The sequence below is a fragment of the Vibrio sp. 1641 genome, assembly GCF_033339995.1.
Classification (GTDB): Bacteria; Pseudomonadota; Gammaproteobacteria; order Enterobacterales; family Vibrionaceae; genus Vibrio; species Vibrio alginolyticus.
This window is the reverse complement of record NZ_JAWOVP010000005.1, coordinates 115,344-173,014: the sequence shown is the minus strand read 5'-3', so window position 1 is coordinate 173,014 and position 57,671 is coordinate 115,344. Positions and strand designations below refer to the sequence as shown.

49 protein-coding genes (2 of these 49 cut by a window edge) are annotated in these 57,671 nt (G+C 45.7%); 25 read left to right on the top strand and 24 right to left on the bottom strand.

Annotation, left to right across the window (positions count from 1 at the left end; all coding sequences use genetic code 11):
- The 7 genes from pqiB to dsrO form a co-directional block, all read right to left on the bottom strand.
- Nucleotides 1–244, bottom strand: partial view of an intermembrane transport protein PqiB gene (gene pqiB, locus R7Z47_RS13120; RefSeq protein WP_017821656.1) — the start only. Its footprint begins 1,403 nt before the window's first position; 244 of the gene's 1,647 nt are visible here — the first part of the coding sequence; it begins with the start codon at nucleotides 242–244; its stop codon lies off the left edge, out of view.
- Entirely contained in the window at nucleotides 237–1,568 is a 1,332-nt protein-coding gene (locus R7Z47_RS13115) for a paraquat-inducible protein A (protein WP_262607069.1), read from the bottom strand. The genes pqiB and R7Z47_RS13115 overlap by 8 nt, the downstream gene beginning before the upstream one ends.
- Nucleotides 1,569–1,872: 304 nt before the next feature.
- Complete coding sequence (locus tag R7Z47_RS13110; RefSeq protein ID WP_262607068.1) at nucleotides 1,873–2,925, bottom strand: c-type cytochrome; 1,053 nt, start codon at nucleotides 2,923–2,925, stop codon at nucleotides 1,873–1,875.
- 8 nt (nucleotides 2,926–2,933) lie between these two features.
- Nucleotides 2,934–3,497: a c-type cytochrome gene (locus R7Z47_RS13105; RefSeq protein WP_395221151.1), complete on the bottom strand. Its 564-nt coding sequence runs from the start codon at nucleotides 3,495–3,497 to the stop codon at nucleotides 2,934–2,936.
- 278 nt (nucleotides 3,498–3,775) lie between these two features.
- Nucleotides 3,776–6,868 carry a tetrathionate reductase subunit A gene (locus R7Z47_RS13100; RefSeq protein WP_262607067.1) on the bottom strand — a complete coding sequence of 1,031 codons (3,093 nt, stop codon included), beginning with the start codon at nucleotides 6,866–6,868 and terminating at the stop codon, nucleotides 3,776–3,778.
- Between the two features lie 17 nt (nucleotides 6,869–6,885).
- Nucleotides 6,886–8,016, bottom strand: coding sequence for an NrfD/PsrC family molybdoenzyme membrane anchor subunit (nrfD, locus tag R7Z47_RS13095; protein ID WP_154205163.1), 1,131 nt, complete (start codon nucleotides 8,014–8,016; stop codon nucleotides 6,886–6,888).
- Nucleotides 8,013–8,780: a sulfate reduction electron transfer complex DsrMKJOP subunit DsrO gene (gene dsrO / locus R7Z47_RS13090; RefSeq protein WP_064354168.1), complete on the bottom strand. Its 768-nt coding sequence runs from the start codon at nucleotides 8,778–8,780 to the stop codon at nucleotides 8,013–8,015. Before dsrO ends, nrfD begins: the two co-directional genes overlap by 4 nt.
- Nucleotides 8,781–8,960: 180 nt before the next feature.
- Here dsrO and R7Z47_RS13085 point away from each other — a divergent pair, with 180 nt between their 5' ends.
- The 14 genes from R7Z47_RS13085 to R7Z47_RS13020 all read left to right on the top strand — a co-directional run bounded on the left by R7Z47_RS13085 (nucleotide 8,961) and on the right by R7Z47_RS13020 (nucleotide 23,057).
- A complete protein-coding gene (locus R7Z47_RS13085) occupies nucleotides 8,961–10,796 on the top strand; it encodes a sensor histidine kinase (RefSeq protein ID WP_262607065.1) in 1,836 nt (611 codons plus the stop codon).
- A 24-nt stretch (nucleotides 10,797–10,820) separates the two neighbouring features.
- The gene (locus tag R7Z47_RS13080; RefSeq protein WP_238843896.1) at nucleotides 10,821–11,423 is read left to right on the top strand and encodes a response regulator transcription factor; all 603 of its coding nucleotides are present in this window, start codon (nucleotides 10,821–10,823) and stop codon (nucleotides 11,421–11,423) included.
- 102 nt (nucleotides 11,424–11,525) lie between these two features.
- Nucleotides 11,526–11,924, top strand: coding sequence for a hypothetical protein (locus tag R7Z47_RS13075; protein WP_115386181.1), 399 nt, complete (start codon nucleotides 11,526–11,528; stop codon nucleotides 11,922–11,924).
- Between the two features lie 64 nt (nucleotides 11,925–11,988).
- Complete coding sequence (locus tag R7Z47_RS13070) at nucleotides 11,989–14,100, top strand: protein-disulfide reductase DsbD family protein (protein ID WP_213970708.1); 2,112 nt, start codon at nucleotides 11,989–11,991, stop codon at nucleotides 14,098–14,100.
- Nucleotides 14,097–14,624 (top strand): protein disulfide oxidoreductase, encoded by a 528-nt coding sequence (locus R7Z47_RS13065; protein WP_151514996.1) that lies wholly within the window; start codon nucleotides 14,097–14,099, stop codon nucleotides 14,622–14,624. Before R7Z47_RS13070 ends, R7Z47_RS13065 begins: the two co-directional genes overlap by 4 nt.
- Before the next feature lie 161 nt (nucleotides 14,625–14,785).
- A complete protein-coding gene (locus R7Z47_RS13060; RefSeq protein WP_170891293.1) occupies nucleotides 14,786–15,418 on the top strand; it encodes a class I SAM-dependent DNA methyltransferase in 633 nt (210 codons plus the stop codon).
- A gap of 25 nt (nucleotides 15,419–15,443) precedes the next feature.
- Complete coding sequence (locus R7Z47_RS13055; RefSeq protein ID WP_053349638.1) at nucleotides 15,444–16,199, top strand: class I SAM-dependent methyltransferase; 756 nt, start codon at nucleotides 15,444–15,446, stop codon at nucleotides 16,197–16,199.
- A 19-nt stretch (nucleotides 16,200–16,218) separates the two neighbouring features.
- Nucleotides 16,219–16,644 (top strand): GNAT family N-acetyltransferase, encoded by a 426-nt coding sequence (locus R7Z47_RS13050; RefSeq protein WP_053349639.1) that lies wholly within the window; start codon nucleotides 16,219–16,221, stop codon nucleotides 16,642–16,644.
- 3 nt (nucleotides 16,645–16,647) lie between these two features.
- Nucleotides 16,648–17,208: a GNAT family N-acetyltransferase gene (locus tag R7Z47_RS13045; protein WP_213965573.1), complete on the top strand. Its 561-nt coding sequence runs from the start codon at nucleotides 16,648–16,650 to the stop codon at nucleotides 17,206–17,208.
- A gap of 227 nt (nucleotides 17,209–17,435) precedes the next feature.
- Nucleotides 17,436–18,569: an efflux RND transporter periplasmic adaptor subunit gene (locus R7Z47_RS13040; protein WP_005385784.1), complete on the top strand. Its 1,134-nt coding sequence runs from the start codon at nucleotides 17,436–17,438 to the stop codon at nucleotides 18,567–18,569.
- A complete protein-coding gene (locus tag R7Z47_RS13035; protein WP_005385783.1) occupies nucleotides 18,562–19,833 on the top strand; it encodes a TolC family protein in 1,272 nt (423 codons plus the stop codon). Before R7Z47_RS13040 ends, R7Z47_RS13035 begins: the two co-directional genes overlap by 8 nt.
- Nucleotides 19,830–21,044, top strand: a complete 1,215-nt coding sequence (locus R7Z47_RS13030) for an ABC transporter permease (RefSeq protein ID WP_170897270.1) — start codon at nucleotides 19,830–19,832, stop codon at nucleotides 21,042–21,044. The genes R7Z47_RS13035 and R7Z47_RS13030 overlap by 4 nt, the downstream gene beginning before the upstream one ends.
- Nucleotides 21,045–21,046: 2 nt before the next feature.
- Nucleotides 21,047–22,330 (top strand): ABC transporter permease, encoded by a 1,284-nt coding sequence (locus R7Z47_RS13025; protein WP_170897271.1) that lies wholly within the window; start codon nucleotides 21,047–21,049, stop codon nucleotides 22,328–22,330.
- Nucleotides 22,331–22,352: 22 nt separating this feature from the next.
- Nucleotides 22,353–23,057 (top strand): ABC transporter ATP-binding protein, encoded by a 705-nt coding sequence (locus R7Z47_RS13020; protein ID WP_238843764.1) that lies wholly within the window; start codon nucleotides 22,353–22,355, stop codon nucleotides 23,055–23,057.
- Nucleotides 23,058–23,122: 65 nt separating this feature from the next.
- On the opposite strand, the gene R7Z47_RS13015 is transcribed toward R7Z47_RS13020, so the two are convergent.
- Together R7Z47_RS13015 and R7Z47_RS13010 are read right to left on the bottom strand one after the other, a co-directional pair.
- Nucleotides 23,123–23,806, bottom strand: coding sequence for a topoisomerase I (locus tag R7Z47_RS13015; protein ID WP_238843765.1), 684 nt, complete (start codon nucleotides 23,804–23,806; stop codon nucleotides 23,123–23,125).
- Between the two features lie 75 nt (nucleotides 23,807–23,881).
- Nucleotides 23,882–24,799 (bottom strand): leukocidin family pore-forming toxin, encoded by a 918-nt coding sequence (locus R7Z47_RS13010; RefSeq protein WP_005376731.1) that lies wholly within the window; start codon nucleotides 24,797–24,799, stop codon nucleotides 23,882–23,884.
- Nucleotides 24,800–25,900: 1,101 nt separating this feature from the next.
- On the opposite strand from R7Z47_RS13010, the gene R7Z47_RS13005 reads away from it, so the two are divergent.
- Nucleotides 25,901–26,875 (top strand): DUF1852 domain-containing protein, encoded by a 975-nt coding sequence (locus R7Z47_RS13005; RefSeq protein ID WP_017636059.1) that lies wholly within the window; start codon nucleotides 25,901–25,903, stop codon nucleotides 26,873–26,875.
- A 30-nt stretch (nucleotides 26,876–26,905) separates the two neighbouring features.
- Nucleotides 26,906–27,934, top strand: a complete 1,029-nt coding sequence (locus tag R7Z47_RS13000) for a methionine synthase (protein ID WP_318130125.1) — start codon at nucleotides 26,906–26,908, stop codon at nucleotides 27,932–27,934.
- A gap of 90 nt (nucleotides 27,935–28,024) precedes the next feature.
- Here R7Z47_RS13000 and R7Z47_RS12995 read toward each other — a convergent pair whose 3' ends face one another.
- On the bottom strand, nucleotides 28,025–29,044 hold the full coding sequence (locus R7Z47_RS12995) for a DUF2955 domain-containing protein (RefSeq protein ID WP_262607060.1): 1,020 nt from the start codon (nucleotides 29,042–29,044) through the stop codon (nucleotides 28,025–28,027).
- Nucleotides 29,045–29,053: 9 nt separating this feature from the next.
- Nucleotides 29,054–30,118: an HlyD family secretion protein gene (locus R7Z47_RS12990; RefSeq protein WP_140299280.1), complete on the bottom strand. Its 1,065-nt coding sequence runs from the start codon at nucleotides 30,116–30,118 to the stop codon at nucleotides 29,054–29,056.
- A 99-nt stretch (nucleotides 30,119–30,217) separates the two neighbouring features.
- Between R7Z47_RS12990 and R7Z47_RS12985 the strand changes: the two genes are divergently transcribed.
- Nucleotides 30,218–31,078 carry a LysR family transcriptional regulator gene (locus tag R7Z47_RS12985; RefSeq protein ID WP_005494676.1) on the top strand — a complete coding sequence of 287 codons (861 nt, stop codon included), beginning with the start codon at nucleotides 30,218–30,220 and terminating at the stop codon, nucleotides 31,076–31,078.
- A 150-nt stretch (nucleotides 31,079–31,228) separates the two neighbouring features.
- Entirely contained in the window at nucleotides 31,229–31,771 is a 543-nt protein-coding gene (locus R7Z47_RS12980) for a hydrolase (RefSeq protein WP_005457944.1), read from the top strand.
- A gap of 39 nt (nucleotides 31,772–31,810) precedes the next feature.
- Here R7Z47_RS12980 and R7Z47_RS12975 read toward each other — a convergent pair whose 3' ends face one another.
- From R7Z47_RS12975 to R7Z47_RS12965, 3 genes are all read right to left on the bottom strand, one after another.
- Nucleotides 31,811–32,707 (bottom strand): 1-aminocyclopropane-1-carboxylate deaminase/D-cysteine desulfhydrase, encoded by an 897-nt coding sequence (locus R7Z47_RS12975; protein ID WP_170897345.1) that lies wholly within the window; start codon nucleotides 32,705–32,707, stop codon nucleotides 31,811–31,813.
- Nucleotides 32,708–32,816: 109 nt separating this feature from the next.
- Nucleotides 32,817–34,103, bottom strand: coding sequence for a sensor histidine kinase (locus R7Z47_RS12970; RefSeq protein ID WP_047103340.1), 1,287 nt, complete (start codon nucleotides 34,101–34,103; stop codon nucleotides 32,817–32,819).
- Nucleotides 34,100–34,777: a response regulator transcription factor gene (locus tag R7Z47_RS12965; protein WP_170897274.1), complete on the bottom strand. Its 678-nt coding sequence runs from the start codon at nucleotides 34,775–34,777 to the stop codon at nucleotides 34,100–34,102. The genes R7Z47_RS12970 and R7Z47_RS12965 overlap by 4 nt, the downstream gene beginning before the upstream one ends.
- 152 nt (nucleotides 34,778–34,929) lie before the next feature.
- Here R7Z47_RS12965 and R7Z47_RS12960 point away from each other — a divergent pair, with 152 nt between their 5' ends.
- Genes R7Z47_RS12960 through R7Z47_RS12950 form a run of 3 tightly spaced genes read left to right on the top strand, consistent with a single transcriptional unit; the run spans nucleotide 34,930 to nucleotide 37,806 of the window.
- Complete coding sequence (locus tag R7Z47_RS12960) at nucleotides 34,930–35,970, top strand: glycosyltransferase family 2 protein (RefSeq protein ID WP_170897275.1); 1,041 nt, start codon at nucleotides 34,930–34,932, stop codon at nucleotides 35,968–35,970.
- Nucleotides 35,971–35,972: 2 nt separating this feature from the next.
- Nucleotides 35,973–37,379 carry an ArnT family glycosyltransferase gene (locus R7Z47_RS12955; protein WP_170897276.1) on the top strand — a complete coding sequence of 469 codons (1,407 nt, stop codon included), beginning with the start codon at nucleotides 35,973–35,975 and terminating at the stop codon, nucleotides 37,377–37,379.
- Between the two features lie 4 nt (nucleotides 37,380–37,383).
- Nucleotides 37,384–37,806, top strand: coding sequence for a GtrA family protein (locus R7Z47_RS12950; RefSeq protein WP_033905699.1), 423 nt, complete (start codon nucleotides 37,384–37,386; stop codon nucleotides 37,804–37,806).
- 127 nt (nucleotides 37,807–37,933) lie between these two features.
- On the opposite strand, the gene R7Z47_RS12945 is transcribed toward R7Z47_RS12950, so the two are convergent.
- The 3 genes from R7Z47_RS12945 to R7Z47_RS12935 form a co-directional block, all read right to left on the bottom strand.
- Complete coding sequence (locus R7Z47_RS12945) at nucleotides 37,934–38,878, bottom strand: hypothetical protein (RefSeq protein WP_170897277.1); 945 nt, start codon at nucleotides 38,876–38,878, stop codon at nucleotides 37,934–37,936.
- A gap of 3 nt (nucleotides 38,879–38,881) precedes the next feature.
- The gene (locus R7Z47_RS12940; protein ID WP_318130121.1) at nucleotides 38,882–42,391 is read right to left on the bottom strand and encodes a T6SS effector BTH_I2691 family protein; all 3,510 of its coding nucleotides are present in this window, start codon (nucleotides 42,389–42,391) and stop codon (nucleotides 38,882–38,884) included.
- 262 nt (nucleotides 42,392–42,653) lie between these two features.
- A complete protein-coding gene (locus R7Z47_RS12935) occupies nucleotides 42,654–44,987 on the bottom strand; it encodes a YgiQ family radical SAM protein (RefSeq protein ID WP_042522835.1) in 2,334 nt (777 codons plus the stop codon).
- 425 nt (nucleotides 44,988–45,412) lie between these two features.
- Between R7Z47_RS12935 and R7Z47_RS12930 the strand changes: the two genes are divergently transcribed.
- The 3 genes from R7Z47_RS12930 to R7Z47_RS12920 all read left to right on the top strand — a co-directional run bounded on the left by R7Z47_RS12930 (nucleotide 45,413) and on the right by R7Z47_RS12920 (nucleotide 49,020).
- Nucleotides 45,413–47,869, top strand: coding sequence for an EAL domain-containing protein (locus R7Z47_RS12930; RefSeq protein ID WP_042522833.1), 2,457 nt, complete (start codon nucleotides 45,413–45,415; stop codon nucleotides 47,867–47,869).
- 87 nt (nucleotides 47,870–47,956) lie between these two features.
- On the top strand, nucleotides 47,957–48,667 hold the full coding sequence (locus tag R7Z47_RS12925) for a hypothetical protein (protein WP_005389354.1): 711 nt from the start codon (nucleotides 47,957–47,959) through the stop codon (nucleotides 48,665–48,667).
- A gap of 152 nt (nucleotides 48,668–48,819) precedes the next feature.
- Nucleotides 48,820–49,020 carry a DUF4250 domain-containing protein gene (locus R7Z47_RS12920; protein WP_005376762.1) on the top strand — a complete coding sequence of 67 codons (201 nt, stop codon included), beginning with the start codon at nucleotides 48,820–48,822 and terminating at the stop codon, nucleotides 49,018–49,020.
- A 21-nt stretch (nucleotides 49,021–49,041) separates the two neighbouring features.
- Here the strand turns inward: R7Z47_RS12920 and metR are convergent, their stop codons facing one another.
- Entirely contained in the window at nucleotides 49,042–49,953 is a 912-nt protein-coding gene (gene metR, locus R7Z47_RS12915; protein ID WP_005386724.1) for an HTH-type transcriptional regulator MetR, read from the bottom strand.
- A 278-nt stretch (nucleotides 49,954–50,231) separates the two neighbouring features.
- On the opposite strand from metR, the gene metE reads away from it, so the two are divergent.
- Complete coding sequence (gene metE / locus R7Z47_RS12910) at nucleotides 50,232–52,514, top strand: 5-methyltetrahydropteroyltriglutamate--homocysteine S-methyltransferase (protein ID WP_256902921.1); 2,283 nt, start codon at nucleotides 50,232–50,234, stop codon at nucleotides 52,512–52,514.
- Nucleotides 52,515–52,647: 133 nt separating this feature from the next.
- Here the strand turns inward: metE and R7Z47_RS12905 are convergent, their stop codons facing one another.
- The 6 genes from R7Z47_RS12905 to R7Z47_RS12880 all read right to left on the bottom strand — a co-directional run.
- Nucleotides 52,648–53,040, bottom strand: coding sequence for a GspS/AspS pilotin family protein (locus R7Z47_RS12905; protein ID WP_005386726.1), 393 nt, complete (start codon nucleotides 53,038–53,040; stop codon nucleotides 52,648–52,650).
- Between the two features lie 3 nt (nucleotides 53,041–53,043).
- Complete coding sequence (locus R7Z47_RS12900; RefSeq protein ID WP_017634695.1) at nucleotides 53,044–53,340, bottom strand: YciI family protein; 297 nt, start codon at nucleotides 53,338–53,340, stop codon at nucleotides 53,044–53,046.
- Between the two features lie 115 nt (nucleotides 53,341–53,455).
- Complete coding sequence (gene yciA / locus R7Z47_RS12895) at nucleotides 53,456–53,851, bottom strand: acyl-CoA thioester hydrolase YciA (protein ID WP_005376768.1); 396 nt, start codon at nucleotides 53,849–53,851, stop codon at nucleotides 53,456–53,458.
- A 225-nt stretch (nucleotides 53,852–54,076) separates the two neighbouring features.
- Complete coding sequence (locus tag R7Z47_RS12890) at nucleotides 54,077–54,640, bottom strand: septation protein A (protein ID WP_005376769.1); 564 nt, start codon at nucleotides 54,638–54,640, stop codon at nucleotides 54,077–54,079.
- Between the two features lie 198 nt (nucleotides 54,641–54,838).
- Nucleotides 54,839–55,081, bottom strand: coding sequence for a hypothetical protein (locus tag R7Z47_RS12885; RefSeq protein ID WP_017634694.1), 243 nt, complete (start codon nucleotides 55,079–55,081; stop codon nucleotides 54,839–54,841).
- Nucleotides 55,082–55,192: 111 nt separating this feature from the next.
- Nucleotides 55,193–57,671, bottom strand: partial view of a hybrid sensor histidine kinase/response regulator gene (locus R7Z47_RS12880; RefSeq protein WP_167415321.1) — the 3' portion only. The gene runs 62 nt beyond the window's last position; 2,479 of the gene's 2,541 nt are visible here — the last part of the coding sequence; its start codon lies beyond the right edge, outside the window — the gene reads right to left on this strand; its stop codon occupies nucleotides 55,193–55,195.

The following is a 57,671-nucleotide window of genomic DNA, read 5'->3' as shown; positions in this document are numbered from 1 at the left end:
AATTTTCACTGAGAGTGACTTCAGTAATCAGTCCGACTTTTACATTCAATGCTCGGATTTCGGTTTTGCCAACCTCAATCCCATCTGCGGTTGGCAGTTGGAGAGTAATTTGTGGGCCTGTACTGTTGATATATTGGAACAGCATCCACGCTCCCATGGCTAGCGCAAGGATCGGGACAATCCATATCGCAGAAATCTGCTTTTGCGGTTTTATTTGAGCGGTTACGTTGTTCTCATCACTCATATTTGGCTTTCTCGTTTAAGTTGTCAGAAATCGGCTCCTGCACTTCGTTTTGTGGCAATTGCCACAACAAACGTGAGTCAAATATCATTGCAGAAAGCATAGTAAAAATGACCACTGCCGCGAAAGAGAGCGCAGCAGGACCTGGATAAATCGCCATTAAGTTTTGCAGCTGAACCAGTGCAACTAAGATCGCGACGACGAAGATATCGATCATGGACCAACGACCAATAAACTCAGTTATGCGGTAGATCTTTAAGCGTGAAATACTCTCTTCGTGCGGAAGATATCGCGCTTTTTTCGCATTGTAATACAGCCACGCGAGTGCCAGCATTTTCGCCATTGGAATAAATACGCTAGCAAAGAAAATTACCATCGCAATAGGGTAAGAACCTAAATGCCAAAGCAATATTACCCCCTCCATGATAGTTGAACCTTCTGCATGTCCAAGGCTTACGGTGTACATCATAGGGTAGAGGTTCGCAGGGATATAGAAAATGACTGAAGCAAACAAAAGCGCCCAAGCTTTTTGTAAATTGTCTGCGGGGTTGTATTTGTGAATAGGGCTTTTACAACGAATGCAGTGTTGGTGTTTTTTAGCTTCAATAGGGTTGAGCTGGTGACACGTATGACAACCAATATGGTTGTGGTTATGGTGCGTATCACCCTCTTTTACATCAGATAGCTCGATAGCTGGAATAAAGTGCCCCCAGAGCCAGCTTTTGTCGACCATTGATATGCATTTGACTACCAGAACGGTATATACACAAAACGCCCAGAATGAAGTGCCCATTCCTATGTCTGCGAGGGAAGCGATTTTAATTAAGCTGACCAACACGCCAATCAAAAAGACATCCACCATTAACCAGGGTTCGACTCGAAACAGAAGACGGCATAAAACTTTTGCCATTCGTTGCTGCTTTCTAGAGGGGGTATGTTTACGTGCTTTTAATGCTTCAAGGTGAAGAAAGAGAATGAGACCAACATAGATTGCAGGCAAAACGATAACTGTTGCGAGTAGCAGCACACCCAAAAGCACATTTTGAAACTCAGCCAGCATTTTGGCAGCGTGCAACAAGGTGATTTCTTGCGACAACCCTTGCACGCTGAACGACATAAAAGGGAAAGAAATGCTTAGCACTAACATGATCAAACATGCCGATGATATGGCGATCACGCTTTGGTAAGGCTTGGCATTCACTTTAGTCAGCGAATGCGAACATCGAGGACATTGTGCTTTTTGCCCCTGTTCGATATCGGGAATGCGAACAACAAGGCCGCACTCTTCGCATGAAATTAACTGACGGGAATTAGGTTGAATACTCATCGGGTAGGTTTTAGATTCATTTGCTTTAAGAATACTCTTTTTTCACTGGGCACGCTTGTTTTGATTCAGGAGTTTACGAGTTTCTTACTTTTGGCATTAGAGCATATGGGAGATCTAAGACATAAACGAAGTCGCGTTTGGTACAAGATTTTACGGCGAAGATGAGTATGTTGGAAGCCGAAAGTAATATGATGTTGCTTGGTTTATTGGAGGGGGTAACTACTTGTTTTTAAGGGTAAGTAACCCTGCCCAGATAATCTGAGCAGGGAAAAAGAGCATTTTATTTAAGGTGCTTAGTTGTACTTTACTTGACCGTTCCGCTCTTAAAGGCATTGGAGCCGACTTGCGTACCGTTGAGCCTTTTGCCGTAATAGCCTTGGTGCTGGTGATATTTCTCCGCGTTTGCGGTGACATTGCCTTTGAATCGAGGATCTTGTGGACGCTCATGGCTGTTGACGTATGCTGCGACATCCCATGCTTCTTGCTCTGTCAGCTGCACACTTTTCCCAAGCGGCATGTTTTCGTAAATAAAATAGGCTGCAGTGTTAATCCGGTGCATACCTGCGCCCCAGTTATACGCATATTCGCCCCAAAGTGGTGGAATGTATGAATGGTCGTTGGTGTCTTTGATGCCTGAACCGTCGGCGCGATGGCAAGTTTCACAGTTCTTTTCGTAGACCAATGCGCCTCGCTCTATTGATGGTTCTTGCTCAGGGGCGGCGATTTTTGGGTAGCCACGCCCAGAGAGATTACCTCGCTTTTCAACTGGTAATGCTTGTGCGATGGCTTCGGGCAACGGAAAGTCTTTTGCTTTTCCACCAATTTGCAACGCTTTTGCGTCTAGCTCTGGAATGGGTTCATCCGCCATACCATGTTTGTCAAGCACACCGCCCATCGCTAACCAGTAGGCGTAAGCACTAAGGGCAACAATTTCTGGCGAATCGTAAGCGGGCGCTTTACCGTTCATGGAATACTCGAAACAACCCTGGATACGGTCAGCATAGCTGTTTACGCGATCGTTTTTCTTACGATATGCCGGGTATGCCATGTAAGCTGCCCACAGTGGCGCAGCGTTTGCTTTTCGTCCTGCCTCCATATGGCAGTTCACACAGTTTTGTTCGTTGCCAACGTATTTTCCGCGCATTTGCTGTGAGTTAACAAAGAGCGAGTAACCGCGTTTTACTTGCTCACCAAATGCGGTGTTTGGGATTGTGCTGAGATCACGCGGTTTTAAGTATTCACCGTGCTTTTCTTTTTCTATCGCAGGTAGCTCTTTCTGGCGGTCCGGTAATGGAGCGTTAGCTAGTACGAGCGTAGAAATGAAAGGCAGTGCGAACAAAGAATAGAAACGTTTCATGACTGCTCCTAGTAACGTAATGAGGCAAAGTAGTAAGCAAGATTTTCGATCTCTTTGTCAGTGAGATTTTTTGCGATGGCCCCCATCATATTGAGCGGGTCACCACTGCGAGTGCCGTTTTTCCATGCCATCAATTGCGTTTTTAAGTAATCAGCATGTTGGCTTGCGAGGCGAGGGAACTTGTCGACGCCCATACCGCTGGCTCCATGACAAGTTGCGCAAGCTGGAATATTTCTATCCCAATCGCCTTGGAAAATTAATTTACGATACGGGTTACGAATATCAGCTTGGTCGCCGCGTTGTTCTGGATTCGTGAACTCATAGCTCGGGAGGTTAGCAAAGTACTCCATAACTTCCTTCCGATCTGCGGGATCGCTGAGTTCCTTCGCCATGCCTTGCATGACCACATTTTGGCGTTCGCCACTAAGGAATAGTTCGATTTGAGTGTTGAGATAATTCGCGTTTAAACCAGCGATCATCGGCGCGATATTTGGCTGTCCCATGCCATCTTGGCCGTGACAACCGCTACATACGCTGGCTTTTTCCGGAATAGACGAGGCGCTTGCGCCCATAGTGGTTGCTAACAAACAGGCCACCACCACTGGAAGAATTTTTGACATGCTGACTCACTTTAATTTTTATTAATATGTCTAAGTGCTACTTGGTAGTCACTTGGACAATATTGTCGGCCTTGTCAATAATGAAAGGTATTGTGGATTTCCACATATTTAATAAGTGTAAATGGCCGTATTTGTTTTTATTGGTTGTTCTATAAGCGATAAAAAACAAAGTGGTGAAGAGCTGCACAAATCGGCAGCTCTAAGTGGTAGAGACGTCTTAACGTGCGGCGTTACGCTTTGCGGATTTTGGCCGGCAGGGACTGACGTGCCGCCGCGCCCACTACCCAATCCAACAATACACCTTTACCTTCTCGGGTAGGATCAATTAAGCCAATGTCGTTAATGTTGACGCCATCTTGGCTGCGCGTTTTTACGGGTTGTTGTTTATCGCCGATCCAGTGCGAGCGTTGTCCTAGCTCGGTATGACCAAACCCATGTTCAAATCCGAGTGTGCTAGGGCGAATCCCGCTGACTATCATCGCAAGTGCTTTGGTGCTTGCAGATGGTGTCTCGATAACAAACTCATCACCCGTTTTAATGCCCGCACGCTCGGCATCGATTGGATGGATGTACACTGGGTTTACGCCTTTAATCGAGTTCAACCTTGGCGATAGGTTGGATACCGCACTGTGAATGTTGGATTTAAAGTTCGTCAGGCTGAAAGGCCATTCTGAGCTTGGGAACTGGTCTTCCATTGATGTGCCATCGGCCAGTTTTTGTGGATGCCATGTTGGGCAACCCGTGTAGAAATCACCGGTCATGGTGTTTCTTGCGCTGCCGACACGTTCATTCCATATCGCGACAGGTCGTGTCCATTTGTGCTTCATTTGCTCACCTTGATACGCTTCGGTTGCATTTTCAAAACGTCCACCGCGAGCAAAAATAAACGCCACACGTTTCATCTCATCCGCTGTCAGCGTCTTCTGCATGGCTGGCATTAAACGCTCTAGGCCGGACCACGCAATGTCTTCTGCCGAAACTTCAGGCACCCCGCCTTTCACATAAGCCAAGTTTGCCGCGGAACGTAAGTAGAAATCTTCAGCGCTGTGGAGAGCGTGCCAATTCCCTTGCGCATCTTGAATCGCGTTGTCACCAAAGCCGCCCAGTTGCATTTTCTTGGCGACATCAATCAAAAAGTTTTCTAAGCAAATTGAACGACCATCGGCGGTTTTCTCTGTTCGCGCTCCCACAATCGGCCAGCGAGCGGTGACGGTTTTCACCGGAACGTCGTGCCAAGGCGTTGCCATACCCCAGCTTTCGTAGGTGACCGTGTCAGGTACAATATAATCCGACAACGCGGTGGTTTCGTTAATGAACGCATCAATAGACACAATCAAACCGAGTTGTTTTGGATCTTTAAGCTTGTCTTCCAGCAGCGTTTTCAAACCGGGTACACCATACATTGGGTTCGCCATGTGATTGATCCACGCTTTTACGCGGTATGGATAACCATCAATAGCCGCAGATAGGTGCTCTGTCAGCAGTGGCGCGGCAAACGGATACCAAGGCGCGCGAGTTGGATAAGGGGATTCACCAGCCTCAACGCGACGTTTGTATTCGCTTGTTTTGTGGTAGGGGAATTTACTGCGCGACAAAAAGACGCCTTTCGGGCCGACTTTGCCAGCAAATTTGGTGAAGTCGTAACGAGGACCCGCAGCGGAAGTTGGGTAGCCACCCGCTTTGGCCATCGCGCCGCCTTTCATATTTATGTTACCAATCAACGCATTGAGCATCATGATGGTAAACGAGTTATAGAACCCATTGGTGTGCATGTTGCCACCGTGGGTATCGACCACCGCTTTTGTTCCGTGACTGGTGAAGCGCTTTGCTAGTTCAACAATTTGTTCGACAGGGATTTCACATTGTTGGCTGTAGAACGCAAGGCTGTATTTGAACGCCTCTTCTTTGAGTCTTTGTAGAGACGATTTTACGCGCACTTCGCCCGATGCAAGCGAAACCGTTTTATCGACAAACAGTGCCGCTTCCTCAGCTTGGGTATGAACACCAAATTCGCCGCTTTGCTCATCCACGATGACGTACGGGTCGGAGTCAGACAACGCTTCGCCCTCGAATGGCAGATTCAAGTCCGACGCGCGTAAAAACGTGCCGTTTCTCGGGTGCTGATTATCGCTTATCACGAGATGCGTAGCATTACACCAGTGCGCGGTGCCGGCTCGTTTCATCGCGTTTGCCCCCGGCTGCGCCAAGAAGGTTTTGTTGTAGCGTTGGTTTTCGATGATCCACTGGATCATGCCAAGCACGAGGGCAGAGTCGGTGCCCGGTTTGATTGGTATCCAGCGGTTGTTGTCACCGGCGGCCAAGCTCGATGAACCCGCAGGCAAACTTGGCGTGATGATGGTGTATTCCAAGCTACCTTCTGTTCGCGCATTGGCGAGTTGGCGCGCCTGACGCTTAAAAGGGTTGCCAGCTTGCGCAGGCGACATACCGATGAAGATGATGTATTCCGCATTATCAAAATCTGGCTTTAAGTGTGCGTTCTTATCTAAGTCGTTCATAAATGCGCCGCTGCCAGCACGAAATGCGTAGCCGCAGTAAGAGCCGTGATGCCCAAAGTTACGTGTACCATAGCTGTTGAACGCGAAGCGTTTGAATATGTCGTCTCGGCCTTCGTTACCGGCGTTGGTCATTAACAATTGGTTGGCTTTCGGCCCATATTCTGGGTTTTCAGGATCAACGGGCGTTGTTAAATCGCGAATGTCGCGTAAGCCATCAACATGGCCTTCACCAAATAAATCACCACCTTCTACGACTTCTTCTATCAATTGCTCGTAGCTGATCGGAATCCATTTTCCTTCGCCGCGTTTTCCAACTCGTTTCAGTGGCTGAGTAATGCGGTACGGGCTGTTGCGAATTTCTAACATCCCATTGCCACGTGCGCATGCTGTTGAACGACCGTCAAGGCCCGCTTCTCCTGCCAAACTTAAATAAGCATCTTTGACTGGCGTTTCGAACGGCATGTGTTGCTGATGAGAGAGTGGGTGATATGGGTTGCCAGTAATGCGCAAAATCTCGTCGCTGCGGTTATCAATGCGTACACGCAATCCGCACAGTGACCAACAACCAAAACACATCGATGGTGCAACGCGCTGATTTGGATTAGGGATTAGGTTGCCTTTGCTGTTGACCGTGTACTCTGGTTCAAGCGAGTTACCGTGGTGAATATCACGCGTTTTTTCTCCCGCAGTGCCTTCGAGCGCACCCTCGACCATGTGTTTGGTGGTGGTGGCGTAACCCGCAGCGAATGCGCCAAGCCCACCCACTGCAATGCCTGATTTCAAAAACTGACGGCGTTTGTTATCCATGATGAAATCCTCTTTGATTAGCGTTCAGTTAAGGTGAGTGATGAGGCTTTTACTTCGATCTTTTGTTTTGGCTGAACCAGCTCCGAACCGAGCAGTGCCAGTGCAAGCCATAATCCGAGCATGCCGATAATGCCTATCCAGCCATTTCCATCCATAGTGAGTTGGTATGGATACAGCCCTGCATCGAACTTGGCGATGGTTTGCACTTCCATGATGGTAAACCAGCGAATCAGCCATGCACTTGCCAGTGCGGCAGCAGACACAAAACTGAGCCCTATGACGTGACGAAATCTGGCTGATGCGGACTTTTTGGTATCGCGCAAGAAGATGAAAGCGAGCAAAACACAACCTAAAACGACAAAAGTGAGCAGGGCAATGTTGTGCATCCATTGTTCGCTAGAATAGAGCGAAAATGCGGAATTGTTGGATGCCCAAATCGGTAGCAGTATCAGCGTTAATACACCGCTGGTAACCACTGATTTTTTAAGTAAATTAGTATCGCCAGATGTCAGCGTCTTTGACTGACTAGGCAGCAAGAGCCAAATCAACAGAGAAAATCCGACCGCGCTCATAAACGCAGTGACAAACCAAAGAACCGGCGACGCGGGTTGGTGCCATAAAGAGCGCGATTTAACGACTGCAATTTCAGCGCCTGTGTAGACTGCAATGGTGATGCCTGATAGCACCGTGATAACAGATACCATAAGCATGACTCTACGAGAGAGCGCCCAGTCACCCAGTGACAGCTTTGAAATTAGAGGCAGTACTTTCCCTGGCTGATTACGTAAGTTGATCAGATCCTCGCGGAGATACAGCCATGCAGTCACTACCGCTAAACCTGAGAAAACAGGCAAGAAAAGCGACCCTAAAGACATCCATGACCACGGAGTGATGTGTGCGTAAAAATGCCATGCGCGTCCCGGCTGGTGAAGGTCGCCAGTTAACGCTAATGGCCCCACGATGGCGCCGATGGCCAGCGTCAGAACAAGCGCAGCGCGCAGTCTGTGACTGGTGTGTTTTTCAAATAATAGGGCGATTAGGAATAAAACAGCAGCCGCATAAGCCGAACCGATGTAGAAGAAATACTGCACCGCCCACGGGAGCCAAGCCATCGCTTGAGGTTGGACTAACACTTCGGTGATGTTCATGCGCGATCTCCTTGTGGGTCGTAAATAGCAGGTTGTCCGTCGATGTGGCTGGTGAAGCGTTCATCCATGCCGATGTAAAACACGTGAGGCTTGGTGCCTTCATTGGGTTTTAGCACTTTGATATCGTCTTGGTGCTTCGCAATTAAGCGGCGGACTTCACTTGATGGATCATTCAAATCACCAATTACACGTGCTCCGCCAACACAGGTTTCCACGCAGGCAGGCAATAGACCTTTTTCTAGACGGTGAGCACAGAAGGTACATTTATCTGCGGTGAGCGTGTCCTCATTGATAAAACGAGCATCATAAGGGCAAGCTTGTACACAGTACGCGCAGGCGACGCAGCGACTGTTATCCACCATGACAATACCATCTTCGCGCTGAAAGGTTGCTTGAACCGGACACACTGCCACGCAAGGTGGGTTGTCGCAGTGGTTACAAAGGCGCGGTAGCATAAAGGCTTTTGCTTCTCGCGTGGCTGTAGAGCCATCATCTAACGTAACTTCGTATTGCTTTACGGTGGTTCGGAACTGACCGATTGGCGCTTGGTTCTCGATGCTGCAACCCACAGTGCAAGCCTGGCATCCGACACATTTACGCAAATCTATCACCATGGCATAACGCTTCCCGACTTGTCCTTTTCGGTCAGCGGACTGGTTATTTCGAATAATGTTTCCCGCAGTTGCCGTGCCAATGCCAGCGACTGGAATTAACGCGGCTCCGGCTGTGACCGCGCTGAGAAAGCGACGTTTGGTGGAATCCATAACTCACCTGCTTTTTTTGTTGTATTTGAATTGACTGATTCCATTGTGAGAAATGCACTGCGAGGCTTATATTGTGGATTTCCACATACCCAGATCAAACTTGATCTAAAACAAATGTGGTTTACCAAGGGTAGCTGTTATTCTTGCTCCATTACTTTCGAAGGAACGATTCTACTCATCATGAACAAAACGCCACGGTTGCTTCAGCTTTGGATTCTTTGCTTAGTTGCCTTTGCATCTTTGACTCAGGGCGCAGTTTCTGAACAAGCAGATCTGCAAGGAATGCAAGAGCAAAAAGCAGAGCAGCCACAGGCCAAGCAAAAAGTCGAAGTGGGCGTGTTAGCGATACGCGGCCATCTTTATGCTGAGCAGAGATGGCAACCGACCATTGATTGGCTCAATCAGCAAATTTCCGATGTGCATTTTGTCCTTCATCCCCTTAACTTGGATGAAATGGGCGAAGCGGTGAAGTTTCAGACCATGGATTTCATCTTAACCAACCCAGGTCAGGCAGTGCGATTGGGCAGGCAATACGCGCTGTCGTGGATGGCAACGCTAACCAGCAGAGCCCCACAAAACTCGAATTACGGCATTGGTTCGGCGCTTGTGGTTCGAGCCAATTCAAGTTATCAAACGGTGCAAGATGTCTCAGGACGTCCCGTTGCGGCGGTATCAGAAAAAGCGTTTGGTGGTTATCTAACGATGCGCTATCAAATAGTCGAAATGGGGCTTAATCCAAACGATTTCTTTTCTGATGTCCGCTATCTTGGTTTTCCTATTGATGCCAACCTGTATCAATTACGTGATGGTAATGTGGAAGCGGCCGTCGTCCCTGCTTGTTTATTGGAACAGATGCTAAGTGAAGGGCTTTTACAACCGGGTAATTACCGAGTTTTAAATCAACAGCCGAACGAGCGCTCGTTATGCGCTGTTTCCACACCGCTTTATCCTAACTGGTCATTTGCCAAAACAGAGCGCGGCTCAGCTCAGATCGCCAAACAGATTGCGCAAGTATTGTTAGCGATGCCACCTGAACACCCTGCGGTTATTGTGGCAGGCGCGTCAGGTTGGACGTCCCCCGTCAGCTTGCTGAGCATCGACAAACTTTATCAGGCGTTGGATCTCCATCCGTTGCAACAACCCTGGTGGAGTGAGGCTCTACGCTGGCTGCGTAGTCATCAAGAATGGGCATGGGCTCTGTTCATGTTTGTGATTGTGTTGAACGCGTACCACTTTTGGCTTGAGTATCGATTTAGCAAGAGTAAGCAAGCGTTGGAGCAGACATCGTTACGATTAAAAGAGAAAAGTGAACAGTTAGAACATTCACAAAGGGTCGCGATTGTCGGAGAAATCGGCACTAGTCTTGCCCATGAACTCAATCAGCCATTGGCGGCCATTCGCAATTACAGTGAAGGCGGTTTACTTCGCTTGGCCAAAAAGCGCCCTCATGAAGATATTGTCCCAGTGCTTGAGAAAATACAGGGGCAAGTTGAACGAGCCGATGCAATTATTCAGCGCTTAAGAACGTTGATCCGCAAGCGTAGTGTCGACAAAGCGCCGTGCGATCCTCAAGTACTCATTGATGACACGATTGAGTTGCTCCATTTTCGAATGCAGAAGCAAAATATTTCGATTGTGACCAGTACAGAAGGGAACATTCGTCCGTTACTTGTCGATGCAGTTGGCGTACAACAGGTTTTAGTTAATGTGATCAGTAACGCGATTGATGCGTGTACTTTGTTCCAAGAGAAATATCACTCATCAGGTTATCAAGGTAAAATTGCCCTGCATAGTGACTACCAAGTCAATCAACTTTCCATTCGAGTATTGGACAACGGCACAGGGTTGCAGCAAGAGAATCCAACTCAAGCATTTGTGAGTAGCAAAGAAGAGGGGCTCGGGCTGGGGTTAGCCATTTGTCGTGATGTAATGGAAATGCATGGTGGCGAGTTTCTCATCAGCTCGACAGCACCACATGGTTGTTTGGTTGAGCTTGTATTTCCATATCAAAACTAATCTGAACTAGGCATAGGAGCATTCATGAGCAGCGGTGAAAAGCAGCTATCTGTTTTTGTAGTCGATGATGATGAATCGGTGCGTGACTCTCTCGCTTTTATGCTGGAAGAGCATGACTTCAACGTGACGACTTTTGCTGATGGGCAATCTTTTCTCGATAAAGTGAACATTCATCAGGCCGGATGCGTGATCCTTGATAGTCGAATGCCCAACCTTCGTGGTCAGCAAGTGCACCAAATTTTAAATCAAGCCAACAGCCCGTTGGCCGTTATTTATCTGACAGGGCATGGTGATGTCCCGATGGCGGTCGATGCATTGCAAGCTGGGGCGGTCAATTTCTTCCAAAAACCAGTCAAAGGCGATGAACTGGCACGAGCCATTTTGCAGGGACAGGCACGGTCTGCCACAAACCTCGATATGGCAGCAGCAAAATCGGCTTATGAGTCGCTCACACCTAGAGAAAAAGACATTTTACGTTTGATCATTGAAGGAAAACGCAACATTCGTATTGCTGACGAACTTTGCATAGCAATGCGAACGGTTGAAGTACACCGAGCTAATCTATTGAAGAAGTTCTCGGCAAAAACCGTCGCAGAGTTGGCATATATTTATGGCAAGCTAGATTAAAGCTTAGCGAGTGAAGCCTCTTAAGGCTATTTAGAGGATACAACTTGAGCTTTATGACGACTCGCGTATTATCTTCTTCGTTCTTACTTTATCTGAATTCTTATGAGTTTGTTGACTAAACGGCATCACACGCCACATAAGCGGGCAAAATGGCTACTGGCGATTATTGGCTGGGTGGTGGTTGTGTGTCTGATGCAAAATTCAGGCTTTGCATCGTCATGCTCTATGAAATATGAGACGGAATCGCCCGCGGTTTCACTTGCTGATGAGCGTTCGAGCGTCAAGTCGATTGATACTAAAGAAACCAGCAAGTGCAAATTGTCTGAAAAGTTAATTCAGTTTTCTCAACATCAACTCGATGTATTTATTGTTGTTCTGTTTGTCGGTCTTTTTGCTTCGGCAATTTGGTTGTGCAGTGCCTATATTGGTGCGCAACATTGGACGGAACCGATAGGCCGTAAGTATCGAGTCCATCTGACTTTCTGTGTGTTCCGAGAATAAAAGCGTGCTTTCTGACCACTAGCGTCAGTTATTTAGCACCTTTGTCTTTTAACTAGGAATCACTATGAATCAAATTACTAAACTGACTCAGTTTGCGTTCATGTTTTTTATGACGCTTGCTTTGAGTTTGCTCTCTCTGAGTATTTCAGCTCAAACTACTGATACAGGTTGGCTGACCAACCCACAACATCCTCCAGTGCAAACGCGCTTTGTGCTCACTGGTCAACAAGATCCGCAAGCCAAAACAATCACTGGTTATCTGGACGTCAAGTTAACCGGAGACTGGAAAACTTACTGGCGTTCACCTGGTGAGGGCGGCGTAGCACCATCTATTGATTGGCAAAATTCACAAAATTTATCCAAAGTGGATTGGCAATGGCCGCATCCACAAAAATTCGAATTATTAGGTATCGAGACTCTTGGGTATAAAGGCGACACTTTGTTCCCCATGACGCTGCACGTCGAAGACATGTCCAAACCTGTCACGATTGATGCGGTACTGACACTTTCTTCTTGTACGACGATTTGTGTGTTGACGGACTATCAAATTCAATTGACGTTCTTGCCTTCTGATCTAAAAGTCGATGAAGACGTGATGTTCAGTTACGCTCAAGCAGTGAGTAACGTGCCGCAGCCATCGCCGTTTATTGATGTTACTCAGGCGAGTTGGGATGCGAACCAATCGAAACTGCAAATCAAGCTAAAGAACAGTCAGGGTTGGCAACAACCACAAGTGCTGGTGGATGGCGTCGATGAAGCAACGCGAGACTATAGCTTCAAGCTTGAAGGAATGCATCAAGAAGGAAACATCGTCACCGCGAGCTATATCGTTGATACTTGGCTGGGCGATGTGGAGTTAGATGGTCAGTCGCTGTTTGTGACCATCAAAGACACCAATTTACTAGCAGAAGAAACCACTCAAGCAACTGCTGAGGCAATAGTTGAACCGTTGCCGAGCACGTCTCTAACGAGTGTTTTTCTATTCGCGTTGCTCGGCGGTTTAATTCTTAACATTATGCCTTGCGTTCTTCCGGTTTTGGGGATGAAGCTAAGTAGCATTGTTGCCGCTCAAGGTATCGAGCGTCGTCAAATTCGCGCTCAGTTTGTTGCCTCGTCACTTGGTATATTAACGTCGTTCTGGATTCTCGCTGGTTTTATTTTGGTGCTTAAGCTAACAGGTAATGCCATTGGCTGGGGCGTGCAATTTCAAAGCCCTTGGTTCTTAGGTTTGATGGTGTTGGTCACCACTTTGTTTGGGGCCAATATGCTGGGGCTGTTTGAAATCCGTCTATCATCGGGTACCAATACATGGCTGGCCTCGAAAGGTGATAACTCCCTAGTTGGTCACTATGTTCAAGGTATGTTTGCCACATTGCTTGCGACGCCTTGCTCCGCGCCTTTTCTAGGAACGGCCGTGGCGTTTGCCTTGGGTGCCGACGTATTAACGTTATTTGCAACTTTTACAGCATTAGCATTGGGTATGGCACTGCCTTGGCTCTTAGTCGCTGTGTTTCCAAATATCGCGCTGAAACTACCAAAGCCTGGCTCGTGGATGAATGTCGTTAAGATCGTGTTTGGCATAATGATGTTGGCAACCAGCGTTTGGCTACTTTCATTAATGGCAAATCATGTACCGATGTTATGGATTGCACTCATCGCTGTGGTTGCTTTTGTCGTCATGATGGCAAGAATTAAGCGTGTGTATGGTGAGAAAGCACTTGCTGTATCAGGGACCGCATCGTTAGTGTTAATAGCTGGCGGCTTACTACTTGGCAGTGTCACTGCTGACCAATGGGCAACGCCACTTCCGGATGATCTAGCTTGGCAAAAGCTTTCTAATTCAGCGATTGAAGAGCACGTCAATAATGGGCGAGTGGTGTTTGTGGATGTGACTGCGGATTGGTGTGTCACGTGTAAAGCGAACAAGATCGGCGTGATCTGGCAAGATCCTGTCTACTCATTGCTGCAAAGCCCTAATGTGGCGACGTTAAAAGGGGATTGGACGCATCCGGACGGCTCGGTAACGGACTTTTTACGAGCTAATGGGCGTTACGGTGTGCCGTTTAACATCGTCTATGGCCCGGCGGCGCCACAAGGTATCCCGTTACCTGTGATTCTGACTGATGATGTTGTTTTAAGCGCGGTGAAACAAGCGAGTGGGGGATCCATTCAATGAGTTCGACAAAGCAGCGTAGAACAGTCCGGTATTGGCTCGTTCAAATCGTACAGATGGTGCTCATTGTCACCGTTATTTCTATCGCGATGGATTGGTATCGCACCAAAGATATTCCCAAACAGGAGGCACCACCATTGAGCTCCGTATTGAGCTCCGTATTGAGCGATGGTGAATACTTCGATGCAATCGCACAAAGTCATGAACAACCTGTCGTTGTTTACTTTTGGGCGACTTGGTGTCCCGCTTGTAAATTTGTAAGTCCAAGCGTGAGCTGGCTGAGTGATGACTATGCCGTAGTTGGCGTTTCTGGCTCATCAGGGCCAAATGAGCGTGTGGCGCAGTTTATGCAGGCAAAAGAATATCGTTTTGAAAACATAAACGATCCTTCAAGCGATATTATGCGTGAATGGAAAATTAGCGTGACCCCAACCATTTATGTTTTAAGAAATGGTGAAATTTCCTCTGTCACAACTGGCGTTACCACTCCGATAGGAATACTAGCGAGAATTTGGTTAGCTCGATAACGCTATAAAAATCCGATATTCAAAATATTGAGTATCGGATTTTTTTGTTGTCCTAAACAACCAGTCGGTCACATACCATAAAGAACTAGTTAACCAATAAGTGTCTAGATGCTTATTGCGTGCTACATTCGAGCATCGTTCTGGTTATCAAGGAGGAAACGATGAACGTAGCAAAAATGTATGATGATGTGTCGGATCGCTATCAAAAGTTGGTGGATGACAGTCACTACGTCGGTCCACGTTGGATTTCTGAGAAGTTAAAAACCTTTCCCATCGAGCAAGGCTCGGTTCTCGACCTAGCCTGTGCGACTGGCAGTATCGGCCATGTCGTAAAAAGTCACTATCCAGAACTCGCCATCCATGGCTTAGACATCTCGTCCAAAATGGTTGATAAAGCGCGCCAAACTAACCTCTATCAAAGCGTCGCGGTTCATAATCTCGATGAGCCATTTTCCCCTTTGTTTGAACAAACCTTCGACCTTATCACCGCACTTGGTTTTACTGAGTTTCTAGCAGAGCCTCAACAACTTCTGGAGTGCATTTCGCATAAGCTAACTGCGAATGGACGATGTTTTATCAGCTTTCAATACCACGATCCGGATGGACAAGATTTGCCTCGAAATACTTATAGTGGATCGGTCGTGCATACGGCATATACCGAAAGTGAAGTTGAGCAACTCTGTCAGCAAGCGGGGTTGGAAGTGGTTTCCCTAGAAAATGTGATTGGTTACGTATCTGGTGTTGGTTATGTGTGTCGATACTTGATGCTAGAGCTGAAAAAGTCACACCGCTGAAATAAGTAACAAACAAGGATTGTTTTTGAAAACACAAGATTTAACCGAATTCGGGTCTGGCATTGAATACGATGCTCAATACGACCAGCATTACCATCACGACATTGCTTTCATCACAAGGTTAACCGAAGAAACCAATGCTCGAAGTGTATTGGATGTCTGTTGTGGTTCCGGTATTGTCACGATTCCAGTCTCTGAGCAACTCAACGAAGCCATTGGCATTGATATTTCTGAAGGGATGCTCAAACACGCAAAGGACAAAGCCAAAAGCAGGAGTAACTTGCGTTTTCTTCATCTCGACGCAACCCAGTTTTCGTTAGGTAAGAAGTTTGACCTAGCCATAATGACAGGGAATGCATTCCAAGCCTTTTTAAGTGACGAGATGCTAGCAGGTGCACTGAGCTCAATATCAAGACACCTCGAAAAAGGTGGGCGATTTGTTTTCGATACGCGGTTACCAACGCCAGAAAATCTAGAATTGGATCATGAGATGGCGCTGTGGCAAACCTATGTTTCTCCAACCTATGGTGAAGTGAATTATTTCGGTATGAAGGCCGAGTATGACTTGCAAACGTCCATCATGTATTTGAACAAAGAGCGCCATTTTGAAAGTGGAACGATTGAGCATTCCAGCATTGATTTAAAATATCGTCCGCTAGAAGACATAGAGGGTTTCCTTGAACAAGCGGGATTCAGAATCATAGAGAAGTACCAATCTTGGTCAGCGCAAGTATTTGAGGCGAATGCCAACTCGCTTGTCTGTGTGGCTGAGAAAATATAAATCAATGTTGAGGGATACAATGCAAGGATTTCGAATTACTATGTCGTTAGATGACATGGATTTAGACGTTATCTACCAGTTCATTTCAAACAGTTATTGGGGAAAGGGTATTCCAAGAGAACGCTTTGAGAAGTCATTGCGCCATTCGTTCTGTTTCGCGGTTTTGGATGATGAAAATCAACTCGTTGCTTTTGCTCGGTTAATTACCGATCGTACCACGTTTGCGTACCTTGCCGATGTGTTTGTTGTGGAGGTACACCGTGGTAAAGGCATCAGTAAGTTGTTGATATCAGAAATTGTTGCTCATCCAGAACTACAAGGTTTACGCCGTATGATGCTTGCAACCCGCGATGCTCACGGGTTGTACGAACAGTTTGGGTTCACTCCTATTGCTCCAGTAGAAAACTTCATGCAAATTTGGAAACCGAATGTTTATCAGAGCTAAATCATGATGAGAGTTGAATCTCAACAAGTGGCAATCAGATACCTCAAAACAACAGACGCTGCTCCTCTGTTTGAAAACTATTTAGGCGATGAGCAAGCATGCCGCTTCCTCAATCGCCAAGCCCACCAAAATGTTAATCAAACCCTTGAAGCCATCGAAAGATGGTGTGCTCAATATGATCAAAAGTCTCCCAATCTATTAGTCTTCGCTATTGAAGAACTCACTTCTCAAACTCCTATTGGTTGTCTGGTGCTGATGCCTGAGCAAGACAGCAGTGAAATCCATTTTGGTATTTCTGCTCGCTATCGGGGAAAAGGCTATGCAACCCAAGCCTGCAAACTTGGCGTTGTCTACCTGCAAAGCTTGGGTATAACGCGCATTCGCACCGCCCCGCATATTGGCAACCACGCGAGTATCCGTGTGTTGGAGAAATGCGGCTTTATCAGCCAAGGCATTTTAAAAGCGCATGCAGTTTTTCCTGCTCTAGGACGTGAGGCGCAAGACTGTATGGATATGCAATTGGAGGATATCGAACTGCGCCATTTTGCACGCTGTTCAGAATGAAATTGATAGCGGTTGAAACGAGCGGTTACAGAGCATGTTAGTCGCCATCGTAGACAGCGTCTTTGCTGAATGATTCGTCGAGATTTTTTAGTCTTTGATTGTCAGAGGCGACTGACAAAACCATACCAACTGTGACAACCATACCGCTATTAAAGCAGGATATTATTCCTTCAACTTTGTGTTTTAGGAGTAGTCATTAGACTACCCAATAATTGTTGGAATAAATAATGACGAAACGTTGGCTTGTCTCCGCTGTGAGCATTGCGCTGCTCGGCGGTGGTACGTATTTCTATCTCCAATCTGCCGCTCAACCAGAATTGCTGCCTACATTGATTGTGGAAAAAGGCACGATTGAAAAGCAAGCGGTGGCTGTTGGTAAAATTGTCCCTGCACACTCCGTGTCTATCAAGTCACAAATCGACGGTATCGTCGGTGAAATTTACGCGAAAGTTGGTGAAAAGGTGAAGCAAGGCCAGCCGCTGATCAAAGTGCGTCCAAACCCAACCCCCCAAGCATTAACGGATGCATCGGCAGAACTCATGCGTAGTGAAGCCGATCTGGAATCCGCCAAACAAAAACTGTCCAACTTAGAAAGCTTGGTCAAGCAGGACATTATTCCAAGTAACTACGACGAATACGTAAGTGCGCGCTCGGCAGTCAAATCTGCGCAAGCGGACGTATTGCAAAAGCGCCAGAATCTCGAACTCATCCGCAGTGGTGAGGCGTCTATCGGTGATGCGCGTTTAACGTCGACGATCTACGCGCCAATTGATGGCACGGTACTCAACCAGAAAGTTGAGGTCGGAGAGCCGATCATCTCGACTCAATCAAGCCAAGCCGCGACTGAAATGATGTCATTGGCCGACATGAACAGTCTGATTTTTAAAGGTAGCGTCAGTGAGCATGATGCTGCGCAGTTGTCTCCGGGAATGCCCGTTATGTTGACGGTTGCGCCTTATCCTGATGTGGCGATTTCTGGTGTGCTAACCAAAGTAGCGATTCAATCTGAGAACCTTAACTCACCAGAAGGAAACGCTTCGGCTAAAAGTTTTGATAACGGTTTTGAGGTTGAAGTGGGAGAACTCAAGATCCCACAAGATGTGTTGCTTCGTTCTGGTTTTTCATCGACGGCTCAAATCATTCTGAAGACTTCTGAAAACGTGCTCACGCTACCGGAGCGCGCTCTGCAATTTGATGGTGACGCACCGAATGTTCTGATCCCCGATAGCTCAGAACAAGGGTTTCATAAACAACCTGTGAAACTCGGTCTGTCAGATGGCATCAATGTCGAAGTGCTTGACGGCGTGGAGCTTGATGAAGAGGTTATCGACAACAGTATGATGGGAGCGGCGCATGGTTAAGCTGCAACGATCAACAATCGCCTTTGCATTGTTGGCTGCCACGCTCAGTTTGCCGACCTACGCAATTTCTATTGAACAAGCTTGGCAACAAGCAAAGCAGAACGATCCAAATTACGAAAAAGCGAAAATCGGCGTCCAGCTTGGCGAGGTTGGCGTACAGAGTAGCCGCAGTGCGTTATTGCCGGGTTTAAGTGCCAGTGCGTCAGCGGATTGGAATGAGTCCTCAAGCCATTCCAACAGTTACGGCGCTACCTTATCTCAAACTATTTGGGATAGCAGTTTGTGGTCGGAACTGGATCAAGCGAATGCCAATTATCTCAAAGCACAGTTAGAGCTATCTCAATCACATAACGAGCTTGCGCAGAAGTTGCTCACCGCTTACCTAGATGTGGCAAGCGCACAGGGCGACCTCAAATTGGCGCAGTCCAAGCTGGAGGAGGGGAAGGAACTTCTCAACATCATCGAGAAACGCTATCGAGCAGGCAAAGTGAAGTCGGTTGATGTTGAAGAGATGCGAGCGAATCAAGTCTCTGAGCAAGCAAGTATCCTCAATGCAAAAGCCGATCTCGAAGTGAAAAAAGCAGAGCTTGCGGCGTTAATCAATCAAATGCCGGAGAGTGTCGACCAAATTCGAACGGATTCTTTGATTCAGCCACCGATGCTGGTGGACTCTCAGGAGCAATGGCTAAAGCTGGCGAAAGACAGTAGTCCAGAGCTGTTGGTGGCGGCGCAGATGGTGAAAGCGAGCGAGTTCGCGAAAGATTCAGCTAAAGGTGGATACTACCCAACCGTCAAAGGCAGTGTGGGCTACAGCGATGGTGATAGTCGTTCAAACGGCGAGTTTAACGCTGGGATTAGTTTGAGTTTGCCGATTGACCTCAATGGTGCAGTGCGAGCGAAAGTGGACGAAGCATCGTTGAACATTTTAAGCGCCAAGCAAGATATGCGTAGAGTGGAAATTGATATTCAGAAACGAGTTATTCAGCAGTTTACGCAGGTCGATATCAACTGGAATCAAGTTTTGATAGCGAACGAGCTGGTTGAGTCGCGCGCCAGAGTGTTGCAAAGCAAAGAGAAACTTTACGACGCTGGCCTGCTTGAAGTGTCGGAAGTTATCAGCGCACACAACAGCTTGTTTGAGGCGAAAAACAGTCTGCAAACCAACTTGTACAGCTACTGGCGTAAGAGAATCGGCTTACTGCAAACCGCAGGGAAACTCGATGACGATACCATGGCGTTGATCTCTCGGGCTTTTCATTCATGAGCAGCCTATTGCAACAAACTTGGCAAACGTTGATGGCGCACCGCATGAAGAGCGTGCTAGCCATTATCGCGATTGCTTGGGGCGTGATCTCTGTGGTGGTGTTAATCGCACTTGGCGAAGGCTTTTATCACCATCAGACCCAGTCGTTTTCATTTATGATCAACAATGTGCAAGTGGTGTTTCCGTCGAGTACCAGTAAACCGTGGCAAGGGTTACCTTCAAGGCGCCAAATTGATATACCACAAGAAAAAGTCGACACGATCAAACAGTCGGGCTTCGTGCAACAGGCGTCGAGCGTTTACGCCAAATGGGATGCGAATATCACCAATCTCAAAGGACAGAACTTATCGAGTACGGTCAGCGGTATTGACACGTCTTACTTTCCTTTAATGCAACGCAAGCTGCAATCTGGTTCGAGAAACCTGTCACCAAGTGATATGAACAACCATACTCGCGTGGCGGTGTTAGGCGATCAAATTGCGCAAATGGGCGGAATCCAAATCGGGGATAGGCTCAAAGTCAACGGCATTCCGTTTTTGGTGATTGGGATAACCGTTGGTGAGGACACTGGCATTTCATTCGGCGATAGCCGCACGGTTTTCATTCCTCAAACAACGTACCGCGATTTGTGGGATGCGAAACCTTGGATGGTATTGATGAAGCCGAGAGACGGGATGGATGCACCGTCGTTTCGACAAAATATTGTGAACTTTTTCGCCAAGCAGCTTCATTTTGACCCAAGTGATAAAGATGCGGTCGAATTACCCGATTTTAGTGAAGGTGCGGCGGTCATCAGTGGAATTTTGCGTGGCATTCAGATTTTTCTCGGAGCGAGTGGCGCGATGACCATGGCGGTCGGTGCGCTTGGCGTTGCCAACATCATGTTTTTATCTGTCACGGAGCGCACGCGTGAAATCGGTGTGCGTTTGGCGATCGGGGCGACTCAAAAATCCATACTCAGTCAGTTTATTCTTGAAGGGCTTATTTTGGTAGCTGTGGGCACGGCATTAGGTCTGATGTTTTCGTATGCAGTGGTATCTGTCTTAAGCAGCATGGCATTACCGCAATGGATTGGTTTACCTGTGATCACGCCAGATTCCATTGCTTGGTCTTTACTTGTGACGCTTATCTTGGCATTGATGGCATCGTATTTCCCAGCAAGGCGAGCATCGCGTCTCACGCCAGTCATTGCTTTGAGTGCGAGGGCCTAGTCATGTTGTTACCGATGAGACAAATTTTCCAAGAAATGGCCGCAGAAAAGCTGAGACTGGGTTTGACCATTCTGGCAGTAGCGTGGGCGACCCTTTGTATCGCTGCTATGTTGGCGGTAGGTGAGGGTATTCGTCAGGGCGTATTGAAAACCGCACAAAATGGTAACGGCAACTTGATTTATTTGACCGGAGGGATGGCCACCGTCGACCACGGTGCTTTTCACCAAGGTAAGTTTCTGACACTAAAAATGGACGATTCAGAGGTCGTTCGAGCGTTACCCGATGTAAAAAGCGTTGCGCCAACGGCGAAGTGGAAAGAGCGCATCACCGTTGGTGACAGAAGCTCGTGGCAAGAGCCGTTAGCGGTCACGAGCGAGTTTCAATCCATGACCAATTTGGTGCCGATGGCGGGGGGGCGATGGTTAAACCCACTCGATCAAAAAGAGACGCGCAAAGTCGTTGTACTGGGTTATGAACTGGCAGCCGACTTATTCAACCCGAATGAGGACTTTAGTTGGTTTGCGACAGTCACATTGCAAGTCAACCCTGTGGGGAAAAAGGTAAAAATCGGCAATGAGGAGTTCACTGTTGTGGGCGTATTGGAGAAAAACAGCGCCCAAATAGAACTGGGGGATCTTATCAACTATTCCAGCTTTGTGCCGCTAGCGACGTGGAAGCGATTTCATGTCAACGGTGAAATTGGTGGCATCAATGTGCAGCCACAAGCGAATGTAGACCGAGAAGCCTTAGCAAAGACGATCAGGCAAGTGATTGCCCGTAAACACGGGGCAAGTGTCAGTGATGAACAGGTCGTCCAAGTCGATGATATGTTCCTTAAGCAAAAGAGTATGCAGCAGTTTCTGATAGGTTTGCAGAGTTTCCTTGGCATTATCGGCTTCGTGACGTTAGCTGTTGCTGGCGTTGGCATCGCCAATGTGATGTATGCCACCGTAAAGCGATCTACGCGTGATATCGGTGTGCGCATGGCAGTCGGTGCAACCCCATCGGCTATTCGCATGCACTATTTAGTACAGTCTTTATTGACAATGATGATGGGGGGGGCGTTTGGGTTAGCCGTGACGTACGCGCTGGTGTCTGCCATCAGTTCCATTCCTTTAGAGGGTAATGCCTTTTATGAACAACTGGGTAAACCTGTCCCTGAGTTGTCGTGGGTCGTTGTCGCGATTGTCATCCTCACCTTAGTGATCATTGGTGTGGCATCTGCATGGTTACCTGCAAACCGAGCCGCAAAAGTCAGCCCGTTGGAGGCGCTACAAAGTGAATAACAACAATAACTCTGGAAAGAACATGTCGAACAAGCCGCTTGTTGAGCTGACCAACATCTGTAAATACTACTCAAGCGGGGAGGCGGAAGTTCGCGCGCTAGACGGCGTTGACTTAACCATTAATCAAGGCGAGTTTCTTTCGATTCTTGGCCCGTCCGGTTCAGGCAAATCAACGTTGATGAACATGCTCGGCTGTTTAGATAAGCCCACCGATGGCGAGTACCAACTTGGCGGCCAAAACGTCGCAAGTTTAAGTGCGAATGAGCTGGCTGGCATTCGTAACCAAAAGATTGGATTTGTCTTCCAAAGCTTTAACTTATTGGAATACGCGACGGCGCTCGATAACGTGGCACTGCCGTTGGTTTACTCTGGCATCAAAGCCAAAGAACGTCGTCAGCGCGCCGCCAAATTGCTAGAGCAAGTCGGGCTAGGGGATCGTTTAGACCATAAACCAAACCAGCTTTCTGGTGGTCAAAAGCAGAGAGTTGCTATCGCCAGAGCCTTGGTCAACGATCCGCAAATCATCTTAGCGGATGAACCAACGGGTGCATTGGACTCAAAATCCGGCGCAGAGATTGAAGCCTTGTTCAATCAACTTCACGCTGAAGGCAGAACATTGATCATCGTGACGCACGATAACGCCCTCGCAGAACGCACCAAACGCATCATCACGATCAAAGATGGCAAGGTGATTTCGGATAGAGCGCCGGTAAGTAGGGAGAGATGAGCTTTTCTTAATTGAGAACTGAGTTTTAAGGGAAATAGCGATACAGAGGCTATCTCCCTTTACTTTTATTCGCGATGTTCGTTTTGTCTCTCTTTTATCAAGTCATGCTTTTGTTCTTTAAGTAGAGTGATTGCGAGCTTAGTGTCCTCAATCAATTTACTGTTATCGTTGAGATCTTTGCTCTTCAAAGGCAAAACTAGATAATGAATGCTGCCATCTGCATTCTGTACTCCGGTAGCGATGATGACATCACCTTCAGACGCCGTACCAAAATACTCTGATACGACTTTGGTTTCGCTGACACCGTAGCTATCCAAATAGGATGACTCCGTATTGTCAAACAAGATAGGAACCCCTTGCTTAGCTAATGTTCGCAATTGTTTTTGCTTTTTCTCGTCGAATGGATAGTCGGTCGTACTGATGTAACTTACCTGTTCAGCTTCAATAAAATCGTACAGTTCATTGCTCAGTTCATTTAATGGGGCAGATATCCAAGGTGTAGCTGGAATGACGTCGGAAGTATCATCATTGCCACTTTGTGGTGTTGGAGTGGTAACCACCTTTTGAGCAGCATTGCTCTCAGGAGGCGTTACACTTATTGTCGCAGCGTCTTCTGTCTTGATTTGCTCGTCAAGGCTTGCAACAGGTTCGGTCTGGGCATTCTTGTTATTTGAATTAATCAGAAATATGGCGAGTACTGCACCAAGTGCTAGCGCCGATCCAGTCAAGAGTTTTTTGTTACTTGTCATGTGTCATGTCTTACCGTTTATTTCATTAGTAAATACGGCGGCCACTTATTTATTCCGTGGCCGCAGGCTAATAAGTTAGTGGTAGAGATCGTCATTCCAAGAGATAGTTACGGCTCGGCTAGTCTCTGTCCATTGACTGCTATCACGATTTTTCTTCCAGGTATTTTCTGGTGTGGTATACCAGCTACACCAGTCGCGACCAAAGTAGTAATTGGTTTTTCGCCAACCAGCAACCAGCTTGACCTCTGATGTATCTAGGCCATCTTGAATGTCATTTTTTCTATATACGACGCCGACTTGTGGTTTAAAATCTGAACGCATAACGACAGGTAACTCATTGTAATCAATCAAATTACCCATGTCACAACTGGTCCAACGATACAATAACCAGTCTTTAGCTGGCGTATTATGGCGGATAGTCTTGTTTTCAATTAACCAATTAATGCTTTCGTTAGCTTGGTTAAAATCGGCAACCGTTTGAAACTCTGGCTGGTCGTACGTTACACGGTTGCTCCAGGAGATTCCCCCACTAATATTTGGAGAAGTAGAAGCACTGAATCCAAGGTTAAAATCTAGAGACTCACTGACAGATGCCGTTGCAATGGTGTTTTCTGGAGCATGGCTCATGTGGCGTAAAGGGGCGCCATTTAAATAGCTCAGTGCCAGCTTAAAAGCCGTTGGAACGGTGTAACGGTAATCTCCCCCAGTAGCAAAACCATAGATTTGTTCTTTGTTTGGAACATTAGTCATGTCGAAGCCAGAACCGCCATTTAGGATCAACTTGGCTTCTTTAGCGCCATTTGGTAGCAAAGATTGGTTCCAGACATTTTCTAAAGAATAAATTAAGCGGATTTTTTTCGAGCGTGCATCACCATCATCAAGCTGAAGCAATGTCGAAGTGTAAGATTTCAATGTATCTTCAGCATGTGCTGGTGCTAAAGAACCAAGTAAAGCGAGTGCGATAATACTCGCGGAAAGATGCTGTTTTTCCATTATTTTTTCCTATTAGTCAGCCCATAAAGACTTTTGTTTTAAACCATCTTGATGGGCACTTTATAATTATGGACAGGTTATAAATTCAAGCTCAATAAATGAGCGGTGAAATAGTGCATCTTGTTTTTTATTAAAAAAAGAAAAAGGATAGATTCGTGGGATTAATGTCTCATAGTTTTTAAATTCACCACTCAACTATAATAAATAAGAATTTGGTTATTAAGTCTTGTCTTTTTAAGTTGTTGCTTAATTTTAATTTTCTAATGTTGTGTTGAGATTTTCTATTGATAAAAGTGAATTTTATAAATGTTAGCCATGTTATTTTTAGGGTTTTTGTTATACCAAATTAAGTAAAGTATCGTTATGTGGTTATCTCGGGTTTATGGGTTTAATTCAAATTAAAACAGTGATTTATGTTTTTTTGTTATTATTTTTTTAGAGCTTAATGTAATAGTTTAGTGATAAAGTCCGTCAATGAAGTTGCCATGCTCGTGTATGAAGTTATATGTGCTTTTACAGCAGGAAATTAAACTTTACGTTTAAGATGGTAAAGATAGAAAAAGAAATAAATAAGATTATTAAATAATCATGTTTCGAGAATATAAAATGTAACGTACTTCTAATTAAACGAATGCTTGAATAAACGATGGAGTGTGAAAAGTGCTATTTAAGTTACGCTGTCCTATATTCCAGTTGGCGTATTGTTTATACAATGCGTTTTCTCGGCTTAAAACTGGTTTACGTACTGCTAATCTCTTATCCGTTTCTTAATTACACATATTGGCAATATGCTCGCCAAGTTACGTGTATTGGTGTCAATGAAAAACAGTATCTACGATAGCTCTCTCAGGGTTGGAACTGCCACTATGAATTTCCTTCATGTTCAATGTGAAACAATACCAATATTACTCAACTCGTGAAGCAAGTATAAAAAAAGGACTGCTCTGGTGTTAGGCACTGCGACGGTCGTTTTTTGTACGAACCGTTCGTCGTAAGTGCTGTGCAACCTAACGATTGGGAAAACCAAAAAACAAAAAATGTCCCCATGCACAGAGTTAGGAAAAGTCTGCTTTATCTAAGGAAATAGGATACCAACTCACGATGAATAACGATTTCACATTTGCTATCAAAAGCATTCGCTTTGATGAGAATTACCAACCATCAGACAACACGCGAATCACTACCAACTTTGCTAATCTGGCTCGCGGAAACTACCGCCGAGAGAATCTGCGCAATGCGCTCCGAATGATCGATAATCGTTTTAATGCGTTGGCATATTGGGATAACGCGCAAGGTGACCGCTACTCAGTTGAACTTGAAATCATCTCTGTTGATATGGATATCCAAGGTAGTGGAGAAGCATTCCCATCGATTGAAGTGCTCAAAACTAACATTGTTGATCACAACACTAACGAGCGCATCGAAGGCATTGTGGGCAATAACTTCTCTTCATACGTTCGTGATTACGACTTTAGCGTTTTGCTGTTGGACCACAACAAAAACCAGCCACAGTTCAGCATCCCAGCGAACTTCGGTGATTTGCATGGCAAACTGTTCAAAGCTTTCGTTAATTCTGAGTCTTATAAACAGCATTTCAAAAAGCTGCCAGTGATTTGTCTGAGCGTATCGGACAACAAGGTATACCGACGCACCGAAAATCAACATCCTGTTTTGGGCTTTGAATATCAGCCGAACGAATCTTCGTTGACGGAGCAGTACTTCAAGAAGATGGGCTTACAGGTGCGCTACTTTATGCCGCCAAACAGCGTTGCACCGTTGGCATTCTACTTCTTCGGTGACTTGTTGAACGATTATTCAAACCTAGAGCTTATCAGTACGATTAGCACGATGGAGACATTCCAGAAGATTTACCGACCTGAGATTTACAATGCCAACGCGGTTGCCGGTAATTGCTACCAGCCAAACTTAAAAAACCTAGACCACTCGCTAACTCAAATCGTTTATGACCGAGAAGAGCGCAGCCAACTGGCGATTGAACAAGGGAAATTTGCCGAGGAGCATTTCATCAAACCTTATCAATCTGTGCTTGAACAATGGTCTGCAAATTACGCGTAAAAGATAACGAGAATCTAGAAAGGAATGACGATGAAAACACTATTACCGACTTCAACGGCTGGCAGCTTACCGAAACCTTCTTGGCTGGCCGAACCAGAAAAACTTTGGTCACCGTGGAAACTGCAAGGTGAAGAACTGATTGATGGCAAACGCGATGCGCTACGTGTCGCTTTGCAAGAACAAGAACTGGCAGGCGTTGATATCGTCAGTGATGGCGAGCAAACTCGGCAACATTTTGTGACGACCTTTATTGAGCATTTAAGCGGCGTAGATTTTGAAAACCGTAAAACGGTGACCATTCGCAACCGTTATGAAGCAAGTGTTCCGACTGTGGTTGGCCCAGTAAGCCGCACAAAGCCCGTGTTTGTTGAAGATGCCAAGTTCTTGCGTCAGCAAACTAAGCAACCTATCAAGTGGGCGTTGCCAGGCCCTATGACGATGATCGATACGCTTTATGATGATCATTACGGTAGCCGTGAAAAGCTGGCTTGGGAATTTGCGAAGATCCTCAACCAAGAAGCGAAAGAGCTTGAAGCGGCAGGTGTCGATATCATTCAATTCGATGAACCTGCGTTCAATGTGTTCTTCGATGATGTGAACGAGTGGGGCATTGCATGTTTAGAGCGTGCGATTGAAGGGCTGAAATGTGAAACGGCGGTGCATATCTGCTATGGCTACGGCATCAAAGCGAACACGGATTGGAAGCAAACGCTAGGCACTGAATGGCGACAATACGAAGAAGTATTCCCTAAATTGCAGCAGTCGAATATCGATATTATCTCGCTTGAGTGTCATAACTCGCGAGTGCCTATTGAGTTGCTTGAGTTGATTCGCGGTAAGAAAGTGATGGTTGGTGCAATTGATGTAGCAACCAACGAGATTGAAACGCCAGAAGAAGTGGCGAATACACTGCGAGAGGCATTGAAATACGTTGATGCCGACAAGCTTTACCCATGTACCAACTGTGGTATGGCGCCTTTGTCTCGTGAAGTATCAACCGCTAAGCTCAATGCGCTAAGTGTGGGAGCGGAGATTGTTCGTAGAGAGCTGTCTGCTTAAGTTATTCAAAATATTTTCCCCTTAGATAAACAAAAAAACCAAGAGCTCGGTTCTTGGTTTTTTTCTTAAAACAGACGTTGTAACTTCGCGCTAGTTCATTTCTAGCTGTCGAACTTCAGGATGTTTTAGCAACATCACACGAATCCAGTGATGCACCACCCACATCACCATCGCGGTGAGCAGAACCGCAACGAAAATCGAGCTGAAACGGTACAAGATCGAAAAGAACGCGTCTTTTTGTTCTGGCACCAATGAGGTCGTCAGCGGAACCGATAGGGCAGACATGGCAGAAAACGCGATAGCCGCTTTAATTTGCCCCTTGGTGAGCCACAAGCAGAATGGCCCCATCGCAATGGTAAAGGCGAGCCAAAAGAGTAGCCCATGCCCATACCAACTGCCCAATATCAGCTGAACAGCCATCCCTGCGATGCAGCCTAGTGCGGTGCCGATGATGCGAATTTTTGCCATGGCGAGCGAGCCCGCTAAAGTCATTGGGGTTAGGATGATCAAAATGGAAGCTTGTGCGGATAGCGAGTCATATAAGTCCGCTACTTGGAATACGATAAACGCAGCCATCGCCACTACCCAACCCATAGCAACTTGGCTGATGTAGTCAATATCGCTTTTTACTGGGTTCGACATCTCAAGGTGCTCGGCGGGGGATTTTGGCTCCGGGAACAACCAATACGCGAATGCGCAAACAAAAATATTGCTGAACGCCATCACCCACATGTTGACGTTGAACTCTTCAATATCCATGAAGTTATAGCTGGCAAAATTCAACACAATTGAACCCACCAACAGCCCCATGTAACCAAACAAATAGGTTTTCTGGTTCATCATTGCAATGCACTTGAACAGCATCATAATTCCGACGGCAACGGTCATTAATGTTGGATGAAACTGCAAGTATTCCAGCAAAAATGTGGCTTGTATGGTTGTCCACACCGCAGAGAAAAACACGATCAATAAAGCCGAAATATTAAAGTTGTCCATTCTGCCCAATATAAACAGCGGCATCATGATGGCAAAAAATCCGTAAGACCAACCGAAGATCATGCTTAGCGCGAGCCCTAAAGAGCAGCCGAACCAAATTCGTAAGGTTTTCATTGTCGCCGCCTAGTAAATGAAGTGGAACCAGCTTGCGAGGTGAATCTGTGCTTGCGCCATCAACTGCCAGAAAATGCTGTTGTCTGGGTACAAAACAATGGTAGCGCGAGAGCCGACAAACAGTGCTGGTGGTAACTCATCGCTGCTGGTTAGGTTCACTCGTGTACGCTGCGCATCACGTACCCAGCGGTTGTTCACTTCCACTTTGGTTAGTGCGCCATTAGGCGTTTGTTGTGCGGCTGCTACACCGTAATCGCGGCTAGCTAAATCAAAGTCGTACACCGAACCTGGGTTGGCATCAAATGTGACCAAGGCGTGGAAAGTCTTGTCTACGTTCGCGACGGATTTTTCACGAAAATCAGCGGCTACCCAGAGTGATCCTGTTGGTACAAACGTCAGCAATGGCATGTTGGTGTTTGCCATCGTGCCAACTTCTAGTTGCAGGTTGGTCACGACACCATCACTGGGAGCGAGTACCGCGGTATTTGCCAAATCAAGTTGCGCCTTTTCGATGCCGTTTTTGGCAATTCGAACGGCGGTGCTTTGACCTTTTTGGTCGCCTAATTGCGCCTCAATGACTTTTAAGTTTTGTCGTTCCGCTTTAAGCGCTGCACGTGATACCTGATTTTGGGCAAAGGCATTATCGAGTGTCGATTGAGAGATGACTTTCTGCTTCGATAACGTCAGTAAGCGGTTGTATTCGCGGTGTGCATTATCAAATGTTGCTTGTGCGCGGGCAATATTGGCAAGAGCGGCTTCGCGTTGAGAATACAGCGTTGCTTCTTTTTCATAAGCGGATTGCAGAGACAGCTCCGCCTGTTCAAGCGCTATCTTGTATTTACGATCATCAATCGTAAACAACACATCGCCTTTTTGAACGGACTGGTTATTCTCGATGAGAACGTCGGTCACTTTACCAGATACCTCGGGCGCGACTTGGACAACGTATCCTTGCACTCGTCCTTCGGTCGTTAAGGGTGCGTGGCGGTCAGCAATGATAATGTACAAAAATAGTACGATGAACAGGACAATCAAAGTTCGCATCCAGTGTTTGAATTTTTGGTCAGCCGTCATTACAAGTTCCGTTAAACATATTGGATAGCGGATTATAGAGAAGTCACTCACAATTCAGTAGAATGATAATACGAACATAAATGACCTAAAAATAGGACAATGAACGTTAGTTTTGATGATATTTACCTATTCACTCAGACGGTGGTTCACGGCGGTATAAGTGCAGCGGCAGAGGCGAATCAACTACAACGCTCAAAAGTGAGTCGTCGCCTGCAAGAATTAGAGAAATCACTCGGGGTACAGCTTTTGATTCGCACAACACGCAGCATTGAGTTGACGGAGCACGGGAAACGCTTGTTTGAGTTGGTGGGGCAGCCTATTGACCATATTCAGCAAGGTTTAAATGCCATGCATGAATATCAACAAGAGCTGACGGGCAAGGTGCGTTTAGCCATTCCTTCCGCATTGATGAGCTCTGCCGCGTTTAACGCGATCATCACCGAGTACACAACGCGGTATCCGGATATTTCGGTCGAGATTGAAAACCATCAAGAGAGTGTCGATCTCAAGCGTCAATCGTTTGATTTGCAGCTTCTTCCGAGCGTGGTCAAAGTCACCGATGACAGCTATGTGCAGTTCAGTCTTTTGCCTTATCGTAGTCACTTTGTTGCGTCAAAAGCCTATCTAGAATCGCATCCGCCAGTAAAAACGGTGGAAGATCTTAAGCAGCATCGCCTTTTAACTAATCGTTACAATGCTGATTTGCTCGATTCAGATCTGCATGTGGCGTTGCGCTCGGACGACCTCAACTTGCTGCGCTCGATGGCGATAGCAGGAAACGGCATCGCGTTTATTCCACAAATTCATTCCAAGCCTGCATTGCGAGATGGTTTGTTGGTCGAGGTGCTGCCTCAATTTGCGCATCCGAAGCAGCATCTTACTCTGATTTATCCCTCGGCCTTATTTCTGCCCAATAAAGTCAAAGCCTTGATTGAACTAATTCGAGAGAAATTTAAATAGTCAGTTCAAACCACTCTTACCTAAGGGCAAATGTGTGAGCGAAGGTCATCTTTCTAGGTTTTATTGCTCTAACATGAAAGGGTTCTGATACATTAACTGTTGCTCAACTTGTTGAGTATGGTTTGTGGTCGCACAAGATAGGAGATGGAAATGTTATCGAAAGGAAACACGGGCCTGATTGTGGTGGATGTTCAGGGCAAACTCGCTACATTAATGCATGAAAGCGACGCACTGATTGAAAATATCACGAAACTGGTAAAGGGCGCCAAAGCACTAGATTTGCCTATTCTGTGGCTAGAACAGAATCCAGAAAGGTTGGGCCCAACCGCGGAGCCGATTCGTGAAGTGCTTGAAAGCACGCATTTACCTATTACCAAGTACACGTTTGATGGTTGCAAAGAGGCGACGTTTAAGGTCGCGGTGGAGAACGCGAAAGTTGATACCTGGTTGGTTTGCGGTATTGAATCCCACATTTGCGTCTATCAAACCGCGGTTTCTCTGCGCCAGTCCGGTTATCGCGTTGAATTAGTCACGGATTGTGTCTCTTCCCGAACCGCTGCCAATAAAGCGCTCGCTCTTGCGAAGTTAACCGCTAACGGTGTGGTGCTCACTGGGTTAGAAATGTGTTTGTATGAAATGGTCGAAGATTGCCGAGCACCTGAATTCAAAGAAATTCTGGCGCTCATCAAATAGTGGAATCACTGTAATCAGCAACAACTTTATTTGAACACGCTATTCAAATTCTCGTTGATATCTTGGCAACATCGACTCGTTGCCAAGTAACCCGCCTTGGTGAATATAAATCACCGTTTTATCTGTGTTCTCTTCCAACCAAGGGGTGAGGCATTGCCACATATACGGGTCGTATAACAGGTCAAATTCGAGGTCGGTTTGCTCAAAGAGTGCTTTCCATGTGATGTAATCTTCTTCGTACAAGCGACCAAAATGGTGTTTGTTGCGCACGGTTAAAATGGTTGGGTGGCTGTTTTCACCGAGCTGGTTGAACTGCTCAGTTAAGTAATCTGCATCGCCTACGCAAGGGCAAGTTAGCACTTCTATGCCGTGTGGGCTTAAATGTTTATGAAGATATAAAGCCGTCGTTCCAGTACCTGATGGCAGGGCGACCGTAAACTGCTCTTTACCTCTCAATCGCGTCCAATCAAGAATTTCTCGTGCTAACTGTTTGATGCCAGCTTCAGCGAGGTGGGAACGTCCACCCTCTGGAATCAGCAATGTCGACTCATCTACTCTTCGTACCTGGTGGATGTATTCACTAGGGTGAAGTTCGCTACCGATGTCTTGCATGGCGGTGATTTTCATACCCAAATCGAGAGCGCCGCGATAGTTGCCGATGGGGGAGCTTTTTAGCCAAGGTGGAATGTGATGAACATAAAACTCAAATGCCCAACCTTTAATCTGGGCGAGAGCCGCTAGCGAGTACATGGCATTAGATTGAGCGGAGCCAAAGCTTATTAACGTGGTGATGTCGGGATTTTGCTCTTCCATTAACGTCATAAACTTACGTGCTTTGTTCCCAGAAAAGTGGGAGTGGAGCATGTCGTCACGTTTAAGGAAAAATTTGTGCCCATTAAAGCTATGTTGGGTGATAGGACTTTCTGAGAGTTTCATGTCGATGCTGACGGAATAAACCGTGTCACCTTTGCCATTTAAAAAGGGCGCGTAGTGTAACGCCATTAAACCCAGATAAAAAGTCTGGGTTTCAGGTCTTCCATTTCGGTTATTCCTGATGTTCTGTTGCGAGGTTAATTTTTGCCTCACAACCACCTTCTGGATGTGTACCAATCTTAAATTGCCAGCCATAGCGTTGGCACAAATCGTCCACAATCATCAAACCTAATCCGTGCCCATCAGAATGTGGAATGGTTGAAAAGCCTTCACCTTCATCGCGCACCGAAATGGTGTTTTCATCCATATTGATATGAATTGATCCCGAAGGTGTTGCGGCGATGCCGTTGCGAATCAGGTTGCCAAGAATAATGGTCAACACGGCATTGGTCGCGCGCGTTCTAGGGTTGCCGTCTATCTGTACATCAAAGCTAAGTGCTTTCTCGTCCGCCTGAGCTTGGCTTTGGAAGATGATTTGGTTGAGTTCTTCTTCGGTGATGCTGCGCACTGGTGAATCATCTGCATTACGCTCGTAACGCACTAAGCCGAGTAGGGCATCCACCATGGTCGACATCTGCTGCGTTGCATCCTGAATTCGGTTCACTTGGCGGGTTTGGAAATCCGTGTTCGCACTTCTCGCCAGTAAGCTGCTTGAGCCTTTCATCACGGTTAACGGTGTACGCAGTTCATGACTCGCGTATCGTGCAAAGGCTTGCTCGCGCTTGATAACTTGGTTGATTTTGTGGCGGTACTCATTCAACTCATCCGCAAGAGTTTGGAACTCTTTGGCCGAACCCTCTGGCACACTAAAAGTTTGCGTGGCATCGCCTTGGTGATGATCGAGTTGAGTTTTGAGCGCATTGACGGGTTCAATCAAGCGCTGTGATAAACGCAGCAGCAGACTACCAAACAGAAACACCAGCACGGCGACAATGGACAGCACCATAGCGACGACAAGAATGAATTCCTCTGAGGTGATCTCGATTTCATCAATCAAGGAAACCAGAATCACAGGATGTTCAACGCCTTTGTAGGTGTAAGTGCTCATGTAAACCATGCGCGAGTATTCGCCGTCTTCTACTTCATCAAGAAAGTGCTTTTGACCAATCAGGTATTTTTGGTAACGCTCGGCAACCAATGAGATGTCGTTGTAGGCGGTGGTGAGCAGGTCAAGCTGAATACTGCCTTGCTCAGGATGGGACTGGAAATGTTCAATCGCTTCTTTTTTGTCGACCATAATACGGCGTTCACCCACGCGGTCTTCAGACCAAAGCAGGGAGCCGGTAATCAACAAAAAGCAGAAGATGCCAATCACGACAGACACAAAAGAGAAAAACAGAGCGAGTCGCCCTGTCATACTTTGTGTGCTTTGCGTGCTAGCAAGTAAGCGATTGATCATGCACCTGTCTCCAAGCGGAAGCCGACTTTCGGTACGGTGATCAGCACATGTTGTTCAAATGGCTTATCAAGTTGGTTACGCAGTTGGTAAATGTGGCTGCGCAGAACGTCGTTGTTCGGCTCGTTCTCTTGCCAAAGTTGGAAGGCGATTTCTTCGCGTGTCACTACGTCTGGCGCGCTTTTCACAAGCATTTCCAGAATGGTGTATGTGGTTGGGTTTAGCGCTAGCAGTTTATCTTGGCGGTAAGCTTTACGCGTTTTTTGGTCGATAGAGACTTCGCCGTATGCCAACTTGCTCGACGCGACAGTGCCACGGTAACGACGGATCAGTGCCATCATACGCGCTTCTAGAATATCCAGATCGAAGGGTTTGGTCAGATAGTCATCCGCACCGTGTTGGAAGCCTTTGAGCATATCGTCACGGCTATCGAGTGCCGTCAGCATAATCACTGGTGTGTTGTTGCCCGCATCGCGAAGTTTATTACACATGGTCAGGCCATCCATGCGTGGCAGCATGAGGTCGAGCAAGATGATGTCGAAGGTGTTTTCCATCGCCAGTTTCAGGCCGAGCTCGCCGTTGTCTGCATAATCGAGTTCCATACCTGCACACTCAAAATAATCGAACAGCATGCCTGCGATTTCTCGATTATCTTCGACTAAAAGTACGCGTTTCATGTATTTCTCTCCAAGTGGGCAGGTGCTCGAAAATAAGATTTCGTCTTAACCGAACATTATTCACTAAGGACGTGAAAAAGATGTCAATAACATCTCTTTCACGTTGATGTTTGTAGACTGGATTCATTCATCGGATTTAGTGGAAGAGTAGCATGTCAACCTTCAACATTCACGCTGCAACCTTTTCAAAGGTGAGCCAACACACTGAGCCTAAAACAGTTTTGTCTGTTGTGGTGCCATTCTTTAACGAGCAAGAAGTCTTACCTGAATTTCATCGTCGTTTAGCCGCCGTTTTGGATGAAATGCCAGAACGCTGTGAAATCGTTTATGTGGACGACGGCAGCAAAGACGAGAGCCTAATGATCGCGCAAAACTTTTCTCAATCTTCTAGCGACGTTCGTTGTATTGCACTAAGCCGTAACTTCGGCAAAGAGTCCGCCATGAGCGCTGGCCTGGAACACTGCCAAGGTGAAGCGGTGATCGTGATTGATGCCGACTTGCAAGACCCGCCGGAGTTGATCCCGCAAATGGTATCAAAATGGCGTGAAGGGTATGACGTGGTGAACATGCAGCGCAGCGAACGCCACGGTGAAACTTGGTTCAAACGCTTCTCGGCCGCTTGCTTTTATAAAGTGCTTAACAGCATGGCGAAATTGGATGTGCCTGAGAACGTGGGCGATTTCCGTTTACTGAGCGCAAAAGTGGTTAAACACATCAATGCGTTGCCAGAGCGTAACCGATACATGAAAGGCATCTTTTCTTGGCCGGGTTTCAAGCAAGTGACGGTTCAGTTTGAGCGTGACGCTCGTTTCTGTGGTGAAACCAAATGGAACTACCTCAAGCTGATTGGCCTTGCAATGGACGGCATTACCTCGTTTTCCATTCGTCCTTTGCGTTTAGCGACACTTGCCGGTGCATTGGTGGCGTTCAGTGCCTTTATCTATGGCGCATTCATAGTGATGAAAACTGTTGTATTTGGTGAGCCTGTCACTGGCTACCCATCCATGATGGTCGTCCAACTTGCATTGGGCGGTGTGCAACTGCTGTCGATTGGCCTTTTGGGCGAATACATTGGCCGCATTTTTATCGAGACCAAGCAACGTCCTCTTTATCTTGTTCAGTCTGTTTACGAGCAGCCTGCAAAACATCAATCCATCCAAACCATGAAGTTTAAACTGGGAGAAACCGCGTAATCATGAGTATTAATAAAACCCATCTGTGGTTGTTGTTGGCGTTTGCTCTTTTACTCCGTCTTATTTCACTTGCCGCTTACCCTTTGATGGACACCACCGAAGCCCGCTACGGCGAAATGGCGCGCTTAATGGTGGAAACAGGCAATTGGCTTACCCCACAGTTTGATTATGGCGTGCCTTTTTGGGGGAAGCCACCCCTGTTCACGTGGATGAGTGCTTACGGCATTGAGTTGTTTGGATTGAATGAATTCGCAGTGCGCGCGCCTCATTGGTTGGCGGGTGTCGCGACTATTATTTTTGTTGCAGCCATGGCGCATCGCGCTGGCTTTAACGCAGTCATCGCAGCGTTGGTATTGGCGACGTGTGGCATCTTTTCAATTGCGGCGGGTGCAGTGATGACAGACATGGCACTGACATTGGCAATGACCATGGCGATGGTCGGCTTTTACTACTGCTGGCTTGGCAAAGACAAACACAGCCGATTGTGGGGTTATCTCGGTTTCTTTGGCTTGGCTTGCGGGCTGTTAGCAAAAGGTCCGGTGGCGATCGTGATCATGGGCATCGCAGTGTTTCCTTGGCTTGTGATTCAGCATGGTTTCTTCGGTGCCTTCAAAGCCTTGTGGCAGCGTTTTCCAATTGTGTTGGGGTTGGCGCTCATGCTGGCGATTGCTCTACCTTGGTACATCATGGCTGAAATGGCGACGCCTGGATTTATTGATTACTTTATTGTTGGCGAGCACTTTAAGCGTTTTGTTGTCAGCGGTTGGGAAGGGGACCTGTATGGCTCTGCTCATGATCAACCACGTGGGATGATCTGGGGATTCTGGCTGCAATCGGCTGCGCCTTGGTCAATTGTATTGCCTATCTTGGCAAGGAAACGTCGTAAGGTACTCAAAGCCATTGAAACGGATCATCAAGGTCTATTTAGCTTCCTGATGTGTTGGCTGATTTCACCAATGATCTTGTTCACCATGGCTGGGAATATTTTGCCTGCTTACGTGCTACCGGGTGTGCCTGCATTGGGTATCTTGATTGCAATGCTGGTGGATAAACACGATTTCAAATGGCTGACCGGAACGGCAGCGGTGTTGCCAGCCCTGCTTATGATTGCGATGTTGGTTTTGAATATGGGCAAAGCAGATAGCCGCAGCGATCGCATCATCTTCGCGCAAATTAATGACAACGCTCCGGTCTTCTACATTGGTAAGCGCCCGTTCTCAGGTCAGTTCTATAGTCATGGTCAGGCGAAAAAGCTTGAAGATAAGAATGACTTAAACAATCTGAAGAAATTCCACCTGATTGGTAAATCGCAGCAAGTGGATAGCATGATTCATGAAAATGCGTTGAGTTGTACCAATGAGTTCACAGCAAAATCGAAACGCTCACTCTACACTTGTGTGGTTGGGTAACGGAATGCGCAAATTACCAAAATTTGCTTCGCTGGAAAGGTTTGCTTCGTTAACAAGGTTTGCTCTAGTAGGTGGTGTCGGCTTTATGGTCGACACCCTTATCTTTTCTGTGTTGTTCCATTGGTTTGGTCTGGATCTGATGCTGGCTCGTGGGATAGCATTTTTGTTTGCAGCAACCACGACTTGGCTTGGCAATCGCTGGCTGACTTTCTCTCAAGCAGAAAAAACCAACCCTTTCGCTCAATGGCAAAAATTTATGGCGAGTGCCTGTATCAGTGCTTTGCCGAACTTTATTGTGTTCAAAGGCGTAACGCTCGCCCTAGGAACGCAAGGGTTGATGGTCTATTTGGCTTTGAGCTTAGGCATATTGGCAGGCATGGTGAGCAATTATTTGCTCAGTGCAAAATGGGTGTTTAGTAGAGGATAGAAAGGTTCGGGCTTACTCTCCTATCCTCGAGTTAAAAATTCGTTATTTGAACCAATTTTTCTTTTTGTACATCAGAGTAAACCTAAAGCTTTTCATGGGGGATGTAAAAAGGTAAATAAGCCAAGGTTTATACCTTGGCTGCCGTTAGTTCAGATTTTGATTGTTCGATTTCAGATTCCGTTTGCCACTTGCCGTTGTAAAGGTATTCACGCTCAGGAAGTGGGGCATTTGACGCCCTTAAATCAAATACCTCTTCGGTTTGATATTCTTTATAACAAACTGGCGTGCCAAACAGTCTAGCCTCTGGCTTAGCTTCAAATAGCTTTTTGTGGTCGGCGACTTCCGTACAGTCAAGCTTATATTCTGTAGCTAGCTGATTGACCATAGACTCTAAGTCAGACACGGTTTTGAAAAATACGTAATAGTGGAATCGGTTGTGTAAGCGTGAAATCTTAGTATGTTCTATATTAATATATTCGCATGTGTCATGCTTAAAAAAGAACTTAATTACTTTTCTTTTCTTATTGTAATCAGCAAAGAGCCAGTCTTCACGTTCTCCGATTCTTACTTCTGTTGGTTCATCAGGCTTGCGTTTAAGCATACCAAATGAAACCAATATAAAGCCACCGGCTCCGACAAGAACCATCGGTCCAGCAACTCCAACCATCACGACACAAACTATTGCTCCAATCCAGCCCATGACTTGAGCCGCGGAGTTTACCCAATTCGGTAAATTACGTCGTTTTTTTATGACTAACCCGCGATCGGAGAAGGTGTAATCATACCGATTGTCCAAACCAAATGTCAGATAAGACACACCAGACATGATTATCGTCAGCCCCGATAAAATGTAAGTTAAGATCATTTCACTACTATCATGTAGGAAATAGGTAAGGAAAAATAATGGACTGACAGCAGCTATAGCAATTGATAGGTATAAGTATCGAAAAGGCTCTTCAATATCGTGCTTATGCCAGACTGTCAGATTCATCCCGTTAAGAATTTTTTGCTCCTGCTCTTCTTGGTATGCTGAAAATTCTTCTGGGGTAATATAGAAAGGTAAATAAGCCAAAGGTTACTCCTGTAAGCTAAGTTCACTATTAATCGAAGATAATGAACTTCTGATCGTTGCTTGTTTGGTATTGTCTGAAATTGCTGTATAAGTTGCACGCTGTTTTGCATTATTTTGGAACCAGTACTTACGGTTAAATTCGCTCTTCTCATCAAGAATGTATTCTATCTCAAATGCTAAATATTTAGCCGAGTCTTTCATTGGTAAAGTCAATTTATAGACACTTTGAGAATCTGAGGAATCTGTTGAACTATCCAACGTTTCTAGATCTACTCCAGTGTGCCAAGCTCCCGACCCCAGTCCTCCCTCTGTTACAGAAGTATTTGTCCGAAGTTTTATTCCATCTCTTGCTGTATTGGTGGGAACTTGGATATGTAGCTCAATACCAAACAATTCTTGTTTTACTGCCGGATACTGTGTTGTTGAATTCGGAACGGTACGCATCAATGGTATTTGGCAGATCAAAGGTTTATCCATTATGGTTTTTAACTCAAAAAGAGCCTCTTGCACTAAAGAAGAATTATGCTTTTCTCTCTCTACCAAGCTTGAGGATTGACTCCACAGGGCTTTATCTGGGTGATAGCCCCAAGGAAGTTTATCTAACCACTTTTGATAATCATCTTGTTTAAGTTTACTCATTATATGATTACTAAGAAGGTAAACTGCAGTAAGGCCCATAATGACAAACATGATCGGACCTCCAAACAGAATATTTGCAGACCAAATCCCAGTTAATCCACCGATAGCTTGAAACCCACCTACAATTGTCAATCCAACTAAAGATGCAAAGTTGAAGTATTCGACAACTCTTGCGCTCCCATGTAAACCGTCTATGTTCTTCCATGAACGATAGGCCTCTATACCCGAAGCAAGAGCTCCAATAACTCCGGTCACAGCTAGCCATTTATTGAATACCTTTAAGTCATCAAGGATCAAGTTATCAAAACCACGGGCATTATTATTTACTAACTCTTTTAATGCTTTATATGAATGTGACCTTAACCGAGGATCACCCTTCACACTATCCCATAATTTACCCGTGCGAATCCCCGTCCAAGCGTTGGCTGTATATAAAAGCTTTTGCTGGATATCTAAAAATTCATCTGAGGACATTAACCCAGTGTCTTGGATACTACTCATGGCATCACCAAGCGCGATGCAGTTAAATACTAATGCCATAAAGCCTAGACCACCGGCATTCTCGAACAGTTTATTCAAATCATTGAGCTTATTCATCACGATCCGCGTTCTAAGCTCGATGGTTCTTTGAGGTAGATCATCAGGTAACTCAATGTACTGTGGGTACTCCAATGTAGCTACAGCGAGTGCCTTCTTAATTCTCTTTTTATTTTTTAAAGCTGTTGTGTATTTAGAGTCGGCTTTGCGGTTGTTTTTCTGGAAGTCAGCAATGACCGCATCGTTTTTCTTGAGCTCACTTGGGTAATCATTTACGCGTGTTTTCCATTTTTTAAAATCGCGAGCGTAGCTTTCATTTACAGTAACTGGCATATTGTGTGCCATATGTTCTGCAATAACGGCAAATAAATAATAGCTATGACGGTTCAGAGGTTTAGCGAAAACAGGCATCAGCGAAATTGATACTTGTGAGGTCATGCTAACACCAAACTCTACAACGCCTTTTGCAAGCGCACCTATTGCAGATTTAAAAATAATATCCAGCTCTTGGAAACCTTTGGCGATATCTTTGAGAAAGGCTGTTTCCGCAGTGTTTGGGTTGGAAACAAAGTCCATGATCTTAGAGTACATATTCACGCGGTTGCTGGTATCAGATATCTGGTCCATCAACTGATTATCAGGATCAGGATTTCCTGAGACGATCGACTGTTCATCAAGCGCCTCTGTAATATTCTTCTCCATCACTTTAAATAAACTACGACTAAACCCAGAGGCATAGAGAGCAAGTAAACTGGTTGGTTTCTCCCATTGGCTTTCAGCCCATTGGCGGTCTTCTTCTTGTATCACCAAAGTAAATGACTCAACCGCTTGCTTGTGTAGTTGATACAAGCTGTACTGCGTGTCTTCGCTGTATAGGTCGAAGGTTCTTTCGAGATGATGCGGCGTTAAGGACTCCATTACTGCGATAAAGTCGCGTTTGACCGAAACCACTTGGGCTAGCATGGTTTCTTTTTGTTCTGACAGCTCTTGCATCTCGCTCAGCATTTGCTTCCAGTTGAGCTGCTGACGCCAGCGTTCAGTCGCTATCCATTGTTCGTATTTACCAAAACGGCTCGCAGAAATTCGATATTTGTCCTGTATCGCTTTAGCAATGTCACTTTGGGTATGTTGGTGTGATTCAATCGCTCCAGCGGAAAATTTAGCAGGATAGCCGGACTGAACTGAGCTTTTGTTCTGCTCTGCCAAATCAAGTTGGTGAGAGGAGTCATAATAGTCAGCCATGTCGGTATAAAACGACAGCTCTTCGCCGTTACGCTTAACGCTAGCTGGCATGTCTATCTCGTCACTTGCACCAAACATACACAGTTGCATGGCGGTCTGCATCAAGTTCCACTGGTTTGAAAACTGGTCAGTGAAAAGGCGGTAAGGGCTTGCGGCACCAACAAAATGCAGTGACATATCTTGAATGTCTGCGGCGTAATCTTTTATCGCGACGAAGTAGCCTGATTCTTCTTCTGGAATCGCAGAGGTTAAATCGCTTTCGACTGCGACAGGTTTAAAGACAGAACCATCTTCATCTGCTTTGGTGGCGATGCCAGAATCCGTAAAGCGACCATCATCGACGGCAGAAGATTCAATATCAGCGACTTGGGTTAACTTATCTATTGGTGCAATGTTGTGCTGATTCTCGTTTGAGGACAGAACAATGGTTTGCATGCGATCGATATGATTACTCGGATTGTTAAGTACGCGCATGAACGTGTGCCATGTCCACCGGTGCTCAGAGAAGCAAATCGATAGTACGCTTCCGTTGACGTAAGTAAGGAAGGGCTTTGCATCTTGTGGTGTCCCACGCTGCTCTGATTTTGGGCTTTCTGACTCTCCCAACTTATAGAGCGTGAATTGCGTTCCTTTGATTTCGTATTCGTCTAAGCTTTTGTTGATTGCATCATACACATACAGCCAACCGTCGCGCAGTTGACGCAGGGTGTAACCAACGGTATTGAGTTTGGCTGGGCCTTGGCCTTTCCATTCTTCAGGCAAACCAAAAGGTTGTGTCTCTTCTGTTTCTAGCTGATCGATGGCATAGCGGACTGGGATAAAGTGCGCAGGTGATGCTTCCGTTGCTTCTTTCTCAGTTTTTAAATTGAGAGGCTCTGGTTCAGACGGCGGTGGCGGATCGATTTTTTTTGTTTCTCCCTCCCAAAACATACTGCGCTCTGGGGGGGAGCCAGCAAGATCATCGGATTCCGTGGTTGGAACGATATTCAGCGATTTCAGTGTACCATCTCTTTCAAATGCCTGAACGGCCTCCTCATAGGTATAGCTGTTGTCATACCAGAACATAGAAGTTTTTGGGGGAAGTGGATTATTCATCGTTAGCCCATGTTTAAGAGTTTTACTCTGTTACGCAAATATCGCACCAAAATAAAGCAATTAAAAATCAATGAGTTATATTTTTATGGTTTTGCTTCAATCAAATAATTGTTTGTTTTTCCAATAAGTTGGTTGGTGTTTACCATTTTTTGTATTGATTGAATCAAAGTTTGAGTTATTAGTGATGCCTCAATGAGCTGACAAAACAAAAGGGCTCCAGAGTTAACTCTGGAGCCCTTTCTAGTATTTAAGCTCTAAATAATTAGCGACGCTTTGGTTTACGTTGACCAGCTAGTTTGCCTTGTCCTTGTGGGCGACCTTGGCCTTGTGGCTTGCTACCTGCCGGGCGGTTTGCACCGTTGCCGCTAGGACGTTGGCCGTTGCTTGCAGGGCGTTGACCACCTGTAGCTTTGCCAGAACCGTTACGGTTACCAGATGGTTTACCATCTTTTGAACCGCCTTCAGAGCGTTTGTTCAAATGACCACCGAAGCCTGGTTGGTTTTTGGTATGTTTGGTTGCAAAGCGGTTTGCCCCGTGACGACCAGATTTACGACGTTGCGCAGGTGTTTGTGCTTCAATGTCTTCTGCAGGAACGAGACAGCCTTGTTTGTCACCAATCAAATGTTTTTTACCCATACTGACTAGGGCTTCACGGATCATTGGCCAGTTTGCTGGATCGTGGTAACGCAACAGCGCTTTATGTAGGCGACGTTGACGTTCACCTTTTGCTACAGGTACATCTTCACGTTTTTTGTACTTCACGCGTTTCAGAGGGTTTGTCTCTGAGTAGTACATCGACGTTGCGTTACACATTGGCGAAGGGTAGAAGTTTTGTACTTGGTCACATTCGAAGTTGTTCTTTTTGAGCCACAGAGCAAGGTTCAGCATGTCTTCGTCTTCTGTGCCTGGGTGCGCAGAGATAAAATAAGGGATTAAGTACTGCTTCTTGCCTGCTTCTGCACTGTATTTCTCGAACATCTCTTTAAAGCGATCGTACGTACCCATGCCTGGCTTCATCATCAGATCAAGAGGACCTTTCTCTGTATGTTCCGGTGCAATCTTCAAGTAACCGCCTACGTGGTGAGTAACGAGCTCTTTCACGTATTCTGGTGATTCAATCGCAAGGTCGTAACGTACGCCAGATGCAACCATCACTTTCTTCACGCCTTCAACTTTACGCGCTTCGCGGTATAAATCGATCGTGTGTTTGTGGTCTGTGTTTAGCTTGTTACAGATGCCCGGGAATACACAAGAAGGACGACGACAGTTCGCTTCCGCTTTTGGATCTTTACAGCCCAGGCGGTACATGTTTGCAGTCGGGCCACCAAGATCGGAAATTGTGCCGGTAAAGCCTGGAACTTTGTCGCGAATTTCTTCAATCTCGTTGATGATAGACTCTTTCGAACGGTTTTGAATGATTCGACCTTCATGCTCGGTAATCGAACAGAAAGAACAGCCACCAAAGCAACCACGCATGATGTTCACAGACGTCTTGATCATGTCGTACGCAGGAATTTTTGCTTTGCCGTACATAGGATGAGGAACACGCGCGTAAGGCAGGCCAAACACAAAGTCCATCTCTTCGGTCGTCAATGGAATTGGAGCTTGGTTTACCCAAAGTTCACGATCACCATGGCTTTGAAGTAACGCTCGACCAGAGTACGGGTTCGTTTCTAAATGCAATACACGGCTTGCATGTGCATAAAGAATGCGATCGTTTCTTAGCTTTTCAAACGAAGGTAAACGGACCGCAGTCGTCGCAGCATCGTGGCGTGATGGGCGAATCGTGATTGGTTGTGCAACTGGCTCGTCTTTTTTAGTTTCACACTGAGTTTCTACTTCGTATGGGTTCTTTGGTATGAACGCTTCTTTACGAGGTTTTTCAATGCGAGAAGAATCAATAACCGTGTAGCCTTCTGGCGCCGCTGGCAAGTTCACGGCAGTACCACGAATATTGGTCATGGTGCTGATATCTTCGCCGTTTGCGATGCGATGTGCTACTTCGACAAGTGCGCGTTCTGCGTTACCAAAAAGTAGGATGTCTGCTTTTGCATCAAACAGTACTGAACGACGAACTTTATCTGACCAGTAATCGTAGTGTGCCACACGGCGTAGGCTGGCTTCGATACCACCTAAAACAATAGGTACTTCTTTGTAAGCCTCACGACAACGTTGAGAGTATACCAACGTTGCGCGGTCTGGGCGTTTACCACCTTCGTTATTTGGTGTGTACGCGTCATCGTGACGAAGCTTTTTATCCGCTGTGTAACGGTTGATCATGGAGTCCATGTTACCCGCAGTGATCCCGAAGAACAGATTTGGCTTACCAAGTTGCATGAACGCATCTTTATTTTGCCATTCTGGTTGAGCAATGATACCGACACGGAAACCTTGTGCTTCTAGCAGGCGGCCAATGATAGCCATACCAAAGCTTGGGTGATCCACATAAGCGTCACCGGTTACAATGATAATGTCACAGCTATCCCATCCTAGGGCATCCATTTCTTTGCGACTGGTCGGCAAGAAAGGTGCCGTACCAAAACACTCTGCCCAGTATTTTTTGTACTCATGAATAGGAGTGATGTTATTGGTCATATTTTGCTCTCTGTTCCAGGGAGCGCGAATTATAGCGATTTGATTATCAGGTATCTATAACAAACTCATCTATTCAAGCTTAGTTCATCGAGTTTTATTTGGTTTGTAAAAATATCAATGCTCTATCGGCGATTTTCTGTCTAATTTCACCTTGAAAGCCTCATGGTTATAGATCGGTTCATGAAAAATGTCGCAATCTTAATACAAAGCATAAGCAATGGTGTGCTTATGTGGGGTAAAGCCTATAATCAAATTAGTGCATATTAAATGCAAAAGGCTGAGCTGCTCTGGAAATAGTTCTAAGTCGATAGGCTTATCGTTGACACAATCCATCTATAAAGAGGATCGGCAGGTCCCAACTGGAATGTCGCGAATTGACTGTGAATTTTGAGCCTTGGGCTAATTACAAAAAAAGGGGCTAGGGTATGAGTGAATCTACGACAACAGTGCATCCAAAAATGCAAACGACTTCCAGTCTAACTCCTGTTATAGAGTGGTCTTACGATATTGATACTCGCGAGTTCGAATGTGATCAGCAAGGAATGGCAAAGGCATTTGGGATAAGTACGCCAGTAACTAGCCTAAATAACTTGTTTGATCATATGCTGATGGGGCAACAAGAAACGCTAAAACAACGAATTCTAGAAGTGGAACTCTTTGGCGGACGGGGGCGGTTTTCTTGTTGCATGATGCTAAAAAACGTTAACTTAGTGCACGTTACTATTAGTTTTGAAAGGCTCAATAAGCGCATTATCCAAGGCACTATCATTCCGCAATTAACAATCACTGGTTGCGAGGAGTTAGCGAAAATTCTCGAAACGATTTTTGATTTGCCAAATGTAGGCGTTTTAGTTGCCGATGAAGATACGCGCATCTTAGGTTGTAACCGTGCCTTTGAGTTACAAATGGGCTATCAAAACCGAGATCTGGTTGGGCTTAAAACTCATATATTCAGTACCTCTCACCATAGCCAAGCGTTTTATGATCAGCTGTGGCAGCAAATTAATGATGAAGGATGTTGGTGTGGTAACTTGCTGAGCAAAACAGCAAACGGTAGCAACCAAGCTCATCATCTTTGTATTTACCGACTTACGTTTCACTCTGGACGAATTCTTTATCTCGGATTTTCTACGGATATTTCTGCTTCGTTGTTGTGGATGAAAAATCGTTGTGAACAACAGCATGATTGGGCTGCCTTTTTACCGACGAGGAAAGAATTTGAACTCCAATTAGCTACCTTAGCGAATGAAAGCAGAAATAAAGAACTCAACATTGTTATGACACTCAGACCCAAGTTTTCGGAGAGATACTTGCTTGAACAGCAATTAGGTTTTGCAGATTTTATTATGCGAAGTCGCTACACCAGTATTGCGGGGCAGTTATCTCGGGACGTGTTTGTCGTATGCTTGCAGACCCCTCATTGTCAATGGTTGAGCCCGGTTCGTTTGATCCAAATTGCCATGAAAGGATTCTTTAATGAGCTTAGAAATGAAATGGGCACAAAAATGCATGCCACTATCGTTAAAGGCCAAACTGGTGTGTCAATCCTTGGCTATGATACGAACCGACCAAGACAAGCGCTAGCACATGCAGCGCAAGCGATGTTGTCCTCTATTTCCGGTGAAGGCAGCTATTTCAACTTTTACGACAGTGAACTTCACTCTGAATTAGTGAAGCGCCAACATCTCGAGGCGTTTTTGGAGGCGCAAATAGAGAGTGGACTAGTGGACGTTTACTTTCAACCGATCATCGACGTTCAAACCGGAAGAGTGGTTAAGTTCGAGGCCCTCGCACGCTTCTATGATGAAAATGATGCGTATTGTACGCAGAAGATGATCGCTATTATTGAAGATCTAGAACTCATAGCGGCACTTGATGATGTGGTCTGCCAAGCTGCGTTGAAGCACTTTCCGCGCTTACAAGAAATTTATGGCGAGGAAGTGGGCGTGACCATCAATCGCTCCCTCAATACGAAATTGGATTCTCTTCAGATCCTTCAGCGGTCGCATGATTTGATTAAAGCCAGTGGTGTAGACCCTAAGCGAGTAACTATCGAGCTAACAGAAACCGCGTATTTTGAACAAGATGAGGAGCATACTCGAGCTCTAGAGGAAGTGCGGAAAGAGGGCATTGAGATCGCGATTGATGACTTCGGTACTGGGTATTCTTCTTTTTCTTATCTAGAAAAAGGGCAGTTTGATTTACTGAAAATAGACCGAAAATTCATCAAGAACATTCATAAAGGGAGCACCAGCTATAACATTGTGAAAATGGTCACCGAGCTTGCACAGCAAATGAATGTAAAAGTGGTTGCTGAAGGCGTGGAATCTAAGCAAGAACTTCAAGTATTGGCAGAAATCGGTGTCGATTACATGCAGGGCTTTCTATTCTCTGCTGCCGTGCCTGTCGATTTGATGGATAAAGCGGACAGTTATGAGCATCTGTTCTCTGACATCGCGATTGAGTCTAAGCAAAGTGATGTGTTGCAATCTTTGAGCCATGAACAAGTCAGGTCTATGGACCCTGGAGAACCGCTCTCCTTGGCAGTGGAGTACATGAATTTGAATCCAAGCTTGCCTTTAGTTGTTCTCAATGAAAATCGTTGTGTTGGGTTAATTACGAAAGAGACGGTGAATTTACACCTAACGCCCTCGATGGGCACAGAGCGAGAAACTGAACGAGAAAGCAGAATTTGGAAACGTCCTGTTAATCAGATAATGAGCACCGAATTTGTGTTGGTTGATGAGGATTTACCTGTCTCTGTTATTCGAGAGTTGGTTAAAACCGGCATTCGTTTCCCTTGGGTATTGTGTAATACCAAAGAAGAGTACCGTGGAGTTTTAACGCAGGAAGACGCGTTGAAGTATCTTGCTTCTCTGTGAATAAAATTGTCTTACCGTTTTAGCTCATTTGGGGGCCGACTTTCGGTGGTTTGGCGATAGTTGATTTGATATTATCGCCCCCCCAAAATGACTTTTGAGCGTGCATTCAACATGATTCAACAATTGCTGGTTACTTTCCCTCCGATGCTATTTGGCGCACAAGCGCTACTGACTTTGCTTCTAATCAAGGGCGATATTTGTCCTGGTCAGCGAGGACGTCTTCATAAAATGTTGCCTGCAGTAGCTGTATTGTGGCTCGCTGTTGCGTCACTTCGCATTGAAGCATTTATGATCGTGTTTGCTATTTTCTACTTCTATTCTCAGGTTCAAACCAAGAAAACGCGTGAAAAAGGGCCACTATGGGCGATGCATTTAGCGAATGGTTTGGCCTTTGCGTATGTGAGTATTCAAGTATTTGAGCAATCAAGCTGGCCAGCATCGATAGCGATGGCGCTAATGATATTTTTCCTTGGGGCGTCATTTTCTCAATTGCTGCTTACGATAGCTCGCAGCAGATTACAGGCATTTCACCGTATTTTACCAGTTACGGGCATTGTGTCTGGAATGCTATTAGTCATCGCAACGTTGTTTGCTTCTTATCAGTTAAATGAAGCCACACTAAACGCTGCGACACAGCCGATCTTGCTGTCTTTAGCTATGCTAATTTCTTCAATTATTGTGTGGTGTTGGCATATTTTTACGCATAAGAAACCAGAAAAGGTGCAACTGAGCGTTGCCTTGTTGCTAGCACTCGCGTCGATGACGAGCCTGCAAGGTTTATTCTCTCTCGCGGCTTAACCTCTATTCTAAAGACAAAGCTAGACAGCTTATATCCAAGTGCTTTCTTGGTGCTTGGGTATAAGGTGATCACGTTTTAGATCGCACTCACTTTAAATTCGCGTGATTACTACTACGCTTGTTTATATACCTTGTCGAAGAGGAGAGTCGCGATGGATTTAAGCAATGTAGGTAATCTGGACAGCACTATTTTGCTAGGTATCGTCAACGAAAAGCTACGTTTAGAGTGCGACAGTTTTGACGAGTTAGTATCAGTGTATGAGATGGATGTAGAGTCTGTAGTCGGCAAGCTTGATATGCTCGGTTATCAGTACGATCCATTGACTAACCAATTTAAAGCATATCAACGCTAAGCCTTTCATAACCCAAATCTTTTAAGCCACCTTGATTCCGTCAAGGTGGCTTTTACATTGTAGCCTCGCGGTTGCGAAAAAAGCTTGTAAGTAACGCTTTTCTTTCTCTGAGTGACGCGTTGCAGCAAACAAGCGACGCCATAAGCCTTGGCCGAAAGGTTTACTGGTAATAAGACCTTGGCGAGAAAATTCAGAAATCGCCCAATTGGGTAGTGCCGCCACCCCTAATCCAGCAGAGACCATCTGAACTAACATGAGAGTGTTGTCGGCTTGCTTCCATTTCGCAGGTTCTATTCCTGCTGGCTGAAGAAAGTGTTTTACGACGTCTAGCCTTTGTTTTTGAACAGGATAAGAGAGCATGGTTTGATCTGCGAGATCTTGCGGCTCAATAATTTCTTTTTCCGCCAATGGGTGGTTGGTTGCGGTAATTAAACGCATTTCAAAGTCGAATAGAGGCTCGTAGTGGACTTCGGATCGAGGTTGGATATCGGAAGTAATAACGAGATCGAGTTCGCCTGCCAATAGAGCTGGGAGTGGTTCAAAGCCAAAACCAGAGGAAAAGTCCAATGTTACGCTAGGCCAAGCAAGTTGGTACTCCCTAAGTGCAGGCATTAGCCATTGGAAGCAAGAGTGACATTCAATGGCCATATGTAATCGGCCATTGACGTCTTCTTTCAAGCTCGCTAAATCATTTTCTGCTCTTGCGAGTTTCGGAAGGATATCTTCTGCAAGACGCAATAGGATTTCTCCCTCTGAAGTGAACTTCACCGGACGAGTCTTTCTCAGGAACAGTTGCCCTCCAATTCGCGCCTCCAAATCTTTGATCTGATGAGACAGTGCCGACTGAGTGAGATGTAAAGCGGTCGCTGTTGCCGTTAGAGAGCCAGTGTCTCGAAGCGAAGTTAGTGTCCGCAAATGTTTTAGCTCTATCATGAATTCCTTTCATCCTTTGTTGCTTGCTATGAACAGAATAGCAATCGTGTAAATAACTTAACGACAAAAAATGGATATGTAAACGTCTAGACGTCTATTTGTTGTGTTTATTTGCGAATCATGTCGCCTCATGATGAATTTTTTTAATAAACAAGTTGAATAAATGGACGTTGTTCAAACCGCAGATGAGAGCGATAGTTTAGCCATCCAGACATCTTTAATGACGAAAGATACTCTGACCCAAACAAATTAAACAAGATTGAAAAAGGAATAGGGACATGGCTACAACAACGCACGTACTAGGTTATCCACGCATCGGTGAAAAACGAGAATTAAAATTCGCTCAGGAAAAATACTGGCGCGGAGAAATTGATCAAGCAGAGCTTAAAAAGGTTGGAGCAGATCTGCGCGCTAAAAACTGGCAAACGCAAACAGATGCTGGCTTGAGTTTTACCACCGCTGGCGATTTTGCTTGGTACGATCATGTACTGACGACCACGTTGTTACTGGGTCACGTGCCAAAACGTCACGCAGACGGTTTCCCTGATTTGGATACGCTATTCAAAGTGGGTCGCGGTCAATCTCAAGCGGGTTGCGGCTGTGCGGGCGCTGCAGCATCGGATATGACTAAATGGTTCAACACAAACTACCACTACATCGTACCTGAATTTAGCAAGGACGATACATTTGAAGTGAGTTGGCCTCAACTGTTTGAAGAAGTCAACGAAGCAACCCAAGCTGGGCATAAAGTGAAGCCAGTTTTGCTTGGCCCAGTCAGTTATCTTTACTTAGGTAAAGAGGTAGAAGAAGGGTTCGATCGCCTGACGCTACTGCCACGATTGCTTACGGCTTACCAAGCTATTTTGGCAAAGCTCGCAAGTCAAGGTGTTGAGTGGGTTCAGATTGATGAGCCAATTTTGTCACTGGAGCTAGAAAGCAAATGGGCTGATTCGTTTAAGCTAGCCTACCAAGTGATTCGAAGCGATGTAAAAGTGCTGCTAACGACGTACTTTGACTCCGTAAGCGATACGCTAGGCAAAATTGTAGAGCTTCCGGTAGATGGTTTACATATCGATTTATCTGCCGCGCCTCAGCAGCTTGACGACGTGGTTGCCAAACTACCGGAGGGGTGGGTGCTGTCTGCTGGCGTGGTCAACGGTCGTAACGTGTGGCGCTCGGATTTGAGTGCGCAACTTGAACGTCTACAGCCAGTAAAAGAAAAACTGGGCGACAACCTTTGGGTTGCGAGCTCATGCTCTTTGCTACATAGCCCGGTTGATCTGGAACAGGAAACAGAACTCAGTGAGGAAGTGAAAAGCTGGTTTGCGTTCGCAAAACAAAAAGTAACAGAAGTCGCCTTGCTTGGCCGCGCACTCGATGGTGATCAAGATGCGATTCTCGCTTGTGATACCTACAGCCAGCCAATAAAAGTGCGCAAGACAGCAACACATGTGAATAAACCTCAAGTACAAGCGCGTTTAAACAACATTACCGCGTCACTTGCCGAGCGCAGCGCACCTTATGCAGAGCGTGCTGCGCATCAAGCTGAAGTATTGGGCTTGCCTTTGTTGCCAACAACGACAATCGGCTCTTTTCCTCAAACGGGTGAAATCCGGGTGCAGCGCAGCGCTTATCGTACAGGTCAATTATCTGAGTCTGAATATATCCAAGCACTTAAAGGACATATTGCTGACGCAGTGAAACGTCAAGAGGCGCTCGACCTAGATGTGCTAGTTCACGGTGAAGCAGAGCGTAACGACATGGTGGAATACTTCGCTGAGAACTTAGCGGGTTTTCAAACGACCAAATTTGGTTGGGTACAGAGTTATGGCTCTCGCTGTGTGAAACCTGCCATTGTAGTTGCTGACATTGAACGTGAAAAACCGATCACGGTTGAATGGTCGACGTACGCCCAGTCGCTAACCAGCAAACAGATGAAAGGCATGTTGACTGGACCAGTTACGATTTTATGTTGGACGTTCCCACGTGAAGACATCACACGTCAAGAAATTGCGCAGCAACTTGCTTTGGCACTACGTGATGAGGTGTCTGACCTGCAAGATGCAGGCATAAATATCATTCAAATTGACGAGCCAGCCATTCGAGAAGGTTTACCACTCAAAAAACGTGATCACAAAGCGTACTTAGAATGGGCCGTAAATGCGTTTAAGGTCTCTGCGGCAAGTGCAAAACCAGAAACTCAGATTCACACTCATATGTGTTACAGCGAGTTCAATGAAATCATTGATTCGGTTGCGGCACTCGATGCGGACGTCATTACCATTGAAACATCTCGCTCAAATATGGAGCTGCTGAAAGCATTTGAAGAGTTCAATTACCCGAACGAAATTGGCCCTGGTGTTTATGACATTCACTCACCAAACATTCCTACGGAAGAATGGATTGAAGGTTTAATCAAGAAAGCGGCAGAAAAAATTCCGGCTCAACGTTTGTGGGTAAACCCAGATTGTGGTCTGAAAACACGAAACTGGAAGGAGACAGAAGCGGCATTGGCGAATCTGGTTTCAGCGGCGAAGAAGCTCCGTGCTGAGCTGGCGTAACACATCGTTACAGCAAATAAAAACGGAGACTGTGGTCTCCGTTTTTCTATTCTTAACTGTTAACTTTCGTTTTCAGATTATCCAATAATAGCGAATCATCGTCTCATGCCGAAAGCAACAAAAATTACTGTAGCTACTTCACCTGAGTACAAGTCTGTGCGGAAACCAACTCATCTGCCATCAACTGACCGCGAGAATTACGTACCTTAATACGATACATCAAGCCCATATCAATTTGCTTGCGAACTTCTGGGTTGCTGCAGTAGGTATAGATACTGGTATTCAGTACTTGATTTAACGGCTTTGCACCGAGTGCGCCATCGTTATAAATCATCATCATCTCTACAACATTTTTGTTGGATGAGACACGCATTATTTGCAGTGGACCGTACTCTAAAGGGAGGCCCGCAGACAAGACTCCTGCTCGGTTTGATGCCATAAGCTCAAGTTGGCGCTGATTATCATCGGTTGATGAACAGCCAGCCAGAGCACCAAATACCAAGAAAAGACACAGTAATTTTTTCATAAATTAAAACACTTTTTTGAACGGTTTCACGATAACATGATCGTAAACACCAGCCGCTACATAAGGATCGGCTTCTGCCCACGCTTTAGCATCCTCTAGCGAGGCGAATTCAGCGATGACAGTTGAGCCCGTAAATCCAGCTTCTCCAGGATTGTCAGAATCTATCGCAGGCATCGGACCAGCTGTAAGAAGGCGACCTTCGTCTTGTAGCTTTTGTAAGCGACCCAAGTGTTGTGGGCGAACGCTCATGCGTTTTTCCAACGAGTTCTCAACGTCCTGTGAAAAGATGACATACCACATAGCATAGTTCCTTAATTGGTAGGGTAAAGTGTTAATTTAACGCCTTTTTTGTGTCTCTCACAAGTGAACAACAGAAAATGTGAGGTCCTTTCTAACTGTTAGCGTTGTAGGTTGACTAATTCTGAACCGGACGTGGTTTACCTTCACTGTCAATGGCTACGTAGTTGAAGGTCGCATCACAAACCATGAAGCGTTCGCCAACACCGTGAGCTTTGACGGGTTTGACCCATACTTCCAAATCGACACTCATGGATGTGCGGCCGATCTTAGTGCATTCGCCGTAGCAGCATACGACATCGCCCACACCAACAGGTTTTTTGAACGTAATGCTTGATACCGAAACGGTGACAACGCGACCACAAGAGATCTCTTTTGCCAGAATCGCGCCTGCTAAGTCGAGCTGAGACATTATCCAACCGCCAAAAATATCGCCATTGGCGTTTGTATCTGCAGGCATTGCAAGGGTACGAAGCAGCATTTGACCTTTCGGAGAGCTAATTTCTTGACTCATTGTGACATCCTAAATCTTAAAGGCGCTCAAACTAAGCGCCAACATAGTAAATACCTAGAACCAAAGGTCCTTAAAAAACCGCAGATACCGGACCAGAGAAAGTTGGTTTACAGCAGCAAGAATGGTCTGAAAACGGTACGTTGTTTGAGCGGTTTACTGATACATGGAGCAAAACAGCGACCCTAAGGTCGCTGTGAAGTCGTGGATTATAGCAAAACTGAGTTTTTAATCATCAGTGGACACATCGGATGAGTTATTTTTTTGTTCTTTTGGCATGTGTTTATAAATGTAAAAGCCAGTCGCAATCATGTAAGCAAATGTCGCGATCAACATTCCAAATACTTTGAAGTTAACCCAAACATCCAACGGCAATTCGTAAGCAATATAAATGTTTAGGCCAGCGAAGAATGAGAAGAAGCCAACCCAAGCCCAGTTAATCTTTGCCCAAACAGCGTCAGGTAACGTAATTTCCTTGCCTAGCATACCTTTGATGGCTGATTTTCCCAATGCGTGGCTCACTGCTAAGCCAATCGCCAGAATCGCGTAAATGATGGTGACTTTCCACTTTATAAAATTGTCGTCGTGGAAGAAAAGGGTCATGCCGCCGAAGATAGTGACGATAACAAATGTTATTAGCTGCATCTTTTCGACTTTCTTATACAGCGCATAGGTGACGACAAGCTGAATGGCTGTTGCTACGATCAGTGCACCTGTCGCCACGTAGATGTCGTACAGCTTGTATAAAGCGAAGAAAACGATGAGTGGTATAAAGTCTAGGATCTGCTTCATGATGGCAAAATCTACCTAATTGTTGAATTGAAGACAGTCTAACGGAATCTGACAAGATGTGAATACTGAGGAAGTTAAGGTAAGAATAGTAACGCTTAGTATATCGTACAGCCCGCAAGCTTCTTCCACGTCGAAACAGCAAATGGAAGGAATAAAAATTGCCGCGTGAAGCGGCAATAGAGTTGAGAGTTTTAAACCTTAAGCCACACGTTGATATTGGGAAATAAGCGTTTTTACATCTTCTAAATAGCCTTCCCGCAGTAAGTTATCGACCGTTGCTTCTAGCTCTTCGAGAGACATCGTGAAGCAAGTGGATTTACCAGTCATCAGGGTCAGATATTGATGATACTCTTCTTCTGTATAGTGGCCTAAGCGATCAAGTAACAGTGTTTTGATTCCATGATGAATCAAGCCGTAGTATGTATGTCGATGAAGTAACATGGCGATCTCCTTATCAAGCTCATACGCTACTCATTTGCAGCCTGCTTGACCTTCTGGATAATTCGATTTACTCCAATAATGCACATCTAGTGCCAATTCTATATTTGCAAATTAAAAAGTGCTGGAAGGTGCAAAATTCTCGTTCTGTAACCATCTTTGGATGACGACTTGAAGTGCATTTAACGTGGTGGGCTTTTCGAGCCTGTCATCCATGAGTTTCGAAATTAGCTCCAACTCTCTAGCTCCAGACTCACCAGATAAGGCAATGATTGGAACGGAGGATGTGATTTGCTTAATCCGCTGGCTGGCGTCAAATCCATTCATTACCGGCATTTGGACATCCATAAGAACGAGATCAATCTTGTGAGAGTGGAATAGTTCTACCGCAGAGGCTCCATTATTTGCTTGTAAGCTGTTGACTCCCAATCTTTTTAAATACATCTGTACCAAGGTGCGTTGCACCTCTTTGTCATCTACAATGAGCACTGTTGGTGCATCTTTACATACTTGTACGTGTTGAGCTGAATGATTTTCAGAATGTGATGCAGTTGCTTTCCAGCTATCAAAGTCCGGTGCTCTTAATGTCTCTGGTTTTGGTGCGTTTGGTACGACTGGGAAATACAAGTAGAATTCTGTGAACTCGTTCAATTCAGACTGGCACTCTATTCGTCCTCCGAAGGAGCGCATAACACGTTGGCAATAGCCCAAACCTAAGCCACTGCCTCCGCTTTTTTGATACGAGAAAAAGTCATCAAATATCTTGTGTAAGATACTGCTATCTATACCTGGCCCACTATCTCGGAAGATCAGAATGTTTTCGTAAGCCCCCGTCTGGGTACGAATCTCAATTTGACTGTCGGGATAAGAATCAAAATAGTAAATAGCGTTACGAATCAAATTGAAAATGACAAAGTTAAACAGGGTCTCATTTAACTTCGCGACAAAATCGTGTGCCTGTGGCAGGTTAATTCTCTCTATTATTTGATCGTTTTCAAAACCATAACGGCTTACTGCTTGGTCGATGGCTTTATGTATGGAAGTGAGAGCTAAAGGCTCATGCTCTGGTGAACTGTCGCTAACTTCTCGTAAAATAATATCGATAAGTTGTCGACCGCGTTGTATAGCGGCTTCACCTTTATCAATTTCTCTTTTTAGCGTATCCAGTGAGGCGTTTGACTCTATATGCTGTTTTAAAGCTTCAAATTGTAATTGTACTTGAGCGAGAGGGTTACGCATTTCATGTGCAATGGAGTTAGCCAGCGCACGGCTTTGGCGTACCTTTCTATCGGCTTCAATGGTGCTCTGGATGCGAACTAATAACGTTTGCAGAGCTGAGATTTCTTCATTAGAAAACAGCTTATTATCTATTTTATGTGAAGAAATTAGTAAGTGAGTAACAGACTTTCCACGACCGAAGAGAGGCATAACGAGCGCAGTATTGCTTGAGCGCATGCGCTCGTAGAGCTTTCTCATCGACCCTTTAGAAGAGGAGGCATAATCAATTTCTTCAGACAACTCATCTAGCACGAGAACTGACTTGCTTGACGGCAGGTACTCTTCGTAAAACGTTTCTGTGTAATTGCTAGTGACTAGCTGTAGCTTGTTGTTTGGTATGTTAAGTAACGATGCCAACTGACGCATAGCATCATCTATTGAGCGTTTAAACTCTTCCTCTAACCCAAGGATTTGCTGAACGGGAGTGTGTCGTTTCCCATAAATAAAATACGAAGCGAAACGACTGACTCGCTTAAAAAGCAAGTGCCAAGTGATACCGATAAGCGCGCATAAAGGTACCGCAACAAGCCATTGGTTATCTTCAGAGATAGGAATAAATATCGCCCCTAGCGGCAGAACAAAAATGGCGCAGACTAAGAGCGCGCTTACCGTTAAGTACGTGAGATATTTAGCGCTGTAGAAGCGAGAGGTAAGTAGGGCATAGCCCACAAACAACATTTCGCTGATTGAAAGTGCTGGTGGTAACCAAGTTAGGGAGAAGTCGCCAAGGAAATACGTCATTCCAAGGTGTATCACTGCCGTAGATAACATGAATACCAAAATGCCAGCGATCATATAGTTGCTTTTTGCTAGCGTGAGCTTGCTGCTGTTAGCGCGCATGGCAATCAAGTTAAGCAGCGTTAGTACCACGAAAGCTAGCAAACTAATGAAAAAATATGAGGTATGTGGGCCAAATTCAATGACGAACTGGCTTGGACCACTAATGGTGACATTTTCGACAGTAAGATTCGGCACTAAGTTGATGTACAGTGAATACGTTGCTAGTGCGACAAAGACGACTTTTTGCCAGACTTTGACCGCTGTTTTTTTAACATCTGCGGTTAACTGGCAAGAAAAATAGAATGCAAACGCAAAGGCGAAAAAAGACGCTAAGTTCGCTAACTTAGCCATAAAAATACCACCAACAGAGCCTAATTCTGGCAATAAATCGGTATGGAAATAGGCGTTGCTGCTTATCCAAACAATGATACAGCTGGAATAAGCGATGTAAGGCGCGTGATGCGAGCCTAAGATTGATTCACTCTTCTGTTTTAGGCGATAGCAGTAATACAGTAGCCAAGCGAATACTATTAGT

Bases quoted from the DNA above. Each gene is read 5' to 3' on its own strand.
- R7Z47_RS13025 (WP_170897271.1), top strand. From the start codon at position 21,047: ATGTTGTTACCGATGAGACAAATTTTCCAAGAAATGGCCGCAGAAAAG.
- metR (WP_005386724.1), bottom strand. From the start codon at position 49,953: ATGATAGAGCTAAAACATTTGCGGACACTAACTTCGCTTCGAGACACT.
- R7Z47_RS13100 (WP_262607067.1), bottom strand. From the start codon at position 6,868: ATGGATAACAAACGCCGTCAGTTTTTGAAATCAGGCATTGCAGTGGGT.
- R7Z47_RS13070 (WP_213970708.1), top strand. From the start codon at position 11,989: ATGAATCAAATTACTAAACTGACTCAGTTTGCGTTCATGTTTTTTATG.
- metE (WP_256902921.1), top strand. From the start codon at position 50,232: ATGGCTACAACAACGCACGTACTAGGTTATCCACGCATCGGTGAAAAA.
- R7Z47_RS12955 (WP_170897276.1), top strand. From the start codon at position 35,973: ATGAGTATTAATAAAACCCATCTGTGGTTGTTGTTGGCGTTTGCTCTT.
- R7Z47_RS13075 (WP_115386181.1), top strand. From the start codon at position 11,526: ATGAGTTTGTTGACTAAACGGCATCACACGCCACATAAGCGGGCAAAA.
- R7Z47_RS13115 (WP_262607069.1), bottom strand. From the start codon at position 1,568: ATGAGTATTCAACCTAATTCCCGTCAGTTAATTTCATGCGAAGAGTGC.
- R7Z47_RS12940 (WP_318130121.1), bottom strand. From the start codon at position 42,391: ATGAATAATCCACTTCCCCCAAAAACTTCTATGTTCTGGTATGACAAC.
- dsrO (WP_064354168.1), bottom strand. From the start codon at position 8,780: ATGGATTCCACCAAACGTCGCTTTCTCAGCGCGGTCACAGCCGGAGCC.
- R7Z47_RS12975 (WP_170897345.1), bottom strand. From the start codon at position 32,707: ATGAAACTCTCAGAAAGTCCTATCACCCAACATAGCTTTAATGGGCAC.
- R7Z47_RS12985 (WP_005494676.1), top strand. From the start codon at position 30,218: ATGAACGTTAGTTTTGATGATATTTACCTATTCACTCAGACGGTGGTT.
- R7Z47_RS12920 (WP_005376762.1), top strand. From the start codon at position 48,820: ATGGATTTAAGCAATGTAGGTAATCTGGACAGCACTATTTTGCTAGGT.
- R7Z47_RS12950 (WP_033905699.1), top strand. From the start codon at position 37,384: ATGCGCAAATTACCAAAATTTGCTTCGCTGGAAAGGTTTGCTTCGTTA.
- R7Z47_RS12990 (WP_140299280.1), bottom strand. From the start codon at position 30,118: ATGACGGCTGACCAAAAATTCAAACACTGGATGCGAACTTTGATTGTC.
- R7Z47_RS13085 (WP_262607065.1), top strand. From the start codon at position 8,961: ATGAACAAAACGCCACGGTTGCTTCAGCTTTGGATTCTTTGCTTAGTT.
- R7Z47_RS12885 (WP_017634694.1), bottom strand. From the start codon at position 55,081: ATGTTACTTCATCGACATACATACTACGGCTTGATTCATCATGGAATC.
- R7Z47_RS13015 (WP_238843765.1), bottom strand. From the start codon at position 23,806: ATGACAAGTAACAAAAAACTCTTGACTGGATCGGCGCTAGCACTTGGT.
- R7Z47_RS13050 (WP_053349639.1), top strand. From the start codon at position 16,219: ATGCAAGGATTTCGAATTACTATGTCGTTAGATGACATGGATTTAGAC.
- R7Z47_RS13040 (WP_005385784.1), top strand. From the start codon at position 17,436: ATGACGAAACGTTGGCTTGTCTCCGCTGTGAGCATTGCGCTGCTCGGC.
- R7Z47_RS12890 (WP_005376769.1), bottom strand. From the start codon at position 54,640: ATGAAGCAGATCCTAGACTTTATACCACTCATCGTTTTCTTCGCTTTA.
- R7Z47_RS13030 (WP_170897270.1), top strand. From the start codon at position 19,830: ATGAGCAGCCTATTGCAACAAACTTGGCAAACGTTGATGGCGCACCGC.
- R7Z47_RS12930 (WP_042522833.1), top strand. From the start codon at position 45,413: ATGAGTGAATCTACGACAACAGTGCATCCAAAAATGCAAACGACTTCC.
- R7Z47_RS13045 (WP_213965573.1), top strand. From the start codon at position 16,648: ATGATGAGAGTTGAATCTCAACAAGTGGCAATCAGATACCTCAAAACA.
- R7Z47_RS13110 (WP_262607068.1), bottom strand. From the start codon at position 2,925: ATGAAACGTTTCTATTCTTTGTTCGCACTGCCTTTCATTTCTACGCTC.
- R7Z47_RS12980 (WP_005457944.1), top strand. From the start codon at position 31,229: ATGTTATCGAAAGGAAACACGGGCCTGATTGTGGTGGATGTTCAGGGC.
- R7Z47_RS13035 (WP_005385783.1), top strand. From the start codon at position 18,562: ATGGTTAAGCTGCAACGATCAACAATCGCCTTTGCATTGTTGGCTGCC.
- R7Z47_RS13020 (WP_238843764.1), top strand. From the start codon at position 22,353: ATGTCGAACAAGCCGCTTGTTGAGCTGACCAACATCTGTAAATACTAC.
- R7Z47_RS12905 (WP_005386726.1), bottom strand. From the start codon at position 53,040: ATGAAAAAATTACTGTGTCTTTTCTTGGTATTTGGTGCTCTGGCTGGC.
- R7Z47_RS12965 (WP_170897274.1), bottom strand. From the start codon at position 34,777: ATGAAACGCGTACTTTTAGTCGAAGATAATCGAGAAATCGCAGGCATG.
- R7Z47_RS12925 (WP_005389354.1), top strand. From the start codon at position 47,957: ATGACTTTTGAGCGTGCATTCAACATGATTCAACAATTGCTGGTTACT.
- R7Z47_RS13005 (WP_017636059.1), top strand. From the start codon at position 25,901: ATGAATAACGATTTCACATTTGCTATCAAAAGCATTCGCTTTGATGAG.
- R7Z47_RS13060 (WP_170891293.1), top strand. From the start codon at position 14,786: ATGAACGTAGCAAAAATGTATGATGATGTGTCGGATCGCTATCAAAAG.
- R7Z47_RS12970 (WP_047103340.1), bottom strand. From the start codon at position 34,103: ATGATCAATCGCTTACTTGCTAGCACGCAAAGCACACAAAGTATGACA.
- yciA (WP_005376768.1), bottom strand. From the start codon at position 53,851: ATGAGTCAAGAAATTAGCTCTCCGAAAGGTCAAATGCTGCTTCGTACC.
- R7Z47_RS12900 (WP_017634695.1), bottom strand. From the start codon at position 53,340: ATGTGGTATGTCATCTTTTCACAGGACGTTGAGAACTCGTTGGAAAAA.
- R7Z47_RS12995 (WP_262607060.1), bottom strand. From the start codon at position 29,044: ATGAAAACCTTACGAATTTGGTTCGGCTGCTCTTTAGGGCTCGCGCTA.
- R7Z47_RS12935 (WP_042522835.1), bottom strand. From the start codon at position 44,987: ATGACCAATAACATCACTCCTATTCATGAGTACAAAAAATACTGGGCA.
- nrfD (WP_154205163.1), bottom strand. From the start codon at position 8,016: ATGAACATCACCGAAGTGTTAGTCCAACCTCAAGCGATGGCTTGGCTC.
- R7Z47_RS13065 (WP_151514996.1), top strand. From the start codon at position 14,097: ATGAGTTCGACAAAGCAGCGTAGAACAGTCCGGTATTGGCTCGTTCAA.
- R7Z47_RS13105 (WP_395221151.1), bottom strand. From the start codon at position 3,497: ATGGGCGCAAGCGCCTCGTCTATTCCGGAAAAAGCCAGCGTATGTAGC.
- R7Z47_RS13080 (WP_238843896.1), top strand. From the start codon at position 10,821: ATGAGCAGCGGTGAAAAGCAGCTATCTGTTTTTGTAGTCGATGATGAT.
- R7Z47_RS13010 (WP_005376731.1), bottom strand. From the start codon at position 24,799: ATGGAAAAACAGCATCTTTCCGCGAGTATTATCGCACTCGCTTTACTT.
- R7Z47_RS13000 (WP_318130125.1), top strand. From the start codon at position 26,906: ATGAAAACACTATTACCGACTTCAACGGCTGGCAGCTTACCGAAACCT.
- R7Z47_RS12960 (WP_170897275.1), top strand. From the start codon at position 34,930: ATGTCAACCTTCAACATTCACGCTGCAACCTTTTCAAAGGTGAGCCAA.